This window comes from Pseudomonas sp. MYb541 (assembly GCF_037479595.1).
Lineage (GTDB): Bacteria > Pseudomonadota > Gammaproteobacteria > Pseudomonadales > Pseudomonadaceae > Aquipseudomonas > Aquipseudomonas canadensis.
Window position 1 is genome coordinate 57,672 of record NZ_JBBGYS010000007.1, and the last position, 57,671, is coordinate 115,342.

Below are 57,671 nucleotides of genomic sequence, written 5' to 3' on the forward strand. Positions count from 1 at the left end.
TCCTGAAAGAGCCAGAACCCCATGTTTACTTCCTCAATTTCGGCGAAAGCACCCTCGACCACGAACTGCGCATGCACGTGCGTGACCTGGGTGACCGTAACCCGGTGCTCGACGAGGTCAACCGCTACATCAACCGTGAGTTCAAGAAGCAGCACATCAACATCTCGTTCCGGCAGATGGAGGTGTACCTGAAGAATATGCACGGTCAGGAATACAAATTGGTGCCGGTTGAGGATGACCGCAAGACCCTCGTCGGGCCTGCGACAGACCAAGATGCCCCCGAGCCGCCACCCGGCAAAGTCGACGACGCGCCGGAACCGCCGCCGAGCAAACTCGACTAACCGCACTATCCCCAGCAGAATGCTCGGACATTCTGCTGGAGATGGCCGGTGAAAGCCCTCGACGAACTGAACTTCGACAACCGCTTCGCACGCCTGGGCGACGCGTTCTCGACCCACGTATTGCCTGAGCCCCTCGACGCGCCGCGCCTGGTCGTGGCAAGCGAGGCCGCCATGGCCCTGCTCGACCTTGACCCCGCCGTGGCCGAAACGCCGGTATTTGCCGAGCTGTTTGGCGGGCACAAGCTGTGGGCCGAGGCGGAACCCCGGGCGATGGTCTATTCCGGGCATCAGTTCGGCGGCTACACCCCGCAACTGGGTGATGGCCGTGGCTTGTTGCTGGGCGAGGTGTACAACGCAGCCGGCGAACACTGGGACCTGCACCTCAAGGGCGCAGGGATGACGCCTTACTCACGGATGGGCGATGGTCGCGCCGTGTTGCGCTCGTCGATTCGCGAGTTTTTGGCTTCCGAAGCGCTGCACGCGCTTGGCATCCCCAGCAGCCGCGCACTGTGCGTGATCGGCTCCGACACCCCCGTGTGGCGCGAAAAGCAGGAACGCGGCGCGATGGTGTTGCGCATGGCACACAGCCATATCCGCTTCGGCCATTTCGAATATTTCTACTACACCAAGAAGCCCGAGCAGCAGGCGCTGTTGGCCGAGCATGTACTGAACCTACACTACCCCGAGTGCCGCGAACAACCCGAGCCATACCTGGCGATGTTCCGCGAAATCGTCGAGCGCAACGCCGAATTGATCGCTAAGTGGCAGGCTTATGGCTTCTGCCATGGCGTGATGAACACCGACAACATGTCGATCCTAGGCATCACTTTCGACTTCGGGCCGTTTGCGTTTTTGGATGACTTTGACGCGCACTTCATCTGCAACCACTCGGACCATGAAGGGCGCTATTCCTTCAGCAATCAGGTGCCGATTGGGCAGTGGAACTTGAGTGCATTGGCGCAAGCACTGACGCCGTTTATCAGCGTCGACGCCTTGAAAGAAGCCCTTGGGCTGTACCTGCCGCTGTATCAGGCGAACTACCTGGACCTGATGCGCCGCCGCCTGGGACTCACCACCGCCGAAGACGACGACCAGCATCTGGTCGAGCGTTTATTGAAGCTGATGCAGAACAGCGGCGTGGATTACACCCTGTTCTTCCGCCGTCTGGGAGATGAGTCGGCGGCGTTGGCAGTGGCGCGGTTGCGCGATGACTTTGTCGACCTGGCCGGGTTTGATGCCTGGGCCGAGCAGTACAAGGCGCGTGTTGCACGGGATGGTGACTACAGCGAGGAACAGCGCCGTGCGCGGATGCACGCGGTGAACCCGCTGTACATCTTGCGCAACTATCTTGCGCAGAATGCCATCGCTGCCGCCGAGTCCGGGGATTACAGCGAGGTGAGGCGGCTGCATGAGGTGCTTTCCAAGCCGTTTGAGGAGCAAGCCGGGATGGAGCAATACGCACAGCGGCCGCCGGATTGGGGGAAGCATTTGGAGATTAGTTGTTCCTCGTAAAAACCTTTAGATAAAGGTTTCTACTGAAACACCGAATCGCTCGGCCAGCCAACGAATTTGACGTATGTTGAGTTGGCGCTTGCCGCTCAGGACTTCCAAAACGTCGGACTGCGGACCTACACCCGGCAGATCGCCTTGGGTCAAGCCATGCTCTCGCATCATAAAGCGCAACACATCAACGCCACTGGCAACAGGCATCGGCCAATGCTCATGATCGTAGGCTTCGATCCAGTCACCTATGATGTCCACCAGCCCCATAAGTGGGTGAGCTTCGTCTTCTCCAACGATATCCAGTAGCTCATCGAGCGACCCAGCCAAGGCATCATAGTCGGCCTCGGATTGGGGCTTGGTCAGCAGCGATGAAACAAAGCGCCACTGCTCAATAGCCAGCTTTAGATCGTCGTTCATGTGTTGTCCTTTTTATCTGGTCTTGATAAACCGCATTCCCGGCTCCAGATTGAACCTAATGGCCACACCCTAGGAGCCCCCGATGTCCGAACCTCTTGTAATCCCCTGCCCCCACTGCAACGGGCTCAACCGCATCCCCGGTGAACGCCTGGGTGATGCGCCAAAGTGCGGGCGCTGCAAGCAGCCGGTTTTGTTGAACAAGCCGTTTGAGCTGAAACAAGGCGACTACGCCAGCCAGATCAAAGGCGACCTGCCGTTGCTGGTGGATGTGTGGGCCGACTGGTGCGGGCCATGTAAATCGTTTGCGCCGGTGTTCGAGCAGGCGGCCGGGCAGTTGGCGGGCAAGTGCCGGTTGGCCAAGCTTGACAGCGAGGCCAATCAGCAGTTGTCGGCGCAGTTGGGGATTCGCTCGATTCCCAGCTTGATTCTGTTCAAGAACGGCCGCGAAGTGGCGCGCCAGAGCGGGGCGTTTCCGTTGCCGCAGTTGATAAGTTGGTTGCGTAGCCAGGGCGTCTAAACACGGTCGAATGTGGGAGCTGGCTTGCCTGCGATGGCAATGTTGAATTCACTACAGCTATTGCAGGCAAGCCAGCTCCCACACTGACCGCATTCCAGATTTAGGCCAGCGGCGCTTCACGGTCCATCATCTGGCCGACGAGCATTACGCCGAGTTCGCTCAATTGGTGGATCGCCAGGGCTACGTCGCGGTGTTCGCCGGTGAGGTCGTTGGACAGGTTGAGTAATAGGGTGCGGACGGAGGAGAAGGTTTCGTAGCTGTTGAGGACGAGGGTTTCGGTGGGGAGATTGGGGGTGACGGTGAATAACATGCTTTTCGTTCTCTGATAGGGCCACCACCTATTCGCTACTAAACGAGGGCGGCGGCTGTACGCAGGTTAGTAGACCGGGAACGAAAGCAAAAACCGGCGCACCCGAAGGTGCCCTGCGCACAGCCACCATCAGATAGGCGAAAAACGCCATGCTGTCGGAGCGGTGCACATACTTTCGTCTGACTGGGCTACTAAACCCGACCACTGAGAATTCAGCGGCCCGAGAACCTTAAGAGAAGCCCATCCAGACGCACAAGCCGGGCGATTCTGGCTTACCTGTAGGCATCGTTACAAGGCACAACCCCTATTGGGAGACCCGTCCTACAGCCTCTGTGGGACAAATCCAGCAGCTGGAATGCAGAACCCAGTGTGGGAGCTGGCTTGCCTGCGATGCAGGCGACTCGGTCTGCCTGATAAACCGAGGCTATGCGATCGCAGGCAAGCCAGCTCCCACACTGATCGCATTTCAAACTCAGGTCCGCGCTGCCTTTCAGATCACGCGTTTTCCAGCAGATTATGCAACTCCACAAACTGCTGCGTCAGCTTATGCCGTGGGTCCAGGTGGATCAGCGGCTTGCTCTCCTGGTGCGACTCACGCATGCGCACGGAACTGGCCAAGTAAACGGGCAATACCGGCAACCCCTCGGCAATCAATTCATCGAGCATCTGCTGCGGCAACGTCGCGCGGGCCTGGAACTGGTTGACCACGATGCCTTCCACTTCAAGGCCTTCGTTGTGGTCCTCCTTCAATTCTTCGATTTCCGCCAGCAGGCCATACAGGGCCTGGCGCGAGAAGCTGTCGCAATCAAAGGGGATAAGCACACGATCAGCGGCAATCAGCGCCGAAACAGCATAAAAATTCAGGGCTGGCGGTGTATCCAGGTAGATCCGGTCGTAATCCTCGCTCAGATCATCCAGCAGCTTTCTCAGCTTGTTGATCTTGTGCTTGGCCTCAAGCTTGGGCTGCAGGTCGGCCAACTCCGGGGTCGCGGTGATGACGTGCAGGTTGTCGAACGGCGTCTCGTAGATATCTACCTTGTTCTTCTTGGAAAACGGCCCGGAAGACAGGGTTTGCTTGAAAAAATCCGCGATACCCATGGGGATATCGTCGCCGGTCAGCCCCGTGAGGTACTGGGTTGAGTTGGCTTGTGCATCGAGGTCCACCAACAGGGTTCGATAACCTTCGCTGGCGCTGACTGCCGCCAGGTTGCAGGCAATGCTGGACTTGCCAACGCCGCCTTTCTGATTGAACACCACACGCCGCATGGAAAAACCTCCGTGTATCAATGAATGTCCGAGTGTAGAGGGCAAAAGCGCCTGTTAGCTACCTCGTTCATCCATGCACTGCCGCATCACGGGCGATCGGTGACCTGCCTTTCATACGCAGCCGACAGATTAAAAAGAACGGTCCGACAATCCAATCAGTCCTCTGGTAAAGGACAATCTGTAAATCCTTTCCACTATTTTGTAATCAATCGTGCACAAATTTTTACCAAAGTTTGCTAGAACCCCACGGCACCGGGATAATGCGCGCCATTCGGCTATTGTTCCCTGTCCCGGTATTCGGGGCCAAAAGTCGCACATGGAAGCCCGCAGGGGCGGGATAACTTCTCAGTGATCACTTTCAACATCGCCCAATGGCGCGCCTGGGCCCCTGGGCTCGATAGCGTGGACGACTGGCGGGCCTGGTGCCAGGCCCCGATGTTGCTGCCTGCCAGCGAAGCCTGTCCCGATGTGTCATTCCTGCCGGCCATGCAACGCCGCCGCCTGAACCGCCTGGCGCGCATGGCGTTCAGCGTGGGCTGGCCACTGGCTGAGGGTTTGCAGGACCTGCCGCTGGTGTTTATCTCCCGGCATGGCGAGACCCCGCGCACCCTCGACATCCTCAGTGATCTGGCCAACGACCAACCGCTGTCGCCGACCCAGTTCAGCCTGTCGGTGCATAACGCGGTCATTGGCCTGTGGTCGATCCTGCGCAATGAAACCAGCGAAATGACTGCCCTCGCTGCCGCGGGCGACGGTTTGGAACATGGCATGCTCGAGGCCGCCGCGCTGCTCAACGAAGGTGCCCCGGCCGTATTGCTGGTGATCACTGAAGAACAGCCGCCCGAAGCCTACGCCAGCTGGATCCACGACGTGCCGTTCCCCTACGCCCTCGGCCTGTTGCTGACACCGGGCGACGAGTGGCAACTGGAACTCGGTACCGGCACTGTCCAACCCACTCAAACCCAGTGGCCCCATGCCCTGAACCTGCTGCGCACCCTGCTCACCGAACAGGTCGCCTGCCAACATGCCTGGAAGAACCGTGTATGGAATTGGCAACGCAAGCCCTGAACGAGAAACCACGGGACGCCTACTATTGGCGCCTGTTCGCCACCGCCGCCAGCTTCGCGCTGTTCGGCTTCGGTGGGCTGTGCCTGCGTTTACTGGTGTTCCCGTTGCTCAGTTGCCTGCCAGGGGACGCTGCAAAACACCGCAGCCGCGCCCGTCACACGATCAGTTGGCTGTTCTGGTTCTTTATTCGCCTGATGCAGCGCGCCGGCGTGCTCACCTACAGTGTCGAAGGCGCGGAAAAACTCGGCCGCCCTGGCCAGATGATCATCGCCAACCACCCGTCGTTGATCGACGTGGTGTTCCTGATCGGCCTGGTGCGCCAGGCCAACTGCGTGGTCAAGCAGAGCCTGTGGCAGAACCCCTTCACCCGTGGGCCGGTGCGCGACGCGGGCTATATCAGCAACGACGGCAGTGCCGAGATGCTCGATGCGGCGGCTGACGCCCTGCGCAGCGGCCAGACCCTGATCATTTTTCCCGAAGGCACCCGCACCACACCCGGCGCGGCGCCTGCCTTTCATCGCGGCGGCGCCGCCATTGCGCTGCGCGGTGCGACAATCATCACCCCCGTGGTGATCAAGGTCAGCCCCACCACGCTGACCAAGGCCGAACCCTGGTATCGCATCCCAAAATGCCGCGTGCACTTCAGTTTGCGGGTGGGTGCCGATATAGAACCACAGGCGTTCGCATCAATGGGGCCCGCGCCCCAGGCCTCACGCAAGCTCAACGATTACCTGCATCACTTTTTTATTAAGGAGCTCGCCGAAGATGAGCGACCAACACCGCCTTGAGCACGACATAAAGACGCTGATCATCGAGGCCCTGGGCCTGGAAGACATCAGTGTCGACGACATCGGCAGCGAGCAGACCCTGTTCGGCGAAGGCCTCGGCCTGGATTCGGTAGACGCCCTGGAATTGGGCCTGGCGATCCAGAAAAAGTACGGTATCAAGATCGATGCCGACGCCAAGGACACCCGCAATCACTTCACCAACGTGGCCAGCCTTGCGGCGTTCGTCACGGCCAGACAGGCAGCTTGAGACCGGACCATGCAAACTCGTGACGATATTTTCAACACCTTGCGCGATGCCTTGGTGGAACTGTTTGAACTGCCGCCGGAACGCGTCACCCTTGACGCCAACCTGTACCAGGACCTGGAAATCGACAGCATCGATGCCGTCGACTTGATCGACCACATCAAGCGCCAGACCGGCAAGAAGATCGCCGCCGAAGAGTTCAAGGCCGTGCGCACCGTGAACGACGTGGTTGAGGCGGTGTACCGTCTGGTCACGCCTGCCGCATGAGCCGGCTGATCGGCCTTGGCCTGTTGTTGGCGGGGCTGCTGTACCCCTTTGCGGTGTATTACGGCACCGAACACTTCGCCCCGTGGCAATTCGGCCTGCTGCTGGGCAGCCTGTGGCTATTGCGCGCACTGACCGGTGCGCGACGCCCCGGCAGCCGCTGGATGGCGCTGGCGGTGATCTTGTTTTGCCTGCTGCTGGCCTGGTTCGACAACCCGCACTTGCTGCGCTGGTACCCGAGCCTGGTCAGTGGGTTCATGTTGGCGTTGTTCGGCTTGAGTCTCAAATACGGCCCGCCGATGGTCGAGCGCCTGGCGCGCATGACCGACCCGGTGCTGCCCCCGCATGCCATTGTGTATACCCGCCAGGTCACCGTGGTGTGGAGCGTGTTTTTTCTGTGTAATGGCCTGCTCGCCGCCGCCCTCACCCTGTGGGCGCCGCTGAGCTGGTGGACGTTGTACAACGGCCTGATCGCCTACGGGCTGATGGGGCTGTTGTTTGCCGTGGAATGGCTGGTACGACAAAGGGTTCGAGGCCGCGTATGAATGGGTTGAAACTTGAGCACTTGTTGCTTGAGCCGCTGGAACAGCGTCCGGTCACCACCGAACCTGCAATGAATCATGCCCAGTTGTGGGCGCAGTCCCTGAGCCTGGCCGCAGGCCTGCAAGCGCGCGGTATCCAGCGCCTGGCCGTGTACCTGGAAGACGCCGGCCTGCTGGCGATTGCCCTGCTGGCCGCCTGGCGGGCCGGGGCCAGCGTATTGCTGCCCGCCGATTTGCAACCTCAGACCCGCCAACGCTGGGACGAGGCCGTCGATGCCTGGCTGACCGAAACGACAGACCTGGACGCGCTGTACCAGGCGCCACTGAGCGCTGCGGCACTCGATCTGGACGCTTGCCAACTGAGCCTGTGCACCTCCGGCTCCAGCGGCGAACCCAAGCGCATCGACAAAAACCTGCGCCAACTGGCCAACGAAGTCGAGGCCCTGGAAACTCTGTGGGGCCAGGATCTCAACGACGCCTGCATCATCGGCAGCGTCGCCACCCAGCATATCTACGGTTTGTTGTTCCGCGTGCTGTGGCCGCTGTGCGCCGGCCGCACCTTCGTGCGCAAGCAACTGGCCTTCCCTGAAGACTTGCAGCGCGCCAGCCGTGAGCATGCCCGGTTCGCCTGGGTCGCCAGCCCGGCGTTGCTCAAGCGCATGGGCGACAACCTTGACTGGCCGGCGCTGAGCCAGGTGTCGCGAGTGTTTTCATCCGGCGGCGCGCTGCCCGTAGAAGCCGCCGGCAGCCTGTACGACCGATTGCAACAATGGCCGACCGAGATCCTCGGCAGCTCGGAAACCGGTGGCATTGCCTGGCGCCAGGGTGCGCAGCCGTGGCAGCCGTTTGCAGACGTGCACCTGAGTCAGGATGCCGACGGCGCCTTGCGCATCGCTTCACCGTATTTGCCTGAAGGGCATGTCGAACAGACCGCCGACGCTGCCCGCATCCATGCCGATGGTCGCTTCGAGCTGCTGGGCCGCCTGGACCGCATCGTCAAGCTGGAAGAAAAACGCATCTCCCTGCCCATGTTGGAAAACGCGCTGATGGCCCACCCGTGGGTCGCGGAAACGCGCCTGGGCGTGGTGCAGGAAAACCGCGCGTCCCTGGGTGCCTTGGTGGTATTGAGTGCCGAGGGCCTGCATGCCTTGCGCAATCAGGGCCGACGCACGCTCACCCAAACCTTGCGCCAACACTTGAGCCAACATTGCGAAGCCCTGGCGTTGCCGCGGCGCTGGCGCTTACTGCGTCAGTTGCCCCTGAACAGCCAAGGCAAACTGCCCCAGGCACAGGTCGAGGGGCTGTTGTTGGCACCACGACCGAAAGCCCCGGAAGTACTCGAGCAGGTCGAAGCCAATGGCGAATGGACCTTGCAACTGAGCGTGCCGCCAGACCTGGCCTACTTCAGCGGGCACTTCCCGGTCACGCCAGTATTGCCGGGCGTGGTGCAGGTGGAATGGGCGTTCAACCTGGGCCAGCAACTGCTCGATCTGCCGCCGACCTTTGCCGGCATGGAAGTGCTCAAGTTCCAGCAATTGGTCCGCCCTGGCGACGCAATCGAGCTGCATCTGCGCTTCGACCGGGAGCGCGGCAAGTTGTACTTCGCCTACCGCAACGGCGTCGCGGCCTGCTCCAGCGGCCGGATTTTGCTGGAGGCCGCGCATGCATAACCCCTGCGCCCTGATTCCGGTCTACAACCACGAAGCAGCCGTGCCCGCCGTGGTCCGCAGCCTGTTGAACAGTGGCCTGCCGTGCCTGCTGGTCGACGACGGCAGCAGCCCGGCGTGCGCGGCGGTTTTGGCAGAGTTGGCAGTCCTGGAAAACGTCACCCTGCTGACCCTGCCAACCAACCAGGGCAAGGGCGGTGCCGTGATGGCCGGTTTCCGCGAGGCCGCACGCCTGGGCTTCAGCCACGCCCTGCAAGTCGACGCCGACGGCCAGCATGACCTGCGCGAAGTCGAGACCTTCCTCGACACCTCGCGCCGGCACCCCGACGCGATCATCTGCGGCTACCCCGAATACGACGACAGCGTACCCAAAGGCCGCCTGTACGCGCGCTACCTGACCCACGTGTGGGTATGGATCAACACCTTGTCGCTGCAGATCCGCGACTCCATGTGCGGCTTTCGCGTATACCCGCTGCCCCCGGTGCTGGCACTGATGGACTCGGCTTACATCGGCACACGCATGGATTTCGACTCCGACATCCTGGTGCGCCTGGCTTGGCGCAACCAGCCGATGCGCTGGCTGCCAACCCAGGTGCATTACCCGGCTGACGGCCTGTCGCACTTCCGGCTGTTCCGCGACAACGTACGCATCTCGGCCATGCACACCCGGTTGTTCTTCGGCATGTTGGTGCGCGCGCCGATGATCCTGTGGCGACGGTGGCAGGCATGAGTGACAGCACCAAGCACTGGGCCGACCGCGAAGAGCGCGGCAGCTACTGGCTGATGAAGCTCACGGCATTCGCCGCCAAGGTCCTTGGCCGCCGCCTGTTGAGCCCGGTGCTGTACGGCATCGTGTTGTACTTCTTCCTGTTCGGCCGCACCGCGCGCCAGAGCGCCTGGCAGTACCAGCAGCGCCTGGCCGACTGGAGCGGGCGCGACGAACTGCGCCCCAGCCAGTGGAAAGTCTTCGGCCAGTTCATGGCGTTTGCCGACTCGCTGCTCGACAAGCTCGACGTGTGGAACGGCAAGCTGCGCCTGGAACAGATCGAGATCAACGATCCGGCGCAATTGCGCGGGCAACTGCGCGGCGAGCGCGGGCAGATGCTGGTGGGCGCACACCTGGGCAACCTGGAAGTGTGCCGCGCCCTCGCCGAGATTGGCGAGCAGGTCACCATGAACGTACTGGTGCACACCAAGCACGCCGAGCAATTCAATCGCCTGCTGGGCGAAGCCGGGGCGACCCACTTGCGTCTGATCCAGGTCAGCGAGCTGGACCCGGCTACCATGTTGCTGCTCAGCCAGCGCCTGGACGACGGCGAATGGCTGGCCATTGCCGGCGACCGCGTGCCGCTGCACGGCGGGCGCACGGTGCGCGTGGATTTCCTCGGCCATGACGCGGCCTTCCCCCAAGGCCCGTGGCTGCTGGCCGGTCTGCTCAAATGCCCGGTGAACCTGCTGATGTGCCTCAAGCACACAGGCCGCTATCGCCTGAGCATTGAGCCTTTCGCCGAAATGATCGAATGGAAACGCAACACCCGCGAGCAGGTCATAGCCCTGTGGACAGCGCGCTACGCTGCACGCCTGGGCCAGTTCTGCCTGGAAGCGCCCCAACAATGGTTCAACTTTTACCCTTTCTGGAAGACCGATGACGACGCATCTTGAGCCGGTAACCTTTGGCGAACGCGCTTTGCGCATCGAAGGCGTGTTGGCCCTGGCCAACCGTCAGGCGCCGACCCAATTGCAGGGCGACGCCGCGTATCGCCAGCGCATTGCCAAGGGCGCGCAGTTCCTCGACTCGCTGCTGGACAAGGAAGGCGTGATCTACGGCGTGACGACCGGCTACGGCGACTCGTGCGTGGTGGCGGTGCCGTTGCAGCACGTCGAGGCTTTGCCGCGTCATCTGTACACCTTCCACGGTTGCGGCTTGGGCAAGTTGCTCGACGCCCAGGCCACCCGCGCGGTGCTGGCCGCGCGCTTGCAGTCGCTGTGCCACGGCGTGTCCGGCGTGCGCGTGGAGTTGCTCGAACGCCTGCACGCCTTCCTTGAACACGATGTGCTGCCGCTGATCCCGGAAGAAGGCTCGGTGGGCGCCAGCGGTGATCTGACCCCGCTGTCCTACGTGGCCGCGACCCTGTCCGGCGAACGGGAAGTGATGTTCCGTGGCGAACGGCGCCAGGCGGCCGACGTGCACCGCGAGCTGGGCTGGGAACCGCTGGTGCTGCGTCCCAAGGAAGCTCTGGCCTTGATGAACGGCACCGCCGTGATGACCGGCTTGGCCTGCCTGGCCTTCGCCCGCGCCGACTACCTGCTGCAACTGGCCACGCGCATCACCGCGCTGAACGTGGTGGCGCTGCAGGGCAACCCGGAACACTTCGACGAACGCCTGTTCGCCGCCAAGCCGCACCCTGGGCAGATGCAAGTCGCCGCCTGGCTGCGCAAGGACCTGGCCATCGACGCGCCGACCGCGCCGTTGCATCGCCTGCAGGACCGTTACTCGCTGCGCTGTGCGCCCCACGTCCTTGGCGTGCTGGCTGACAGCCTGAACTGGCTGCGTTCGTTCATCGAGATCGAACTGAACAGCGCCAACGACAACCCGATCATCGACGCTGAAGAAGAGCGCGTGCTGCACGGTGGACATTTCTACGGCGGGCATATCGCCTTCGCCATGGACAGCCTCAAGACGCTGGTCGCCAACGTCGCCGACCTGCTCGACCGCCAGCTCGCGCTGCTGGTGGACGTGCGTTACAACCACGGCCTGCCGAGCAACCTGTCCGGCGCGCCGGCTGATCGCGCCATGATCAACCACGGCTTCAAGGCCGTGCAGATCGGCACCAGCGCCTGGACCGCCGAAGCCTTGAAAAATACGATGCCGGCCAGCGTGTTCTCGCGCTCCACCGAGTGCCACAACCAGGACAAAGTGAGCATGGGCACCATCGCCGCCCGCGATGCGATCCGTGTGTTGGAGCTGACCGAACAGGTCGCCGCCGCCACGCTGCTCGCCGCCAACCAAGGCGTGTGGCTGCGGGCCCAGGCTGAGGATGCGCGACCGTTGCCACCCGCATTGGCGGCGATGCACGAAGAGCTGGCCAAAGACTTCCCACCCGTCATCGAAGACCGCGCCCTTGAGGGCGAGTTGCGCCTGTGCCTGCAACGCATTGCCGAGCAACACTGGAGGCTGCATGCGTAGCCAGGGCGTGCTGCATTGCGACACTGAAATCCTCGTGCCGTTTTTTGACGTCGACACCATGAACGTGGTGTGGCACGGGCATTACGTGAAGTACCTGGAAGTGGCGCGCTGCGCGCTGCTGGACAAGATCGGGCATAACTACACGGCAATGCTCGAATCCGGCTACGCCTGGCCGGTGATCGACATGCAGCTGCGTTACGTACGCGGCGCGGTGTTCGGCCAGACCCTCAACGTGCGCGCCAGCCTGGTGGAGTGGGAGAACCGTTTGAAGGTCAATTACCTGATCACTGACCTGGCCAGCGGCGAGCGTCTGACCCGCGCCAGCACCGTGCAAGTGGCGGTGGAAATCGCCACTCGCGAAATGCAGCTGGCCTCCCCCAAGATATTCACAAACGCCGTAGAGAGAGCCTTGAAATGAGATCCCCTGTGGGAGCGGGCTTGCCCGCGATGGACGTCAACGATAACGCGAGCCGCCTGACACTGCGCGGTGCCCTCGGGTTCTTCGCGGGCAAGTCGAATCGTCGCACCGCCGCTCCCACATGGATTGCGCTGATCTTGTTGTTCAGCATTCCAAGCCTGGCTCACGCTTTTGACTTGCAACAACTCAGCGAGCAGTTGGCCAAACCCAGCGTGATCCACGGCAACTTCACCCAGGAAAAACACCTGCGCGCCCTGCCCCAGCCTCTGGTCAGCAAAGGCACCTTCGTGCTCGCCAAGGACCACGGCCTGTTGTGGCTGCTGAAAACTCCGCTGCAACAGGACTACCGCATCAGCGCCCAAGGCATTGCCCGCCGCGATGCCAACGGCTGGCAACTGCTGCCGAACAAGAGCGCCGGCGCCGAACAGAACCGGTTGTTCCTGGCGGTGCTGCAAGGCGACAGCAGCGGCTTGCAGCGTGACTTCGAGTTGCAGCTGCAAGGCGAGGCGAAGCAATGGAAGCTCACGCTGATCCCGCGTTCACTGTTGCTCAAGCAGGTTTTCACCCAGATCAACATCGACGGCGGCGACTTGGTGCAGACCATCCAACTGTTGGAAACCCAAGGCGACAGTACTGTTTTGCGCATGCAGGACAGCACCGCCGGCCAACCCCTGAGCGAAGCGGAGCAACACGACTTTGCCCAGTGAGCGCCTGCTGCCGCGCCTGTTCCTGATCCTGCTGGTGGCCGTGCTGGCCCTGGCCGGCTGGCAGTGGCGCCATGGCGCGCCGTTGTCGGCCAACCTGATGGAACTGGTGCCGGGCAACACGCCGGATGCCCTGGAACAGCAAGCCGAACAGCGCATGCAGGAACCGCTGAACCGCGAGATGCTGGTGCTGGTGGGCCATGCCGACCGCCAGCAAGCCGTGGCAGTCGCCCAACAATTGGGCGAGCGCTGGCAGGCCAGTGGGCTGTTTGAAAAAGTGCAGTGGAACCTGCAAGCCGACTTGCCGGCACTGCGCGAGCAACTGCTGCGCGGGCGCCTGGCGATGCTCTCGGCCAAGGACCGCGAGCAACTGATCGAACAGCCCGACGCGTTTATCCAGCAGCGCGTGCAAGCGCTGTTCGACCCCTTTACCGGCTTCAGCCTGGTGCCCAGCCAGGATGACTGGCTGGGCCTCACCGGGCGTATCCAGAACAGCCAGCCGCAACACGGCTCGGTGCAGTTGGATATCGGCAGCGGCGCGTTGATCGCCGATGCCGACGGCAAGAGCTGGGTGCTGCTGCGTGCGCGCACCACCGGCAATGCCTTCGACATGAAACTGCCGCTGCAAGTGGCGGACCTGCTTCAGGCCAGTCGCGCGCAGGCCAGCGAACACGGCGCGCAATTACTCGCCGCCAGCGGCTTGCTCTACGCCGCCAATGGTCAGCAGCAAGCCACGCGCGAAATCACCTGGGTCGGCGGCGGCGCAACCGTCGGCATCCTGTTGTTGCTGTTGCTCGCCTTCCGCCGCTGGCGCGTGTTGCTGGCCTTTGTACCGGTGCTGGTGGGCATGCTGTTTGGCGCGGTGGCCTGTGTGGCGCTGTTCGGCCATATGCACGTGATGACGCTGGTGCTGGGCTCCAGCCTGATCGGCGTGGCGGTGGATTACCCGCTGCACTACTTGTCGAAAAGCTGGAGCATGAACCCGTGGCGCAGTTGGCCGGCGTTGCGCATCACCTTGCCGGGCTTGAGCTTGAGCCTGGCGACCAGCTGTATCGGTTACCTGGCGCTGGCCTGGACGCCGTTCCCGGCGTTGACGCAAATCGCCATCTTCTCAGCCGCAGGCTTGGTCGGCGCCTACCTGTCCGCCGTGTGCCTGTTGCCGGCGCTGCTCAAGGGCGTCGAGTTGCGCCCGGCACAATGGCCGCTGCGCATCGCGCAATGCCTGTGGTTGGTGCGCGAATCGCTGCTCAAGCGCGTGCCAAGCCCGCTACTGCTGGCGCTGGTGTTGTTGTTTTGCGCCGGTGGCCTGTGGCACCTGAACAGCAAAAACGATATCCGCCAATGGATCGGCGCGCCGCCACAATTACTGCAAGAAGCGCAGGCCGTGGCGCGGATCACCGGGTTCCAGCCCACCAGCCAGTTCTTCCTGGTGCGGGCGGACAACCAGCAACAGTTGCTAGAGCGTCAGAGCGCGTTGGCGCAGCGCCTGGATCAATTGGTGAATATGGACAAGCTCCAGGGCTACCTGGCGCTCAATCAACTGGTCAGCCAGCCCGCCGAGCAACAGCAACTGCGTGATGCGCTGAACAACCTGCCACAACACTGGCAGCCGCTGCTCGACCTCGGCGTACCCGCCAGCGCCCTGCAAGCCGAAGTCGCGCACCTGCAAGCGCTGCCTACCCAAGATATCGACGCTGCGCTGGCCGGCCCGATGGCCGAGCCTTGGCGCACGCTGTGGCTCGGTAAGGTCGATGGCGGCGTGGCGGCCATGGTCAGCCTGCAAGGCTTGAACAACCCCGCCCTGCTGCGTGTGCAGGCGCTGGACTTACCCGGTGTGCAACTGGTGGACCGCCTGGGCGACTTGAACCGGGTGTTCGCCGACACACAGATCAGCGCCGCTGAACTGAAGTTGATGTCCTGTGTGTTGATCGTACTGTTGCTGATCCTGCCGTTCGGCTTCGGCGGTGCCTTGCGTATCGTCGCACTGCCGCTGCTGGCGGCCCTGTGCAGCCTGGCCAGCCTTGGATGGCTGGGCCAGCCGCTGACACTGTTCAGTCTGTTCGGCCTGCTACTGGTCACGGCGATAAGCGTCGACTACGCGATCCTGATGCGCGAGCAAATCGGCGGCCCTGCGGTCAGTCTCTTGGGCACCTTGTTGGCAGCGTTGACGACCTGGCTGTCGTTTGGGCTGCTGGCGGTGTCCAGTACACCGGCAGTGAGTAATTTCGGCTTATCGGTCAGCCTGGGGCTGGCATTCAGCTTTATGCTGGCACCCTGGGCCGGGCAACAGAAGCACGCCTTATGAATGTGATTATCGCCAATGTGGCAAGGAGCCCTCGTGCCCACAGTTGAAATGGAACGTCGCCAGGTGGTGGTGATCGGTGCCGGTCCGTCCGGGGCCATCGCCGCCGCGCTGTTAAAGCGCAAAGGGCATGATGTATTGATCATCGAGCGCCAGCATTTCCCACGGTTCTCGATCGGCGAAAGCCTGCTGTCGCACTGCATCGACTTCATCGAAGAAGCCGGCATGCTCGACGCCGTACAGGCCGCAGGGTTCCAGGTGAAAACCGGCGCCGCGTTCGCCTGGGGCGAGCGCTACAGCGCATTTGATTTCAGTGACACCTTCAGCAACGGCAAGCCGACCACCTTCCAGGTGCAGCGCGGCGAGTTCGACAAGTTGCTGGCCGATCAGGCCGCCAAGCAAGGTGTGGAGATCCGCTACGGCGAAACTATCATCGGCGTGGATTTCAGCGGCGAGAGCCGCTACCTGCATGTGCGCCGTGAGAACGGCAGCGAGTACCACCTCAAGGCCAAGTTCGTACTCGACGCCAGCGGCTATGGCCGCGTGCTGCCGCGTCTGCTGGACCTGGATCTGCCGTCCGACTTCCCCATACGCCAAGCCGTGTTCACCCACGTCGAAGACCGCATCGAACATCCCGGCTTTGATCGCACCAAGATTCTGGTGACCACCCATCCGACCCAGCGTGACATCTGGTTCTGGACCATTCCGTTCAGCAACGGGCGTTGTTCAGTGGGCGTAGTCGCGGCCAAGGAGCATTTCGACGGTCGCGATGGCGACCTCGACGCCTGCCTGCGCGGCTTTATCGCCGAAACCCCGAGCCTTGCCGGCGTGCTGCAAAACGCCGTGTGGGACACCCCGGCGCGCACCCTCGGTGGCTACGCAGCCAACGTCAAAACCCTGCACGGACCGGGCTTCGCGCTGCTGGGCAATGCGGCAGAATTCCTCGACCCGGTGTTTTCTTCCGGGGTGACCATCGCCATGCGCTCGGCAAGCATGGCGGCCGGTGTGTTGCACCGTCAGCTCAAGGGCGAAACCGTGGACTGGGAGAACGAGTTTGCCGTGCCCTTGAAACGCGGCGTGGACACCTTCCGCTGCTACGTCGAAGGCTGGTACGCCGGGACGTTCCAGGATGTGATCTACCACCCGGACAGCTCGCCGGAGATTCGCCGGATGATCAGCTCGATCCTCGCCGGCTACGCGTGGGATGAGCGCAACCCGTTTGTCAGCGAGCCCAAGCGGCGTTTGCGGATGTTGTCGGAGATTTGTGCGAGTGAGCCGGTATGAGCAGTCAGTACTTAAGTAAGAACTACGTCGAAGAAACCAGGTTCGGCTTCTGGTTCCTGCGCAGCCACACCTGGCAGCACCATGTGCTGCGCGTGGCGATCAACGACCTGCGCAGCCTGTTTACCGACCCGCTGCCCGAGGCCCCAGTACTGCTGGACGCCGGTTGCGGCCAGGGCAAATCGTTCCAATACTTGCAGCAGGTGTTCGCCCCCGAGCGCCTGATCGGCCTGGATGCCGACCCGCACAGCCTGGAACTGAGCCGCGAAGAAGCTCAGCGCCAAGGCTTGGCCATCGAGCTGATCGGCAGCGACTGCGCCACCTTGCAAGTGCCGGACGAAAGCGTCGATATTCTGTTCTGCCACCAGACCTTTCACCACCTGGTCGAGCAGCACCGCGCGCTCAAGGAGTTCTACCGCGTGCTCAAGCCGGGCGGTTATCTGCTGTTTGCAGAATCCACCGAAGCCTATATCGACACCTGGGTGATTCGCTGGCTGTTCCGCCACCCGATGCATGTGCAGAAAAGCGCCGAAGAGTACCTGGATATGCTCCGCGAGCAGGGCTTTGAATTCGGTCCGCAGAACATCTCGTACCCGTACTTGTGGTGGAGCCGCTCCAGCGATTTCGGCCTGCTGGAACGCTGGGGCCTGCGCAAGGCGCCGCCAGTGGGGCAGCGCGAGGAAACCCTGGTCAACTGCGTGGCACGCAAACCCTTAACGAGCGCAGCCCCATGATGCGCATGCTGTTGATCGGCTGCCTGTTGCTGCTGAGCGCCTGCGCCAGCCAGCCGCCGCTGCCGGAGAAAACCCCAACCCTGGCCTTGCCGCTGCAACTGCATGTGCAGCGCCTGGCCGGCGGCCAGAGCCAGGACTGGCTGTTGGTGATCCAGCGCGAAAGCGACGGCATTCGCTGGTCGATGATGGACCCGCTGGGCATTCCCCAGGCCCGACAAAAACTGATCGATGGCGAGTGGCAGGCCGACGGCTTGCTGCCGCCCAATCCCCAGGCGCGCGAGCTGTTCGCCGCGTTGCTGTTTGCCCTAACGTCGGCCGATGACGTGCGCGCGCTCTACCCCAGCGCCCAGGCCATGGACCTGACGCGCACCCTGCCGGGGCATTGGCAGATCGTGTATCAATCGTCTGAGGTCTTCAGCGTGAACATGGCCGGCCAGCCCTTGAGTTACCGCATCACGCCGCTTGGAGCCGCCCGATGAGCGCTTACCTCAACGCCCTAGGCGTGATCTGCGCCCTTGGCCGTGGCCAGGACGAGGTCAGCCGCAGCCTGTTTGCCGGGGACTGCTCCGGCATGCGCCCCGAAAGCGGCTGGGTGCCGGAGCGCGTATTGCCGGTGGGCGCCGTAAAAGGCGACCTGGCAATCATCCCGCCCGAGTTGGGCCAGCAAAGCAGCCGCAATAACCAGTTGCTGCTGGAAGCGGCGTTGCAGATCGAAGGCGATATCCGACAGGCGATCCACACCTACGGCGCGTCACGGGTCGGCGTTGTGCTCGGCACCAGCACCTCGGGCATCGACGAAGCCAGTCGGGGCATCGCGCACTTTTTGCGCGAACACCAGTTCCCCGGCGACTACGACTACCAGCAGCAGGAACTCAGCGCGCCGGCGAATTTCCTCGCCGACTGGCTGCAACTGAGTGGCCCGGCCTATGTGATCTCCACCGCCTGCACCTCCAGCGCCCGTGCCTTGATGAGTGCCCAGCGCCTGCTGGACCTGGGCATGTGCGATGCAGTGATCTGCGGCGGTGTCGACAGCCTGTGCAAGCTGACACTCAACGGTTTCAGCTCATTGGAGGCGGTGTCGAACGATCGCTGCAATCCGTTCTCGGTGAACCGCAACGGCATCAACATCGGCGAAGCGGCCGTGCTGTTTGTGATGAGCAAGGAACCCGCGCCCATCGCCCTGCTGGGCAGCGGCGCCAGTTGCGATGCGCACCATATCTCCGCGCCCGAGCCCACCGGCAAAGGCGCGTTGCAGTCAATGCGCAAGGCCTTGGCCAGCGCCCGATTGCAGCCCGAGCAGATCGGTTACCTGAACTTGCACGGCACCGCCACCCAACATAACGACGCCATGGAAAGCCTGGCCGTCGCCAGCCTGTTCCCGCACGGCGTGGCCTGCTCATCGACCAAACCCATGAGCGGTCACACCCTGGGCGCAGCCGGGGCGCTGGAAGCGGCGTTCTGTTGGTTGAGCCTGGCTCACAACCGCGTCCCGCCCCACGTGTGGGACGGCCAGGCCGACCCGGCCCTGCCCGCCTTGCAGTGGGCGCAGGCCGCAGAAACCCTAGGAAAGCGCTGCCTGATGAGCAATTCGTTTGCCTTCGGCGGCAACAACGTCAGCCTGATTATCGGAGAGGCCCCATGATCGATTGGCCACTCGCTGAACTGCTGCCCCATGCGGGCGACATGATCCTGATCGATCAGGTGCTGTCGTTCGATGAAGAGCAGATCCACACCCGCGTCACGGTCAAACCCGGCGGCCTGTTCAACCGCCCGGACGGCAGCCTGCCGGCCTGGGTCGGCATCGAGTTGATGGCGCAAAGCGTCGCCGCCTACGCCGGTTGCCGCGCGCGCCAGAAAGGTGAAGCGGTGGAACTGGGCTTCCTGCTCGGCACGCGCAAGTTCGAGTGCAATGTGGAACACTTCCCGGTCGGCGCCGAGCTGGCGATCCACGGCCTGCGCTCCTTGGAAGACGACAATGGCATGGGTGTGTTCGAATGCCACCTGACCGGCGACGGGATCCAGGCCAGCGCCCGCTTGAATGTATTTCGACCGCCCCAGGCGGCCAACTATTTAGATGAATCGAAGGACGTAACGCCATGACTGAATCCGTACTGGTCACCGGCTCCAGCCGTGGCATCGGCCGCGCCATCGCACTGCGCCTGGCTCAGGCCGGGCATGACATCGTGCTGCATTGCCGCAGTGGCCGTAGCGACGCCGATGCAGTGCAGGCCGAGGTTGAAGCCCTGGGCCGCAAGGCGCGGGTGCTGCAATTCGATGTGGCGGATCGTACTGCGTGCAAGGAAATCCTCGAAGCTGACGTTGAGCAACACGGCGCCTATTACGGCGTGGTGCTCAACGCCGGCCTGACCCGAGACGGCGCCTTCCCGGCCTTGTCGGAAGACGACTGGGACGTGGTGATGCGCACCAACCTCGACGGTTTCTACAACGTGTTGCACCCGGTGATGATGCCGATGATTCGTCGTCGCGCGGCTGGGCGCATCGTGTGCATCACTTCGGTTTCCGGGCTGATCGGCAACCGTGGGCAGGTCAATTACAGCGCTTCGAAAGCCGGTTTGATCGGTGCAGCCAAGGCCCTGGCCATCGAGCTGGGCAAGCGCAAGATTACCGTCAATTGCGTCGCTCCGGGCTTGATCGACACCGCCATGCTGGATGAGAACGTGCCGGTGGAAGAGCTGATGAAGATGATCCCGGCGCAGCGCATGGGCACGCCGGAAGAGGTGGCCGGCGCGGTGAATTTCCTGATGTCGGCCGAGGCTGGCTACATCACGCGCCAGGTCCTGGCCGTGAATGGAGGCCTGTGCTGATGAAACGCGTCGTCGTCACCGGCATGGCCGGCATGACCTCCCTGGGCAGCGATTGGGACACCATCGCCGCCAACTTCCGCGCCAACCGCAGCGGCATCCGGCGCATGGATGAGTGGGACCGCTTTACCGAACTGAACACGCGCCTGGCCGGGCCGATCGACGATTTTGTCGTGCCCGCGCACTGGACGCGCAAGCAACTGCGCAGCATGGGCCGGGTGTCGCGCCTTGCGGTGTGGGCGGCAGAGCAGGCGTTGCAGGACGCGGGCTTACTCGGCGATGAGTCAATCAAGGACGGGCGCATGGGCGTGGCCTGTGGCTCGTCCACCGGCAGCACCGACGAGATCAAGGCGTTCGGCAACATGCTGCTGAACTCGGTGGCCGAGGGGCTGAATGCCAACTCCTACGTGCGCATGATGCCGCACACCACGGCGGCGAATATCAGCATCTTCTTTGGCCTGACCGGGCGGCTGATCCCCACGTCCAGCGCTTGCACCAGCGGCAGCCAAGGCATCGGCTATGCCTATGAAGCAATCAAGTTCGGCCGCCTGCCGTTGATGCTCGCCGGCGGCGCCGAGGAGCTGTGCCCCACTGAGGCCATGGTATTCGATGCGCTCTACGCCACCAGCCTCAAGAACGATGCGCCTCAGACCAGTCCACGTCCCTATGACAGTGGTCGTGACGGTCTGGTGATTGGTGAAGGCGGCGGCATGCTGGTGTTGGAGGAACTGGAACACGCGTTGGCACGCGGTGCGCATATCCACGCCGAGCTGGTGGGCTTCGGCAGCAACGCCGACGGCCAGCACACTACCCGCCCCGAGCAGAAAACCATGCGCCGCGCGATGGAACTGGCCCTGGAAGATGCCGGGCTTGAGCCATCTGCAATCGGCTACGTGAACGGTCACGGCACCGCCACCGACCAGGGCGATATCGCCGAAACACTGGCGACCAGCAGCCTGTTCGGCAGCCGCATGCCCATCAGCTCACAAAAGAGCTTCCTCGGCCACACCTTGGGCGCGTGCGGCGCGCTGGAGTCGTGGTTCAGCATCGAGATGATGAACCGCGACCAATACGTGCACACCTTCAACCTGGATTCGGTCGACCCGCAATGCGGCGAGCTGGATTACCTGCAAGGTGAATTCCGCGAGATGCACCACGACTACGTGATGAACAACAACTTTGCCTTTGGCGGCGTCAACACCTCGCTGATCTTCCGCCGCTGGTCCTGACTTTCAAATCGATTGGAGAATACGGAATGTCTTCCTTGCTACGCGTCACCCTGATCACCCTGGCCCTGTTGGTCACCGCCGGTTGCACCAGCAAACCGATCCTCAACACCCAGCACAACCTGCCGGCCGACACCCAGGTCAGCGAAGAAAAAATGAAAACGGTGATCGTCAACGCCCTGCAAAAACGCGAGTGGACGGTACAACGCCTGAGCCCGCAACTGGTACAGGCCGAGATCAACGTGCGTAACCAGTATTACGCAGCCATCGACATCCGCTACACCCGCAACAGCTACGCCATCACCTACCGCGACAGCCGCGACCTGGGCTACAAGGACGGCAAGATCCATCGCAACTACAACCGTTGGGTGAACAATCTGGACAGCGACATCATGGCGGGGTTGCGCAGCAATGGCGTGAATGAGGCGGGGACGGCGGCGCAGTTGTTTGAACAGACGGGGACGTCGAAGTAAGACCAGCGTCAGGCACACCCCCTCGGTGGTGAGCGGGCTTGTGCCGCGCTGGAGTGCGTAGCGCTCCCAAGATCTTTGGGGCCGCTGCGCAGCCCAGCGCGGGGCAAGCGCGCTCACCACAAAGCGTTATTGGGCAACCTTGCGCGTCAACAGCTCCACAAACGCCTCTGCCATCGGCGTCTGCGCGCCCTTGCGTTGCACCAGCCACACCGCCGTCATCGCCTCCTGATCCAGCAGCGTGCGATACACCACGCCATCGATCCGAATGCGCTGGTAGGACGCCGGCAGCACCGACACGCCCAAGCCCGCCGCTACCAGGCCGATGATGGTCATCGCCTCCCCGGCCTCCTGGGCAAAGTGCGGGCTGAAGCCGGCATCACGCGCCAGGTTGAGCAACTGGGCATAGAGGCCGCTGCCGTAAGTGCGCGGGAAAAACACAAACGGTTCCTGTGCCAATTGCGCCAGGTGCAAGCCGCGCTCACTGCCCTCCACCAACGGATGACCGGCGTTCAGCACGGCTACCAGCGGCTCACGCATCAGCTCGACCACACCCAGCGAATCCGGCAATGGCAGCGGCCGCATCAGGCCCACTTGGATCGACTCATCCACCAGCGACTCGGCCACTTCGGTGCTGCTCATCTCCTGCAGGTTCAGATGCACCGCCGGGAACGCCTGACGAAACGCAAAGATCGCCTGGGGAATGCTGGAATTGAACGGCGCCGACGAGGTGAAGCCAATCTTCAGTTCGCCCAGCTCACCCAACTGCGCCCGGCGCGCTACGTCCGCCGCCTTGTCGACCTGTGCCAACACCAATCGCGCCTCTTGCAGGAACAACCGCCCCGCTTCACTCAGTTCGACCCGACGATTGGTACGCTCAAACAACCGCGCCCCCACTTCCTGCTCCAGCGCCTGGATCTGCTGGCTCAGCGGCGGTTGCGAGATGCCCAGCACCTGCGCGGCCCGGCCGAAATGCAGTTCTTCGGCGACGGCGATGAAGTACCGCAAGTGACGCAATTCCATGGGAGCCTCATTAGGTCGTTAAAGCTATCAAACAGGTCGAACAATATATTGGAAAGAATCATTAGGGAGCTATATTCTTTTTTGCATTGCCTGTCCTGGCACGCTCTTCCTCCCCGAGGTCCCCGTGAAAGCTGCTGTTGCTCCACTCGCTCAAGACGTACCGCCCACCGCCCTGGATGAGGTGGTGGCCCAGCTCAATGACGCGTACATCGAAAAAGGCACGCCGATGTTTATGCGCACGGTGCTGGCGCTGTTCTCCGGCGGGTTCGCCACCTTTGCGTTGTTGTATTGCGTGCAGCCGATGATGCCGGCGCTGTCCCATGAGTTTTCCATCAATGCGGCGCAAAGCAGCCTGATCCTGTCGGTGGCCACGGCGATGCTGGCGTGCGGTTTGTTGGTCACCGGACCGATTTCCGACCGCCTGGGGCGCAAGCCGGTGATGGTCTCCGCGCTGTTCTGCGCCGCGCTGGCGACCATCGCCAGCGGCCTTATGCCGACCTGGGAAGGCATCCTGCTGATGCGTGCATTGGTGGGCCTGTCGCTCAGCGGCCTGGCCGCCGTAGCCATGACCTACCTGAGCGAAGAAATCCACCCGCAGCACATCGGCCTGGCCATGGGCTTGTACATCGGCGGCAACGCGATTGGCGGCATGAGCGGGCGGCTGATCATCGGCGTGTTGATCGACTTCGTCAGTTGGCACACCGCCATGCTGATTATCGGCGCCCTGGCGCTGATCGCCGCCACGGTGTTCTGGAAAATCCTCCCAGAATCGCGCAACTTCCGCGCCATGAGCCTCAAGCCGCGCAGCCTGGTGGATGGCTTCGTCATGCACTTCAAGGACGCAGGCCTGCCCTGGCTGTTCCTCGAAGCGTTCCTGCTGATGGGCGCGTTCGTGACGATGTTCAACTACATCGGCTATCGCCTGCTGGCCGATCCCTACGACCTGAGCCAAGCCGTGGTCGGCTTGCTGTCGCTGGTGTACCTCTCGGGCATCTACAGCTCGGCGAAAATCGGCTCCCTGGCTGACCGCCTCGGCCGCCGTCGCGTGCTGTGGGGCACCATCGTGCTGATGCTGGCCGGCATGGCCCTGACCCTGTTCACCCCCCTGTGGCTGGTGGTGCCGGGCATGCTGATCTTCACCTTCGGCTTCTTCGGCGCCCACTCGGTGGCCAGCAGCTGGATCGGCCGCCGCGCGGTAAAAGCCAAGGGGCAAGCGTCGTCGCTGTACCTGTTCTGCTACTACGTAGGGTCGAGTATTGCGGGGACCGCGGGTGGGTTCTTCTGGCACTTTGCCGGGTGGAACGGCATCGGCGCGTTTATCGTGGCGCTGCTGATCGGCGCGTTGCTGGTGGCGTTGAAGCTGGCGAAGTTACCGCCGCTGGTGCAAGCGAAGGCCTGAGTTTCTCTGGCTTTTAATGTGGGAGGGGGCAAGCCCCCTCCCACATTTGTTTTGCGTGTTATTCGTGATACTGCGCCGACAGCTCATGCACCGCGCGCAGGAACGCGCCGGCATGCTCCGGGTTCACTTCCGGGGTGATGCCATGGCCGAGGTTGAACACATGCCCGGTGCCTTTGCCGTAGCTGGCGAGGATGCGGCCAACTTCGGTGCGGATGGCTTCCGGCTTGGCGTACAGCACGGTCGGGTCCATGTTGCCTTGCAGCGCGACGCGGTTGCCCACGCGCTGGCGAGCTTCGCCAATGTCGCAGGTCCAGTCCAGGCCCAGGGCGTCGGCACCGGCGTCGGCAATGCTTTCCAGCCACAGGCCGCCACCCTTGGTGAACATGATTACCGGCACTTTGCGGCCTTCGTGTTCGCGGATCAGGCCGCTGACGATTTTGCGCATGTAGGCCAGGGAAAACTCCTGGTACGCCGCCGCCGACAGGTTGCCGCCCCAGGTGTCGAAGATCTGCACGGCTTGCGCGCCGGCCATGATCTGGCCGTTGAGGTAGGACGTGACCGACTGCGCCAGCTTATCCAGCAGCAGGTGCATGGCCTGTGGGTTGTCGTAGAGCATGGCCTTGGTCTTGCGGAAGTCTTTCGACGAGCCGCCTTCGACCATGTAGGTGGCCAGGGTCCATGGGCTGCCGGAGAAGCCGATCAGCGGCACGCGGCCGTTAAGCTCGCGGCGGATGGTGCTGACGGCGTCCATCACGTAGCCGAGGTCTTTGTGCGGATCGGGGATCGGCAAGGCTTCGATATCGGCCAGGGTGCTGACGACTTTCTTGAAACGCGGGCCTTCGCCGGTCTCGAAGTACAGGCCTTGGCCCATGGCGTCAGGGATGGTGAGGATATCGGAGAAGAGGATAGCCGCGTCCAGTTGTGGGTAGCGGTCCAGCGGCTGCATCGTGACTTCGCAGGCGAACTCCGGGTTCATGCACAGGCTCATGAAGTCGCCGGCGTTGGCGCGACTGGCGCGGTATTCCGGCAGGTAGCGACCGGCTTGGCGCATCATCCACACAGGGGTGACGTCCACGGGTTGCTTGAGCAGGGCACGAAGGAAACGGTCGTTCTTGAGGGCAGTCATGTCGGCATCCGCAAAAAAAGTGCGGGCATTTTCTCAGAGCCAGACGCAAAAGGCACGGAATGCGCCGTGCCTTTTGTCTATCGGGTCAATTTGTCGCGGACATGAAAGCGCTACAAATCAAATGTGGGAGGGGGCTTGCCCCCGATTGCAGTGTGTCAGTCCCAGTATCTTTGACTGATACACCGCTATCGGGGGCAAGCCCCCTCCCACAGTTTGATCCCATTCCAATCCAGGATCAGGATCGGGATCAGACTTGCAGGTAGTCCAGGATGCCTTCGGCGGCATTGCGGCCTTCGAAGATCGCGGTTACCACCAGGTCGGAACCGCGCACCATGTCGCCACCGGCGAAGATCTTCGGGTTGCTGGTCTGATGCTTGTACTGGCCTTGTTCCGGGGCCACGACGCGGCCCTGGCTGTCGGTCTGGATCTGGAACTGTTCGAACCACGGCGCCGGGCTTGGGCGGAAGCCGAAGGCGATGACCACGGCGTCAGCCGGGATGATCTCTTCGGACCCCGGGATCGGCTCGGGGCTGCGACGACCACGGGCGTCCGGTTCGCCGAGACGGGTCTCGACCACCTTCACGCCTTCGACGCGGTCTTCACCGACAATCGCAATCGGCTGGCGGTTGTAGAGGAATTTCACACCTTCTTCCTTGGCGTTCTTCACCTCTTTGCGCGAGCCGGGCATGTTGGCTTCGTCACGACGATAGGCACAAGTCACCGATTTGGCGCCCTGGCGGATCGAGGTGCGGTTGCAGTCCATCGCGGTGTCACCACCGCCCAGCACCACGACCTTCTTGCCTTTCATGTCGACGAAATCTTCCGGCGACTTTTCAAAGCCCAGGTTGCGATTCACGTTGGCGATCAGGAAATCCAACGCGTCGTAAACGCCCGGTAGATCCTCACCGGCAAAACCGCCCTTCATGTAGGTGTAGGTGCCCATGCCCATGAACACGGCATCGTATTCTTCGAGCAGTTGCTCCATGGTCACGTCTTTGCCGATCTCGGTGTTCAGGCGGAACTCGATGCCCATGCCGGTGAACACTTCACGACGGTTGCTCAGGACGGTCTTTTCCAGCTTGAACTCGGGGATACCGAAGGTCAGCAGGCCGCCGATTTCCGGGTTCTTGTCGAACACCACCGGGGTCACGCCGCCGCGCACCAATACGTCGGCGCAGCCCAGGCCGGCAGGACCGGCGCCGATGATGGCGACGCGCTTGCCAGTCGGCTTGACCTTGGACATGTCGGGACGCCAGCCCATGGCGAACGCGGTGTCAGTGATGTACTTCTCCACCGAACCGATGGTCACCGCGCCAAAGCCGTCGTTAAGGGTGCAGGCACCCTCGCACAGACGGTCTTGCGGGCACACCCGGCCGCACACTTCCGGCAGGGTGTTGGTCTGGTGCGACAGTTCGGCGGCGGCGAGGATGTTGCCCTCGGCCACCAGCTTCAGCCAGTTGGGAATGAAGTTGTGCACCGGGCACTTCCATTCGCAATACGGGTTACCGCACCCCAGGCAACGGTGGGCCTGGTCGGCCGAGTGCTGGGGTTTGAAGGGTTCGTAGATTTCCACGAACTCTTTCTTGCGTTGACGCAACAGTTTCTTCTTCGGATCTTTGCGCCCGACATCGATGAACTGGAAGTCGTTATTCAGACGTTCAGCCATGTTAAAACCTCATCAAACTCTTCAGGCGCATATCACTGCGGGTTGGCACGGATGCTGGAAAGCAACGATTTCAGGTTGGCAGCCTTGGGCTTGACCAGCCAGAAACGACGCAGGTAATCATCGAGGTTTTCGGCGAGGTTACGACCCCATTCGCTGCCGGTCTCCTCGACGTACTCGTCCAGCACGTGCTGCAAGTGGTTCCGGTAGGACTCCATGGCTTCGCCGCTGATCCGCTGGATCTCGACCAACTCATGGTTGACCTTGTCGACAAAGGTGTTGTCCTGGTCGAGCACGTAGGCGAAACCGCCGGTCATGCCCGAACCGAAGTTGTAACCGGTCTTGCCCAGTACCGCGACAAAGCCCCCGGTCATGTACTCACAGCAGTGATCGCCAGTGCCTTCCACCACGGTGTGGGCACCGGAGTTGCGCACGGCGAAACGCTCACCGGCAGTACCGGCGGCGAACAGCTTGCCACCGGTGGCGCCGTACAAGCAGGTGTTGCCGATGATGGCACTGTCCTGGGTCTTGTAGACGCTGCCTTTAGGCGGAACGATCACCAGCTTGCCGCCGGTCATGCCCTTGCCCACGTAGTCGTTGGCGTCGCCTTCCAGGTACATGTGCAGGCCACCAGCGTTCCACACGCCAAAGCTCTGGCCCGCAGTGCCTTTGAAGCGGAAAGTGATCGGCGCTTTCGCCATGCCCTGGTTGCCGTGCTTGCGTGCGATTTCGCCGGAGATGCGTGCGCCGATGGAACGGTCGCAGTTGCAGATATCGAGGGCGAAATCACCACCGCTGGCGTCGTTGATCGAGGCGCTGGCCATTTCGACCATCTTCTCGGCCAGCAGGCCTTTGTCGAACGGTGGGTTGCGGTCCACCTGGCAGAATTGTGGCTTGTCCGCCGGGATGTGGTCGCTGCCCAACAGCGGCGTCAGGTCCAAGTGATGTTGCTTGGCGGTCTGTCCTTCGAGGATTTCCAACAGGTCGGTGCGACCGATCAGCTCTTCAAGAGAACGCACGCCCAGCTTGGCCAGCCACTCACGGGTTTCTTCGGCGACGTAGGTGAAAAAGTTCACCACCATGTCGACGGTGCCGATGTAGTGATCTTTGCGCAGCTTCTCGTTCTGAGTGGCGACGCCGGTGGCGCAGTTGTTCAGGTGGCAGATGCGCAGGTATTTGCAGCCCAGGGCGATCATTGGCGCGGTGCCGAAGCCGAAACTTTCGGCGCCGAGGATCGCGGCCTTGATCACATCAAGGCCGGTTTTCAGGCCGCCGTCGGTCTGCACCCGTACTTTGCCGCGCAGGTCGTTGCCACGCAGGGTCTGGTGGGTCTCGGCCAGGCCGAGCTCCCACGGTGCGCCCGCGTACTTGATGGAGGTCAGCGGCGAAGCGCCGGTGCCACCGTCATAGCCGGAGATGGTGATCAGGTCGGCATAGGCCTTGGCCACACCGGCGGCGATGGTGCCCACGCCGGCTTCTGCTACCAGTTTCACCGAGACCAGCGCCTGCGGGTTGACTTGTTTCAGGTCGAAAATCAGCTGCGACAAGTCTTCAATCGAGTAGATGTCGTGGTGCGGCGGTGGCGAAATCAGCGTGACGCCCGGCACCGCGTAACGCAGCTTGGCGATCAAACCATTGACCTTACCGCCTGGCAGTTGGCCGCCTTCACCGGGCTTGGCGCCCTGGGCCACCTTGATCTGCAGCACTTCGGCGTTGACCAGGTATTCCGGGGTTACACCGAAACGGCCCGTCGCCACCTGCTTGATTTTCGAGCTCTTGATGGTGCCGTAGCGCGCCGGGTCTTCGCCGCCTTCGCCGGAGTTGGAACGCGCACCCAGGCGGTTCATGGCTTCGGCCAGGGCTTCGTGAGCCTCAGGCGACAAGGCGCCCAGAGAAATACCGGCGGAGTCGAAGCGCTTGAGGATCGACTCCAGCGGCTCGATTTCGCTGATGTCCAACGCCGTGTCCAGGGTCTTCACCTTGAACAGGTCACGGATCATCGACACCGGGCGGTTGTCCACCAGCGAGGTGTATTCCTTGAACTTGGCGTAGTCGCCCTGCTGCACAGCGGCTTGCAGGGTGTTGACCACGTCCGGGTTGTACGCGTGGTATTCGCCACCGTGCACGAACTTGAGCAGGCCGCCTTGCTGGATTGGCTTGCGCGCACTCCAGGCTTCGGCTGCCAGCGCTTTCTGCTCGGCTTCGATGTCGACGAAACGCGCGCCCTTGATACGGCTTGGCACGCCACGGAAGCTCAGGTCGCACACCTCTTCGGACAGGCCGATGGCTTCGAACAACTGTGCGCCACGGTACGAGGTGACGGTGGAAATACCCATCTTCGACAGGATCTTCAACAGACCCTTGGTGATGCCTTTACGGTAGTTCTTGAACACCTCATAGAGGTCGCCCAGCACTTCACCGGTGCGGATCAGGTCGCCCAGCACTTCGTATGCGAGGAACGGGTACACCGCCGAGGCGCCGAAACCGATCAGCACCGCAAAGTGATGCGGGTCGCGGGCGGTGGCGGTTTCCACGAGGATGTTGGAGTCGCAGCGCAGGCCTTTTTCGGTCAGGCGGTGATGCACTGCGCCGGTGGCCAGCGAAGCGTGGATCGGCAGCTTGCCAGGCGCGATGTGACGGTCGGTCAGCACGATCTGGGTGCGACCGGCGCGCACGGCTTCTTCGGCCTGGTCGGCGACGTTGCGCACAGCGGCTTCAAGGCCGAGGCTCTCGTCGTAGTTCAGGTCGATGATCTGGCGGTCGAAGCCTGGGCGATCCAGGGTCATCAACGAGCGCCACTTGGCCGGGGAAATGACCGGCGAGCTGAGGATCACGCGGGAGGCGTGCTCAGGCGATTCCTGGAAGATGTTGCGCTCGGCACCGAGGCACACTTCCAGGGACATCACGATGGCTTCGCGCAGCGGGTCGATCGGTGGGTTGGTCACCTGGGCGAACTGCTGGCGGAAGTAGTCGTACGGCGTGCGCACGCGCTGGGACAGCACGGCCATCGGCGTGTCATCGCCCATGGAACCGACCGCCTCGTAGCCTTGCTCGCCGAGCGGACGCAGCACCTGGTCGCGCTCTTCGAACGTGACCTGGTACATCTTCATGTATTGCTTGAGCTGGTCGACGTCGTAGAACGCCGAACCGTGGTCGTTGTCTTCCATGGTCGCCTGGATGCGCAGGGCGTTCTTGCGCAGCCATTGCTTGTATGGGTGACGTGACTTCAAGCGGTTGTCGATGGCGTCGGTGTCGAGGATCTGCCCGGTTTCGGTGTCGACGGCGAGGATCTGGCCAGGACCGACACGACCTTTGGCAATCACGTCTTCGGGCTTGTAGTTCCACACGCCGATTTCCGACGCGAGGGTGATGAAGCCATTGGTGGTGGTGACCCAACGCGCCGGGCGCAGACCGTTACGGTCGAGCAGGCATACCGCGTAGCGACCGTCAGTCATGACCACGCCGGCCGGGCCGTCCCACGGCTCCATGTGCATCGAGTTGTACTCGTAGAACGCACGCAGATCCGGGTCCATGGTTTCGACGTTCTGCCACGCTGGCGGAATGATCATGCGCACGCCACGGAACAGGTCGATGCCGCCGGTGACCATCAGTTCGAGCATGTTGTCCATGCTGGAAGAGTCGGAACCCACACGGTTGACCAGCGGGCCGAGCTCTTCCAGGTCCATCAGGTCGTTGGCGAACTTGGTGCGACGGGCCACGGCCCAGTTGCGGTTGCCAGTGATGGTGTTGATCTCGCCGTTGTGGGCGAGGAAGCGGAATGGCTGGGCCAGCGGCCATTTCGGCAGGGTGTTGGTGGAGAAGCGCTGGTGGAACACGCAGATTGCGGTTTGCAGGCGCTCATCGCTCAGGTCTGGATAGAAGGCGGTGAGGTCCGCCGGCATCATCAGGCCTTTATAAATGATGGTCTTGTGGGAAAAGCTGCAGATGTAGTGGTCGGTGTCGGCGGCATTGGAAACCGACGAACGACGACGCGAGGTGAACAGCTTGATCGCCATGTCCTGGTCGCTCAGGCCCTCGCCTGCGATGAACACTTGCTCGATCTGCGGCAGGCGCTCGTTGGCCAGGCGGCCAAGTACGCTGGTGTCGATCGGCACTTTGCGCCAGCCGACAAGTTGCAGGCCGGCGGCCAGGATCTCGCGGTTCATGTTCTCGCGAGCGGCTTCGGCTTTGACCGGGTCCTGGTTGAAAAACACCATGCCCACGGCGTACTGCTTGGGCAGGTCGACCGCAAATTGCTCTTTTGCGACAGCGCGCAGGAACTGGTCGGGCTTTTGAATCAGCAAGCCGCAACCGTCACCGGTCTTGCCGTCGGCGTTGATCCCACCGCGGTGGGTCATGCAGGTCAGGGCCTCGATGGCCGTTTGCAAAAGGGTATGACTGGGTTCGCCCTGCATATGGGCTATCAGGCCGAAACCGCAGTTATCCTTGAATTCATCGGGTTGGTACAGACCTGCTTTCATAGACACTTTCTCACCAGGCTGCCTCTTATATCGAGGCAAATTTCTTTTCAATTCAACCGGTTACCTTCCACGCCGAACGTACGCCGGCTTAGCGGGGGCAAAAGGGAGGTCATTGTACACACCGACACAGACGCTCACAAATTTAGCGACGAAATGTCGCAAATCTATGTCGCATTTATGAAAGGTTTAAAGCGATATGCTGTGCTAGTCAAAACTTTTTTAATTCTGACCGCTACGACTCAAAAGCTACTGTGACGCAGACACCACAAAGCGCGCGGTCTCTAGAGACTGCACGCACTTGCGGTTATTTTTTGAGGTGCCGGGAGGGCGGCCTGGGTAAGGCCGCCGGATCTTCAGCGAGTTGTTGCGAGTTCTTGTTGAACGCTGGCAACAGTGCGAGGCCAAGGTTTACCAGCCTGGACCTTCGCTGGCAAGGTTTTGATCGCAGAATCGGCGGCTGCACGGCTGGAGAAGTTGCCGTAGGTGATCACGTAGAGAGGCTTGCCGTTGAGCACTTTCTTGAAATAACGGTACTCGCCGCCCTGCTCTTTCACGAACGCCTGGGCGTTGGCTTCGGAGCTGGTGCCGAGAATCTGCACCACGAAGTTGCCGGTCGGCTGGCTGGCGTACCAGCTGCTGCCAGCGGCGCCGGCTTTGGCAACGGTGGCGGCCGGCTTTTCAGCAGGCTTGGCAGCCGGAGCCGGGGCTGGCTTGGCGACTGGCGCAGGCGCGACCGGCTTGGTCACAGGCGCAGGCGCAGGTTTGGCGGTGGCAACGGTCGGCGCCGGGGTCGGGGTCGGCTTGGCAACCGCAGCCGGCTGACCGGCTGGCACGCCCGCAGGCGGCGCAGTGGTGGTCACGGTTGGTGGAGTGGCGCTGGAGCCTTCCACCGGCACGCCGTCGTCGCCTTCGGAGATGCCACCGGCTTCTTCGGCAAGCGGACCACGCATCACCGGTTGGCCGACCATCGGCAGATTGGTCGGTTGGCCGGAGTTGGCGAATTCGACGTTTGGCGTGGGTTTGCCCAGTGGCAACTGCGCCTGTTCGGTTGGCGCGCCAGCAGTCGTCGGTGCCTTGCTGCGGCCTGGGATCAACCAAGCGGCTGCAACAGCGACCACGACAACGGCGGAAATAGCCAATACGTGTTTCTTAGGCATAGTGAACCCCATCTTTGGACGCTTGACCGCAGTGCGGCTGGCAATCATGGCTTCGATCATCGCATCGCGGGCAACCTGGTTGATGGTGCCAGGCCAGCCGTCGGAGCTTTCGTGAATATCAGAGATCTGCTGAGCGGAGAAAAGTTCGATACCGGCCCCTGCGCCCTCAAGGCGTTGAGCCAGGTATTCGCGGGTTTCTTCCTCTTCGTAAGGCTGCAGCTCGATGACGTGGAACAGCTCCTGGTCACCGCTGATCTGCTCGAGCTCGGCGATCAGCGACGACTCACCAAACAGGAACACATGAGGGCGACCTTCCGGCGTACCGGCTGCCAGCGCCAGCAGCGCTTCCAGGGCGGATTCGTCAAGCTGCTCAGCGTCATCCACCAGCAGGTAGACTTCCTGGCCGGTCAGGCCCAGTTGCACCACTTGCTTGAGGATCGCATTCGGCTCGGCAGTGGCCACGTCCAGCGCCTGGGCGACCTGGCGCAGCACGCCTGCGGCATCACCGGCACCACGGGCCGATACCACCACACTCTGAACCGACTGCTTGTTGGTGCTGGCCACCAGGGCCTGGCGCAGTAAGGTCTTGCCGCTGCCCAGCGGACCGGTCACGACCAGCAGCAGTTGGCTGTAGCGCGCGAGGTGGTGCAGCTGGCCAAGCACAGGCTTGCGCTGGGCCGGGAAAAATTTGAAGCCAGGCACCCGTGGAGCAAAAGGGTCGTGGCTTAACTGGTAATGGCCGAGGAACGCCTCGTCGGCATGCAAACTAGTCATCGGGATCTTATTAACCTTTAAGCTGGGCCAGGGCGCGGTAATCCGCTCCCAGCGTGGCCTGTAAAATCTCTTTCGGATAATCGTCGGTCACCACCGCTTCACCCATATGGCGCAGCAGCACCAGTCGCAGTCGACCGTCGATCACTTTCTTGTCTATTGCCATATGTTCGAGGAAATCCGCCTCGGTCATCTCCTCCGGCGGAATGACCGGCAAACCGGCGCGCTGGAACAAGCGGATGCCACGATCACGCTCCTGGGCGCTGATCCAGCCCAGGCGCTGCGACATCTCCAGTGCCATCACCGTGCCAGCCGCTACGGCCTCCCCATGCAACCACACACCATAGCCCATGTGGGTTTCGATCGCATGGCCGAAGGTGTGGCCCAGGTTCAGGGTAGCCCGTACACCGGACTCCCGTTCGTCGGCATTCACCACCAGCGCCTTGGCGGCGCAGGAGCGCGAAATCGCTTCGGTGAGTGCCGCCTGGTCAAGGTTGCGCAGGGCATCCACGTGTTCTTCCAGCCAGGTCAGGAACGGCTCGTCGCAGATCAACCCGTATTTGATGACTTCCGCCAGGCCCGCCGACAGCTCGCGCGGCGGCAAGGTGTTGAGGGTCGCAGTGTCGATCAGCACGGCTTGAGGCTGGTAGAACGCGCCCACCATGTTCTTGCCCAGCGGGTGGTTGATGCCGGTCTTGCCGCCCACCGACGAATCGACCTGGGACAGCAAGGTGGTCGGCACCTGGATAAAGTCCACGCCACGCTGGTAGCAGGCCGCTGCAAAGCCGGCCATGTCGCCGATCACACCGCCGCCCAAGGCAATCACGGTGGTGCGGCGGTCATGACGTGCGGTCAGCAGGCCATCAAAGATCAGTTGCAAGGTTTCCCAGTTCTTGTGGGCTTCGCCGTCGGGCAGGATCACGGAGATCACCGAATAAGCCGACAGACTGCGGCTCAGACGCTCAAGATACAGCGGCGCGACCGTTTCGTTGGAGATGATCGCCACTTGCCGCCCGGCAATATGCGGTGCGAGCAACTCGGGCTGGTCCAACAGACCTTCGCCAATATGGATCGGGTAGCTGCGCTCGCCTAGATCGACCTTAAGTGTCTGCATGTGTCCCCGCGTTAGAGATGGAGTGACGACCGATGACATCACGTTCTGACGTCACCTGATGGCTCTACGCCACACCCCACAGGGTGATAGCGCGCCGCCGAGAATAGCGCATTTCGAGCCTGGCTTTAACGGGGTGGCAGCCGATGCAGGCGCTCAAGAATGTCGAGAACCACCATCCGCGGTGGCCGCTCATCGGTTTCTACCACCAGATCGGCGATTTCCCGATACAGCGGATCGCGCAGCGTGAGCAGGTCCCGCAGGGTTTTCTCCGGGTTGGCTGTGCGCAGCAACGGGCGATTGCGATCGCGGGCGGTGCGGCCCACCTGCTGCTCGACCGAGGCATGCAGATAGACCACCCGACCACCGGCATGCAACGCGCGGCGGTTTTCATCACGCATCACTGCGCCGCCGCCTGTCGCCAATACCACGCCATCGCAGCCGCACAGCTCGGCGATCATCGCCTGCTCGCGGTCACGAAAGCCCAGTTCGCCTTCCTTATCGAAGATCCATGGGATATTGGCACCCGTGCGCAATTCAATTTCCTTGTCGGAATCTTTGAACGGCAGGCGCAGCTCTTTGGCCAGCAAACGGCCGATGGTGCTTTTTCCAGCCCCCATCGGTCCTACAAGAATCAAATTTCGCACAGAATCAACGACTCACAGCAATCGCCTGGTTATTCATAATACGCGGAGTCAGGAATACCAGCAGCTCGGATTTTTTCTCCGCCAGCACATCGCGCCGGAAAAGGCGGCCAAGATACGGCACATCGCCCAAAAATGGCACTTTATCTACCACTTTGCTTTGGGTATTGGAGAAAACCCCGCCGATGACGATGGTCTCACCATCCCTGACCAACACCTTGGCGTTGACCTCGTTCTTCTTGATCGGCGGCACGTCGTTGAGTTTGTTCAGGTAGTCGGGCTCATCCTTGGTGACCTTGACCTCCATGATCACGCGGTCATCCGGGGTGATTTGCGGGGTGACTTCCAGCGACAACGAGGCCTCCTTGAATGAAACCGACGTGGCGCCACTGGAGCTGGATTCCTGATAAGGAATCTCGGTGCCCTTGAGGATGCGTGCGGTTTCCTTGTCGGACGTGACCACCTTGGGTTGCGAGACGATTTCGCCGTTACCGGTTTTCTCCATGGCGGTGAGCTCCAGGTCCAGCAGCAGGTTGTCGGTGATAAAGGCGATGCCCAGGCCCGAGGTGCCGGTGAGTGATCCCAAGTCCACAAAGGGTGAACTGGGTGGATTTTCCGGCGGTTCGGCGCCTTCAGGCTGAGGTTTCGGAATGCCCCCCGCGCCCCAGTTGCCCCGATTGAGCCGCCCACCCCAACGCGCGCCCAGGCTTTTGTCGTAATCGACATTGGCCTCGACAATCCGCGCCTCGATCATCACCTGGCGTACCGGAATATCCAGCTGCGCCACGATCCGGCGCAGCTCCTCCAGCCGCTCAACGGTCTGGTAGGCGATGATGTTGTTGGTGCGATCATCCACCGCCACCGAACCCCGCTCATCGGTCACACCCTCAAGGCCGGTGACCGACTGGAACAACTTGGCCAGGTCCGCCGCCTTGGCGTAATTGACTTGCAGCAGTTCCCGGCGCAACGGTGCCAATTCGGCCATCTGCTTGCGCGATTCCAGCGTGAGCAGTTCACGCGCAGCCAGCTCCTCGGCCGGCGCCACCAGCAACACACCGGCCTTCACCCGCTTGTCCAGGCCCTTGGCTTGCAGCACCAGGTCCAGCGCCTGGTCCCAGGGCACCTCCTTGAGACGCAGGGTGATCGAGCCTTGTACGTCGTCACTGGCAACCAGATTGAGGCCCGCCACATCAGCAATTTGTTGCAACGCCGTGCGCAACTCGATGCTCTGGAAGTTGAGGGTCAGCTTGTCGCCTGTGTAGGCGCTCAGTGTGGCGACGCCGGGAGGCGGCAAGTGGATCAGATCCACACGATTGGGCACAGCAGCAGCCATCGGTGCCGTGAACGCTATCCATAGCGCCACACCGAAGGACGAGAAAGTCCTTTTCATTGTTTGATTCCGTTATGAGTTGATGTTTAACAACAAGGTTCGCGGGCGCTCCAGCCATGCCCCCTGACCATCGGGAAACAGTTCGACCAGTTCTATAGCGCGCTCATGGATGGCCGTGACCCGCCCATGGTTCGGCCCCAGGTAGTCCCCGACCGTCAGGCGGTGCACCTTGGAGGCCGCACGTAGCAAGGCAAAAACCTGCACCCCACGGGACAGCGTGCCGACCATTTCAAACTGGTCCACCGCAAGGCTTTCCAGCGCGCCACGTGGCCGGGCAAGGTCCGGCGTCCGGACCGGTCGCCCTTTCAGAGGGTCGACCTGCACCGCGAGCAGTTGAAATGGATCACGCAACCCGGACGAGTCGTAGACAAAGAGCTGTCGCTGTACAAGCTCCCCACCACCCTGCGCATGCCAGTAAGTCTTGGCCAGCAGGTCGAGGCGCAACAGCCTGCCATCACGTCGCAGGGCCAGATCGTGCACCGTAGCGATTCGCGACAAGCCACCCAAGCCCGTCAGGAACATTGCCAGGTCGTGGTAAGCCCCCGCGACGCCGATTTGCACAGGCTGCTCGTGAAAGAACGGCTGAGACTGCTCATCCAACGGCGTGACGCTCTCGACCAGCAACCCGTTGGCCAACGCCAGACGCGCGATATCTTCCAATAAACCAGGCATTTCGGACTCGCCAGGCAACGCCTGCAAAAGCTCATCGACCTTCGCTTGCATCCGCTGGAGCTGCTGCGCACGCGCTTCAAGGCTGGCGGCCAGGCCAGTCTTTTCTGCGATTTGCTGTTTCAGGGCCACTTCCCGCACCTCGACCTGGAGCAACCGTTCCCGCGAGGGGCTCAGGTACACAAGGTCGCCCACCACAAACACCACGCCCGCCAGCGCACAGCCCAACAGGGCCTTGCCAGGTAGGGGCCATTTTGCGGTGTTGTGAGTGAGTGCGGAAAGATTGAGCCTTGGCAGGCTCAAGGTTGAGCCTCGGAGGACTCTCCCTGACGCACCATCAGCTGGAATTCACTGTTGCCGCGCGCGCCATCCGTTCGCACATGTTGCAACCGCGTGGAATGGGCACCTTCCGCCGCTTCCAGGCGGCGCATCAATTGGGCGATGTCCTGGCTGGACTCAGCGCTGCCGCTGATACTCACCGTATCGCCCTTGGCCACCACTTCATGCAGGTGCACGCCGTCGGGTACCGCCCGTGCCAGTTGGTCCAACAACTGAGCACCGGACGAGCGGGCATCATGCAGGTCTTGCACGACCTTCATGCGTTGCGCCAGTTGCTGGCTTTGCTCCTGCAGATCATCAATGGTCTTGATACGTGAATCCAGGCCGACGACCTCCTTGCCCAGATGGTCATTGCGGGTTACTTGACGATCGATGGCCTGGTCGATCACCTGGTCCGCCAGCCACACGGCCGCGAGCGCGGCACAGGCGAACACCAGCAAGCACGCCAGTAGATACTTGCGTCGCCGCTCTGCCAGCGCCTGACGCCAAGGCAGTAGGTTGATTCGTGTCTTCAAGCGAAACTCCTCAGGGCCAACCCGCAAGCAATTCCCATCCCCTGGGCATCCACGGCCCATTGTGCACCATCGACGCGATGGCTCGGCGTGAAGCTGGCGAAATCCTGACGGCAAGCGCGCGCCAATGCAAACGCTTCGATATCGATCACCTTCGGCACCAACCCCGCCAGGGCCAAAACTGCCTCGCGGGCTTCTACGTGCTCCTTCAAGCATGCGGCCAGCAATACCTCGACCCGATTCGGATCCAGGGCCGTTGGCCCGCGCACTTGAAAGTCGATAGCGACGTCATCCAGCGGATAGGGAATGTACTGGTCTGCCTCCATCTGGATCATCCAGGTCATCTCATCATCTGAGAGCCCAGCGTCCATCTCGATCATTCGTGTGATCACTGAGGGCCCGGACACAGCGGCGACAGCACCACGAACCGATGTCGACAACCGCGACCACGCACTGCGCAGGGCGCGCCCTATGCCGTCGAGATCAAGAAGTGTGCCGTCGACTACCGCCTGCGCCGGCAGTGCCTGCGTGACGTAGCCTTGAACGTTGTAGCCTGAAGGTGAACGGCCCAGCTCGATCAAGCGGATGGCCGTGTCATTGATGTCGACACCCAGCAAGGTGCCGGCTTTTCCCGTGAAAAATCCCTTTCCCATAAAACTCCCTAAAGCTTTGCCTGTCATACCGCCTGATTGCCGCTGGGCGCCATGCATTCGGTCGACTTGTTGAACAGGTGCGAATGACGTCCCAAGTCGAAAAATGCTTTAATGCCCAGCGTTTTTTTCCGCTTTTTATCTGCCGCTCGGGTCGATCCATCGTTTGCCATGCATGCCCCGACGCCTAACTCATTCTTTTCTCTGGAAATCCAAAAGCCTTGATTCGTCTGCTGAAGTTTTTCGGGTACTCCATTGTCGCCATCGTTTGCGGGCTGCTGCTCGTGCTCAGCGGGGCCTACCTCTACCTTAGTCCGGGTTTGCCCTCCGTAGAGGCCCTCAGAAGTATCCAGTTGCAGATTCCTTTGCGGGTCTACAGCAGCGATGAAAAACTAATCGCGGAGTTCGGCGAAATGCGCCGCACACCGATCCGTTTTGCCGATATTCCGCCCAATTTCATCAGCGCCCTGCTGTCGGCCGAAGACGATAATTTTGCCAACCACTATGGCGTCGACCCCAGCAGCCTGGTGCGTGCGGCGACACAACTGGTAAAAAGCGGACACATTCAGTCCGGCGGCAGCACCATCACCATGCAGGTGGCGAAGAACTTCTTCCTCACCAGTGAGCGCAGCTTTTCGCGTAAAGCCACCGAGATCCTCCTGGCGCTGCAGATCGAACGCCAGCTGACCAAGGACGAGATCCTTGAGCTGTACGTCAACAAGATCTACCTGGGCAACCGTGCCTACGGGATCGAGGCGGCGTCCCAGGTCTACTACGGCAAGTCCATCCGTGACGCCAGCCTGGCGCAGATGGCCATGATTGCCGGCCTGCCCAAAGCCCCTTCACGCTTCAACCCACTGGCCAACCCGGCGCGCAGCAAAGAACGTCGCGACTGGATCCTGGGCCGCATGTACAAGCTGGGCAAGATCGACCAGGCTGCTTACGAAAGCGCCATCGCCGAACCGCTGAACGCCAGCTACCACGTGCCGACGCCGGAGGTGAACGCGCCTTATATCGCCGAAATGGCGCGCGCCGAGATGGTCGGCCGCTATGGCAGCGAGGCCTATACCGAAGGTTTCCGGGTGACCACCACGGTGCCGAGCAACCTGCAGGAAATCGCCAATGACTCGGTGCACTCCGGCCTGATCACCTACGACCAGCGCCACGGCTACCGCGGCCCTGAGTCGCGCCTGCCGGGCAAGACCCTGAGCGCCTGGACCACCGAGTTGGGCAAGCAACGCGCAATCAGTGGCCTTGAGCCGGCCATCGTCACCCAGGTGAAGAAAGATGGCGTGCAGGTGCTGACCCGCACCGGCGAAGCCCATGTGGCATGGGACAGCATGAAATGGGCACGCCCGTTCCTGAACACCAACAGCATGGGCGCGCTGCCCAAGCAGCCGTCTGACGTGGCCCAGGTGGGTGATTTGATCCGCGTGCAACGCCAGAAGGACGACAGCCTCAAGTTCAGCCAAGTGCCGCTGGCCCAAGGCGCCCTGGTGTCCCTGGACCCGCAGAACGGTGCGATCCGCGCGCTGGTCGGCGGCTTCGCCTTTGAGCAGAGCAATTACAACCGCGCCACCCAGGCCAAGCGCCAGCCGGGTTCGAGCTTCAAGCCGTTCATCTACAGCGCTGCCTTGGATAACGGCTACACCGCCGCCAGCCTGGTCAACGATGCGCCGATCGTGTTTGTCGACGAGTACCTGGACAAGGTGTGGCGCCCGAAGAACGACACCAACACCTTCCTCGGCCCGATCCGTATCCGCGAGGCGCTGTACAAGTCGCGCAACCTGGTATCGATCCGCTTGCTGCAAGCCATGGGCGTCGGCAAGACCATCGACTACATGACGCGCTTTGGCTTCAACAAGTCGGACCTGCCGCCAAACCTGTCCCTTGCCCTGGGCACCGCGACCCTCACACCGATGGAAATCGCCACCGGCTGGAGCACCTTTGCCAACGGCGGCTACAAGATCGCGCCGTACCTGATCGACAAGATTGAAAGCCGTAACGGCGACACCCTGTTCACCGCCAACCCGCCGCGAGTGCCGGGTGATGTGGTCAACGGCGTGGCGGCGACGGATGGACTGGCGGCTCCGAGCAATGGCGGCATCACCATTGAGCCGACTCCAGGCGCCGCACCTGCCGGCAACGCTGCCGCAACCGAACCGCAGGCGCCCGCCGTGGCCGAGCGCATCGTGGATGGCCGTACCACCTACATCCTCAACAGCATCCTGGAAGACGTGATCAAGAAGGGCACCGGCCGCCGCGCCCTGGCCCTGGGCCGTCCGGATATTGCGGGCAAGACCGGTACCACCAACGAATCCAAGGATGCCTGGTTCTCCGGCTACAACGCCGATTACGTGACCACCGTGTGGACCGGCTATGACCAGCCGGAAAGCCTGGGTCGCCGCGAGTTTGGTGGCACTGTCGCGCTGCCGATCTGGATGAGCTACATGGGCGCGGCACTGAAGGACAAGCCGCCGCACACCCAGCCGGAGCCTGAAGGCATCCTTAGCTTGCGTATCGACCCGGTGAGTGGCCGCGCGGCCTCGCCAAGCACGCCGAATGCGTACTTCGAACTGTTCAAGAGCGAAGACACGCCGCCGTCGGTCAACGAGCTGGGCAATGGTGTTGCGCCGGGCAGCCCGCTGCCAGCGGATGAAGCGGCGCCGATCGACCTGTTCTGAGGTTGGAACCAGGGCTTATCGTGGTGAACGGGCTTTTGTGGTGAGCGGGCTTGCCCCGCGCTGGGGCGCGAAGCGGCCCTAATGCAAGTATCGCATTCATCCAGTTAAAACGCGTTGGCAGGTTTTAGGGCTGCTTCGCAGCCCAGCGCGGGGCAAGCCCACTCACCACAAAGGCCTGCTCACCACAGCAAGCCTAACCAGCACAGCAAGCCTGCCCTGCACAAAGAGATCCGCCACAAAAAAGCCCCGACTCGCGAGAGCCGGGGCTTTTTTGTGGGTGCGCTACAACGGCTTAGCCGTTGAACACATCATCCACGCTTTGCAGCGGGTAGTGCTTCGGATACGGCAGGGTAGCAACGCCGGTCTCGATAGCGGCTTTGGCCACGGCATCGGAGATCAGGGTGATCAGGCGCTTGTCCATTGGTTTCGGAATGATGTACTCACGACCGAATTCCAGCTTGATACCGCCGTAGGCGTCGCACACTTCCTGAGGGACCGGCAGCTTGGCCAGTTCACGCAGGGCGTTGGCGGCAGCCACTTTCATCTCTTCGTTGATGCGCTTGGCGCGAACGTCCAGGGCACCACGGAAGATGAACGGGAAGCCCAGTACGTTGTTGACCTGGTTCGGGTAGTCCGAACGGCCGGTCGCCATGATCACGTCGCTACGGGTGGCGTGAGCCAGTTCCGGAGAGATTTCTGGATCAGGGTTGGAGCAGGCGAACACGATCGGGTTGGCCGCCATGGATTTGAGGCCTTCAGCGCTCAGCAGGTTCGGGCCGGACAGGCCGACGAACACGTCTGCACCGTCGAGGGCGTCAGCCAGGGTGCGCTTGTCGGTCGCGTGGGCAAACATCGCCTTGTATTGGTTCAAGTCAGTACGCTCGGACTGGACCACGCCTTTGCTGTCGACCATGAAGATGTTTTCCAGCTTGGCGCCCATGCTCACCAGCAACTTCATGCAGGAGATGGCCGCAGCGCCAGCGCCCAGGCAGACGATCTGTGCGTCAGCCAGAGTTTTGCCAGCGATTTCCAAGGCGTTGATCATGCCGGCCGCAGTAACGATCGCGGTGCCGTGCTGGTCATCGTGGAATACCGGAATGTCGCACTGTTCGATCAGGGCCTTTTCGATCTCGAAGCACTCAGGCGCCTTGATGTCTTCCAGGTTGATGCCACCGAAGGTGATGGAAATGCGCTTGACCGTGTCGATGAAAGCCTGCGGGCTTTCGGAATCGACTTCGATGTCGAAAACGTCGATGCCGGCAAAGCGCTTGAACAGCACGCCTTTACCTTCCATGACTGGCTTGGAAGCCAATGGGCCGAGGTTGCCCAGGCCCAGAATCGCGGTGCCATCGGAAATCACTGCAACCAGGTTGCCTTTGCCGGTGTACTTGTACGCCAGTTCAGGGTCGCGGGCGATTTCACGTACGGGCTCGGCAACACCAGGGCTGTAGGCCAGCGACAGGTCGCGAGCGGTGGCAGTGGCTTTGGTGAGCTCTACACTCAGCTTTCCTGGACGAGGATGGGCATGATATTCGAGAGCGGCAGTTTTCAAATCAGACATATCGGCATTCCGCTTTTACTGTTGGTCGACGGACCGCCGAGGATACGCGTGTCGCAAAGTCCCTACAAGACTGGGCAGTCACAGGTGTCAAGGGCCCTGCGCTACGACTTTCGGCCAAGAGCCGCGGGATACAAGGGCTCAACTGTTCACAATCGATTAAAAAAATGTCTACAATTTTTTCCTAATCCGTCGATTTGAGCATGCCGGGGTCGGTCAATGACAGCATCCAGCGTGCCTGGCCGTTTTTCAGGCCGCCGCGCTTGGCGCGATCCTGCACCCAGCCACGGGCCTCGATTGTCTTGCCTTGCAGACCACTAAGCACTGCGGTGTCGAATTGTTTGACGAGGTCGGGCGCAATGCGTAATACCACTGCCCCCTGAACTTCGATCCAGATTCCGCCGCGATTGCGTTCGATCTTGCTCACCTGGCCACTGACCAAAGCAAAGCCAGACTGCTTGAGCTGCGCCACGTTTTGTACCGGCGATTGCCGCCAAAGGCCCAACCGCGCATCACGTGCGCTGTTTTCAGCGGCCTGCTGACAGGCGACAAGATCGGTATTGGGCGCAACTCCAATCTGAAATCCCAGGCCGTCAGCCAGCAATTGCGCCTCAAGGTTCTCGCCGTCTGCGCCGTAGAGGTGGGCCAACGTGCGGCCGTAGCGGTCCTTGCTCTCGCGCCCAGGCACCAAACCGACGCGGCCGTCGCTCGCGTCGACCAATGTCTGTAAACGCTGGCGGGCGGCAACCGCGTAAGGCTCGTCGGGACGGCCCTTCTTACCGGTTTCCGGGGCATTGAGGCCGATCATCCGCACACTGCGGCCGTCCTTGAGGCGCACCGTGTCGCCATCCACCACGCGCTGCACCTCCACGTGGACCAGAGAGTCCGGCGAGGGACAGAACACCTGGGCCTGCGCGACTGAGAGCCAAATCCCAGGCACAAAAAAGGCGCCCACAAGGGACGCCTTTTTCAACAGCTGGCAAAAGCCCATAAGGCTTTTGAGCCTTACTCTGCTGGAGTAGCAGCAGGCTTCTTGCCGAAAGCACCAAAGCGATCTGCGAAGCGCTGTACACGGCCGCCGGTGTCCAGAGTTTTCTGCTTACCGGTGTAGAACGGGTGGCACTCGTTGCATACGTCAGTACCCAGTGGCTTGCACAGGTTCGAACGGGTCTGGAACTTGTTGCCGCAGCTGCAAGTTACGTCGATGACTTCGTATGCTGGATGGATATCGGCTTTCATGGCACTTCCTCGGGCTAGCGTGCCGCCACTCGACACTATTGTCGAATACCGCACGTAATTAGGCCGCGGATTCTACCAGACCTTTTTAATCGCGCAAGCCGCGTATCAGGCTGAAAACCGCCTTTCATCAGAAAACCGTGGCATACCCAAGCCCTCCCCTGTCTGCTAGGCTCCCGCCCCTGCGCCACCGCCTGCCTTTATATGAGACCCCCCGCGTGCCCGACGCCATTTTGCGCCTAGCCCTGCCCTCGCCCCTGCGCCGCCTGTTCGATTACCGGGCCCCGGCCGGTGTGCTGCGGGAACAGTTGCAGCCGGGTATGCGCGTGCGCGTGCCCTTTGGTCGGCGGGAAATGATCGGCATATTGGTAGAGGTCGCGGATCACAGCGAAGTGCCTGCGGAAAAACTCAAGCCCGCGCTGGCCATGCTTGACGCCACCCCGCCACTGCCGCCGGCGTTGTTCAAACTGTGCCTGTGGACCGCCCAGTACTATCAGCACAGCCTTGGCGATACGTTGAGCTGGGCGCTGCCGGTGCTGTTGCGCCAGGGCGAACTGGCTGAAGCGCGCCAGGAACGTTTCTGGTCGATGACACCCGGCGCGCGTCTCGACGACCCGCGTATCGCCCGCGCCCCGCGCCAGCGTGAAGCCCTGGCGACACTGGCCCAGCATCCCCATGGCGTGGCGCATCAGCTATTAAGCAAGCTGATGCTGAGCAAAGACAGCCTCGACCTGTTGCTCGCCAAGGGCCTGGTGCAGGTGGAAATCCGCAAGCACGCCCCCGATGCCCGCCACGAACACTGGCTGGCCCAACCGGAATTGCCGCTGAACCCCGAGCAACGCGCTGCTTATGAAGCGATTCGTGCAGGCTTCGACAGTTTCCATGCGTTCCTGCTGGCTGGCGTCACTGGCAGCGGCAAGACCGAAGTCTATCTGCAGTTGATCCGCGAGACCCTGCAGGCCGGCAAACAGGCGCTGGTACTGATCCCCGAGATCAACCTGGGCCCGCAGACCCTGGCGCGCTTCGAACAGCGCTTCAATGCGCGCATCGCCTTGGTGCACTCCGCCGTCAACGACCGTGAGCGCCTGGAATCCTGGCTGGCCGCACGGGATGGCGAGGCCGACATTATTATCGGCACCCGCTCGGCGCTGTTCACCCCGATGAAGAATCCCGGGCTGATCATCATCGACGAGGAGCACGACGGCTCCTATAAACAGCAGGAAGGCTTGCGTTACCACGCCCGCGACCTGGCACTGGTGCGGGCGCGCCAGGAAGACATTCCGATTGTGCTGGGCTCGGCCACGCCATCACTCGAGAGCTTGCACAACGCCTACACGGGGCGTTACGGCCTCCTACGCCTCAATGAGCGTGCAGGCGGCGCCAAGCAACCAAAATTCCTGCGACTGGATGTCAAAAGTCGTCCACTGGACAGCGGTATTTCCGGGCCGATGCAACAAGCCATCGGCCAGACCCTCGCCGCCGGCCAACAGGTCTTGGTGTTTCTCAACCGCCGTGGCTTTGCACCGACGTTGTTGTGCCACGACTGCGGCTGGATGTCCGAGTGCGAGCGCTGCGATGCGCGCATGACCGTGCACCAGCGCTACGGCGAGCTGCGCTGCCATCACTGTGGCCATGTAGAACGTGTACCGCGCCACTGCCCGCAGTGCGGCAAAGTCGACCTGCGACCGGTGGGCGCTGGCACCGAACGAGCCGAAGAGCGTCTGGGTATTCTGTTCCCGGATTACCCGGTGCTGCGAGTCGACCGCGACAGCACCTCGCGCAAAGACGCGATGAACCAGCTGTTCGCCACCATCCAGAAAGGCCACCCGTGCATTCTGATCGGCACGCAGATGCTTGCCAAAGGACACCATTTCCCACGGGTGACCCTGGTGTCGATCCTGGATGCCGACGGCGGGCTGTTCTCCGGGGATTTCCGCGCCAGCGAGCGCATGGCGCAGTTGATCGTGCAGGTCGCTGGCCGCGCAGGGCGTGCCGAAGAGCCGGGCCGGGTGATCATCCAGACCCACTTGGCCGACCATCCGCTGCTGATCCAGCTGACCGAACAAGGCTACTTCGCCTTCGCCGAGCAGGCGCTGAGCGAACGTCGCGCCGCGGGCCTGCCGCCTTTTTCCCATTTGGCCCTGTTGCGCGCCGAAGCCCATAAACCGGGGCAGGCCGAAGGTTTCCTGGATGAGGCATGCAGCGCCGCCGAACGTTTACTCGGCGAATTGGGCCTGAACGGCATCGAATTGCTCGGCCCGGTGCCCGCCCCCATGGAGCGCCGCGCCGGGCGTTATCGTGCTCAGCTACTCTTGCAGGCAACCTCGCGCGCACCGCTGCATCGGCTATTAAGTAGCTGGTTGCTTGCCCTGGAGCAAATGCCCAGCGGTCGCCAAGTGCGATGGTCGCTGGATGTAGACCCGGTAGATTTGTATTAAGCCTGGCCATAGGTCCCGCGAAGGTTGGCAAGCCCGCCCTCGCCACGGATAATGCCCAGTTTTTCCACCTGCGCATCGCGCGCCACCGCTTGCGGTCGAAAGAGAACACCATGAAAGACACCATTCGCCAGCTGATCCAACAAGCCCTCACCCAACTCGTCAACGAAGGTGTGTTGCCTGAAGGCCTGACGCCGGCGATCCAGGTGGAAAACACCCGCGACAAAACCCACGGTGACTTCGCCAGCAACATCGCGATGATGCTGTCCAAACCCGCGGGCATGAAGCCACGCGACCTGGCAGAGAAAATCATCGCCGCGCTGCCTGCCGACGAGAGCGTCACCAAGGCTGAAATCGCCGGCCCTGGCTTCATCAACTTCTTCCAGAACACCCAGGCCCTGGCTTCGCGCCTGGATGCCGCCCTGGCCGACGCCAAGATCGGCGTGCGCAAGGCCGGCCCGCTGCAGCGCGTGGTCGTCGACCTATCGGCGCCGAACCTGGCCAAAGAGATGCACGTCGGCCACCTGCGCTCAACCATCATTGGCGACGGCGCGGCGCGGGTGCTGGAGTTCCTCGGCGACGACGTGATCCGTCAGAATCACGTGGGTGACTGGGGTACCCAGTTCGGCATGTTGATGGCCTACCTGCAGGAAAACCCGATCACCAGCAACGAGCTGTCGGACCTGGAAAACTTCTACCGCGCCGCCAAGAAGCGCTTCGACGAATCCGAAGAATTCGCCGACCGCGCCCGTGGCCTGGTGGTCAAGCTACAAGCCGGTGACGCCGAGTGCCTGGCACTGTGGAACCGTTTCCGTGACATTTCCCTGTCTCACTGCCAGGAAATCTACGAACTGCTCAACGTCAAATTGACCATGGCCGACGTGATGGGCGAAAGCGCTTACAACGACGACCTGATCAATGTGGTCAACGACCTCAAGGCCAAGGGCCTGCTGGTGGAGAGCAACGGCGCGCAGTGCGTGTTCCTCGAAGAATTCAAGACCGCCGATGGCGAGCCGCTGCCGGTGATCATCGTCAAGGCCGATGGCGGCTACCTCTACGCCACCACCGACCTGGCGGCCGTGCGCTACCGCAGCGGCGTGCTCAAGGCCGATCGCGCGCTGTACTTCGTCGACCAGCGCCAGGCCCTGCACTTCCAGCAGGTGTTCGAAGTGGCGCGCCTCGCGGGTTTCGTCACCCACCCGATGCACATGGAGCACATGGGCTTCGGCACCATGAACGGCGCCGATGGCCGCCCGTTCAAGACCCGCGATGGCGGCACCGTGAAGCTGATCGACCTGCTCACCGAAGCGCAGGAACGTGCCTACACCCTGGTGAAGGAAAAGAACCCGGAGCTGGCCGAGGCCGACCTGCGCAACATCGCTCGCGTGGTGGGCATTGGTGCGGTCAAATACGCCGACCTGTCCAAGCACCGCACCAGCGACTACAGCTTCAACTTCGAGCTGATGCTCAACTTCGAAGGCAACACCGCGCCGTACCTGCTGTACGCCTATACCCGTGTGGCTGGCGTGTTCCGCAAGCTGGGCAAGGACTTCAGCGAAGTTGAAGGCCAGATCGTGCTGGACGCCCCGCACGAACAGGAACTGGCCGCCAAATTGGCGCAGTTCGGCGAAGTGCTGAACAGCGTCGGCGAGAAAGGCACGCCGCACATCCTGTGCACCTACCTGTACGAAGTCGCCGGCCTGTTCTCCAGCTTCTACGAGAACTGCCCGATCCTGACCGCCGACGACGAAGCCCAGAAGCAAAGCCGCCTGCGCTTGGCTGCACTGGCTGGACGGACCCTCAAGCAAGGCCTAGAGCTGTTGGGCCTGGAAACTCTGGAGCGTATGTAAGTTGGCTGCCAAGAAAAAACCTGCACCCAAGCGCGGCGCCAGCCGCTACCAGGCCCCGGCGAAGAAACCAATCCCGGGCTGGTTGTGGATGGCGATCGGCCTCACCGTCGGCGCGTTTATCGTGTTCCTGATGAAGCTGGATCCCGGCAAGGGCGATGACGTCAAACGGGTCAAGCAGGAACAGCAGAAGGCCACGAAAATGGCCGAAGCCAACAAGACGGCGCCGAGCCCAACCGCGCCCGTGAAGCCGAAGTACGACTTCTACACGCTGCTGCCGGAATCGGAAGTGATCGTGCCGCCTGACGCCGTGCCGGAGAAAACCCTGCCGACGCCACAGGTGCCGACCACGCCAGTCACCCCGGCGGAAGCGGCGAAGATCGACACGGCACGTGCCCAGGCCGCGCTGGCCGGCATTACGCCGCCGCCAGCGCCGCCGGTTGCCGAAACCAAGGCCGCACCGGTGACCAAGTTCTTCCTGCAAGCGGGTTCGTTCCCGAAACAGGCGGATGCGGATCGCGTGCGAGCGCAGATCATTCTGCTGGGCCAGTCGGTGACGGTTGAGTCAGGGACGGTGAAGGATGCGACCTGGTATCGCGTGCTGGTAGGGCCGTTCAGCAACCGAGAACAGCTGACTGTGGCGCAGAAACAACTGGCTGGTGCGGGCTTTAGCAACCTGTTGTTACAACAACGCCAGAGTCGCTGACCTTCAGCCAACTTGGATCAAATGTGGGAGGGGGCTTGCCCCCGATGCAGTGTGTCAGTCAGTACATCTGTTACTGATGCACCGCCATCGGGGGCAAGCCCCCTCCCACATTTGGTCTTGCCGCGCTCTGAAGTGTGTGTCGGACCATTGAACACCACTCGTCCGCCATAACCCCCTACGGTTGAAATCCCCCCCGCCACCCCCATATGAGTTTCCATCAGGGCATTTTCGCCCCGCTGCGTGGAGACTCTCCCCTTGACCACCATCGTTTCAGTACGTCGCCACGGCAAAGTCGTCATGGGCGGCGACGGCCAGGTTTCCCTGGGTAATACCGTGATGAAAGGCAACGCCAAGAAAGTGCGCCGCCTGTACCACGGCCAGGTTCTCGCGGGCTTTGCCGGCGCTACCGCCGACGCCTTCACCCTTTTCGAGCGCTTCGAAGGCCAACTTGAGAAACATCAGGGCCACCTGGTGCGCGCTGCGGTTGAACTCGCCAAAGAATGGCGCACCGACCGCTCCCTCAGCCGCCTGGAAGCCATGCTGGCCGTCGCCAACAAAGACGCTTCCCTGATCATCACCGGCAACGGCGATGTGGTTGAGCCTGAGCATGGCCTGATCGCCATGGGTTCCGGCGGTGGCTACGCCCAAGCGGCCGCCAGCGCACTGTTGAAGAAAACCGACCTGTCGGCTCGCGAAATCGTCGAGACCGCCCTGGGTATCGCCGGTGATATCTGCGTGTTCACCAACCACAACCAGACCATTGAGGAGCAGGACCTCGCCGAGTAAGCCGTAGGCTTATTCCGCTTGAGGCCGCCAAACATTATGTCCATGACTCCCCGCGAAATCGTCCATGAACTCAACCGCCATATCATCGGCCAGGACGATGCCAAGCGCGCCGTAGCCATTGCGCTGCGTAACCGCTGGCGCCGGATGCAACTGCCCGAAGAACTGCGCGTTGAAGTAACGCCGAAGAACATCCTGATGATCGGTCCTACCGGCGTCGGTAAAACCGAAATCGCCCGTCGCCTGGCCAAGCTGGCCAATGCACCGTTTATCAAGGTCGAAGCCACTAAGTTCACCGAAGTGGGCTACGTGGGCCGCGACGTCGAGTCGATCATCCGCGACCTGGCCGACGCCGCCCTGAAAATGCTGCGCGAACAGGAAGTGACCAAGGTCAGCCACCGCGCCGAAGACGCCGCCGAAGAACGCATCCTCGACGCCCTGCTGCCACCGGCACGCATGGGTTTCAACGAAGACGCCGCGCCGGCCTCGGACTCCAACACCCGCCAGCTGTTCCGCAAGCGCCTGCGTGAAGGCCAGTTGGACGACAAGGAAATCGAGATCGAAGTCGCCGAAGTCTCCGGTGTCGATATCTCCGCCCCGCCTGGCATGGAAGAAATGACCAGCCAGTTGCAGAACCTGTTCGCCAACATGGGCAAGGGCAAGAAGAAAAGCCGCAAGCTCAAGGTGAAGGAAGCCTTGAAACTGGTGCGCGACGAAGAAGCCGGGCGCCTGGTGAATGAGGAAGAACTCAAGGCCAAGGCCCTGGAAGCGGTCGAGCAGCACGGCATCGTGTTTATCGACGAAATCGACAAGGTGGCCAAGCGCGGCAACTCCGGCGGCGTCGATGTATCCCGCGAAGGCGTACAGCGCGACCTGCTACCGCTGATCGAAGGCTGCACCGTGAACACCAAGTTGGGCATGGTCAAGACCGACCACATCCTGTTTATCGCCTCCGGTGCGTTCCACCTGAGCAAGCCAAGCGACCTGGTGCCGGAGCTGCAAGGCCGCCTGCCGATCCGCGTGGAACTCAAGGCGCTGACCCCAGGCGACTTCGAACGCATCCTCAGCGAGCCACACGCGTCGCTCACAGAGCAATACCGTGAGCTGCTGAAAACCGAAGGCTTGGGCATCGAGTTCCAGCCGGACGGCATCAAGCGCCTGGCGGAGATCGCCTGGCAGGTCAACGAGAAGACCGAGAACATCGGAGCCCGTCGTTTGCACACCTTGCTGGAGCGTCTGCTGGAGGAGGTGTCCTTCAGTGCTGGCGATTTGGCTAGCGCGCAGAATGGCGAAGTGATCAAGATCGACGCTGAATACGTCAACAGCCACTTGGGCGAATTGGCGCAGAACGAAGACTTGTCTCGTTATATTCTGTAAGCCTCACACAGAATCGCTTCGCCTCAATGTGGGAGGGGGCTTGCCCCCCGATGGCGGTGTATCAGTCAGCACACCTGACACTGACACACCACCATCGGGGGCAAGCCCCCTCCCACATTTTGAAGCCGGTTTCTTCAGGATCATTATCAATGTCCAAATTCCCGACGGCTGTAAACCTGCACAAAACCTCCAACACCCTCGGCCTCACCTACGGGCCCGACGAGGTGTACCAACTCCCCGCCGAACTGCTGCGCACCCACTCGCCCTCCGCCGAGGTCCAGGGGCATGGCAAACCCATCCTGCAATTCGGCAAGCTCAACGTGAAGTTGATCAAGGTAGAACCCGCCGGCCAGTACGCACTGAAATTGACCTTCGACGACGGCCATGACAGCGGACTGTTCACCTGGGACTACCTCTACCAACTGGCCGTGCGTCAGGACGCGTTGTGGGCCGATTATCTGGCTGAACTCAAAGCAGCCGGCAAAACCCGCGATCCGGATCAGTCGGTCGTACGGCTGATGCTCTAGCCCAGGCCTCTTGCTCTTTAGAGGGCATTTTCTAATTTCATCTGCTTGAATGCCCTGTCGCGTGACCAACGACTGGTCCGCTTGCGAAAAAAATTAAACTCGGGTAACCAATGGAATTGGCAAGTTCCCTGCATTTGACGATGCGGTATCAACGGTCACCCGAGTCGCAGTACCAGGCTTGTGTTGTGTATCGAAACTGGGTGCGCAGCGGTCCCCGGTACTCGTCTTTCGGACAATGGAGCGTCGTAGATGAGTAATAAGAACAACGATGACTTGAAACGCCAGGCCTCGGAAAACACCCTGGGGCTCAACCCGATCATCGCGTTACGTAAAAAGGATTTACTCGCCTCGGCGAAGATGGTGCTGACCCAAGCCATCAAACAACCGCTGCACAGCGTCAAGCACGTCGCGCATTTTGGCGTCGAGTTGAAGAACGTGATGTTCGGCAAATCAGCGCTGGCGCCCGAAAGCGACGACCGTCGTTTCCAGGACCCGGCCTGGAGCCAGAACCCGCTCTACAAACGCTATCTGCAAACCTACCTGGCGTGGCGCAAGGAACTGCACGACTGGATCGGCGACAGCAACCTGTCGGAACACGACATCAGCCGCGGCCACTTCGTGATCAACCTGATGACCGAAGCCATGGCCCCCACCAACAGCGCGGCCAACCCGGCGGCGGTCAAACGCTTCTTCGAGACCGGCGGCAAGAGCCTGCTCGATGGCTTGTCCCACCTGGCCAAGGACATGGTGCATAACGGCGGTATGCCGAGCCAGGTCAACATGGGCGCCTTTGAAGTGGGCAAGACCCTGGGCACGACCGAAGGCGCGGTGGTGTTTCGCAACGATGTGCTGGAACTGATCCAGTACAAGCCGATCACCGAACAGGTGCACGAACGCCCGCTGCTGGTGGTGCCGCCGCAGATCAACAAATTCTATGTATTCGACCTGAGCCCGGAGAAGAGCCTGGCGCGCTTCTGCCTACGCAATAACCAGCAAACTTTTATCGTCAGCTGGCGCAACCCGACCAAGGCTCAGCGCGAGTGGGGCCTGTCGACCTATATCGAGGCGCTCAAGGAAGCGGTGGATGTGGTCACGGCGATTACCGGCAGCAAAGATGTGAATATGCTCGGCGCCTGTTCCGGCGGCATCACCTGCACCGCACTGCTCGGCCACTACGCGGCGCTGGGGGAGAAGAAGGTCAACGCCCTGACCCTGCTGGTGAGCGTGCTCGACACGACGCTGGACACCCAAGTAGCGCTGTTCGTCGACGAACAGACCCTGGAAGCGGCCAAGCGCCATTCCTACCAGGCCGGCGTGCTGGAAGGCCGCGACATGGCCAAGGTGTTCGCCTGGATGCGCCCCAATGACCTGATCTGGAACTACTGGGTCAATAACTACCTGCTGGGTAACGAACCGCCGGTGTTCGACATCCTGTTCTGGAACAACGACACCACACGTTTGCCGGCGGCCTTCCACGGCGATCTGATCGAGCTGTTCAAGAACAACCCGTTGGTGCGAGCCAACGCCCTGGAAGTGTGCGGCACGCCCATCGACCTCAAGCAGGTCACCGCCGATATCTACTCACTGGCCGGCACCAATGACCACATCACACCGTGGCAGTCGTGCTACAAGTCGGCGCAGTTGTTTGGTGGCAAGGTGGAGTTCGTGTTGTCCAGCAGCGGGCATATCCAAAGCATCCTCAACCCGCCGGGCAACCCCAAGGCGCGTTACCAGACCAGCGACAGCCTGACGGCGAAACCGCTGGACTGGCAGGAGAATGCCACCAAGCACACCGATTCGTGGTGGCTGCATTGGCAGGCCTGGCAAGCGGAACGGGCGGGTAAGTTGAAGAAGGCGCCGACAAGTTTGGGCAATAAGACCTACGCAGCAGCGGAAGCTGCGCCGGGCACTTATGTACATGAACGTTAAGCAGATGTTTGGTTGAAATGCAGTCACTGTGGGAGCTGGCTTGCCTGCGATAGCGGCGGGTCAGTTGTTGATGGGCTGGCGGAAAGAATGCCATCGCAGGCAAGCCAGCTCCCACATGGATCGCATCGCCCACAAGACTTACGTACCACCTGACAGGGCTTTCCCATGCCGCAACCGTTCATCTTCCGCACCATCGACCTGGATGGCCAGGCCATCCGCACGGCGGTGCGCCCGGGCAAGCCTCACTTGACGCCGTTGCTGATCTTCAATGGCATCGGCGCCAACCTTGAGTTGGTGTTTCCGTTCGTCCAGGCGCTGGACCCGGACCTGGAAGTGATCGCGTTCGATGTGCCCGGAGTGGGCGGTTCATCCACGCCCAATCGGCCATACCGCTTTCCCGGTCTGGCCAAGCTCACTGCACGCATGCTCGATTACCTGGACTATGGCCAAGTGAACGCGGTGGGCGTGTCCTGGGGCGGCGCGTTGGCGCAGCAGTTTGCCTACGACTACCCGGAACGCTGCAAGAAGCTGATCCTGGCGGCCACGGCGGCAGGTGCGGTGATGGTGCCGGGCAAACCGAAAGTGTTGTGGCTGATGGCAAGTCCGCGCCGTTACATTCAACCGTCCCATGTGGTGCGCATTGCACCGATGATCTACGGGGGGTCGTTCCGCCGCGACTCAAAACTGGCTGCCGAACACGCGAGCAAAGTGCGTTCGGCTGGCAAGCTCGGTTATTACTGGCAGCTATTCGCCGGGCTAGGCTGGACCAGCATCCACTGGCTGCACAAGATCCGCCAACCCACCCTGGTGCTGGCGGGGGACGACGACCCACTGATCCCGCTGATCAACATGCGCATGCTGGCCTGGCGCATTCCCAACGCACAGTTGCACATCATCGATGACGGCCACCTGTTCCTGATCACCCGGGCGGAGGCCGTGGCACCGATCATCATGAAGTTTCTAGAAGAGGAGCGCATGCGCGCGGTGATCCATCCGCGACCGGCCGTGTAAGGACCACACCACCGCGCAACTTGCCAGGAACCGGCTATGGTTCTGAATTGGCGTGCCTGTTTGATGGCTTGACGAAGGAGTGTTGGCTCATGCGAGAAAGACCCGTGACGAACCCGGCGCCAACCCCTGCCGCGTTCATCAATGCGCAAAATGCGATTACCGGCCTGCGCGGCCGAGACCTGCTGTCGACCCTGCGCAGCGTGGCCGCCCATGGCTTGCGCAACCCGGTGCATACCGTTCGGCATGCCTGGGCGTTGAGCGGTCAACTGGGTCGCGTGCTGCTCGGTGAAACCGTGCACGAACCCAACCCCAACGACGGCCGCTTCACCGACCCCACCTGGAAGCTCAACCCACTGTACCGGCGCAGCCTGCAAGCCTATCTGAGCTGGCAGAAGCAGACCCGTCACTGGATCGATGACAGCAACCTGAGCGCCGATGACCGCGCCCGTGCGCATTTTGCTTTCTCGTTGATCAACGATGCGGTCTCCCCTTCCAACACCCTGCTCAACCCGCTGGCGATCAAGGAGCTGCTCAACTCCGGCGGCAACAGCGTGGTGCGCGGTGTGACCAACCTGTTCGAAGACCTGCTGCACAACAATGGCCTGCCGCGCCAGGTGAGCAAGCACGCCTTCGAAGTCGGCAAGACGGTCGCCACCACCCCCGGCTCCGTGGTGTTTCGCAATGAGCTGCTGGAGCTGATCCAGTACAAGCCCATGAGCGAAAAGCAATACGCCAAGCCGCTGCTGATCGTGCCGCCGCAAATCAACAAGTACTACATTTTCGACTTGAGCCCCGCTAATAGCTTTGTGCAGTACGCCCTGAAAAACGGCCTGCAGACCTTCATGGTCAGTTGGCGCAACCCGGATGTGCGGCATCGCGAATGGGGCTTGTCCACCTACGTCGCTGCGTTGGAGGAAGCACTCAACGTGTGCCGCGCGATCACCGGTGCCCGTGAGGTCAACCTGATGGGCGCCTGCGCCGGCGGCCTGACCATCGCCGCGCTGCAAGGCCACCTGCAAGCCAAGCGCCAGCTGCGCCGCATCTCCAGCGCCAGTTACCTGGTGAGCCTGCTGGACAGCCAGATCGACAGCCCCGCCACCCTGTTCGCCGACGAGCAGACCCTGGAAGCCGCCAAGCGCCGGTCCTATCAACAAGGCGTGCTGGACGGTCGCGACATGGCCAAGGTGTTCGCGTGGATGCGGCCCAATGACCTGATCTGGAACTACTGGATCAACAACTACCTGCTGGGCAAGGAACCGCCGGCCTTCGACATCCTGTACTGGAACAACGACAACACGCGACTGCCGGCAGCGCTGCATGGCGACCTGCTGGACTTCTTCAAACACAACCCGCTGAGCCATCCCGGTGGCCTGGAAGTGTGCGGCACGCCGATCGATTTGCAGAAGGTCACGGTAGACAGCTTCAGCGTGGCGGGCATCAACGACCACATCACGCCGTGGGATGCGGTGTATCGCTCCACCCAATTGCTGGGCGGCGAGCGGCGCTTCGTGCTGTCCAACAGCGGGCATATCCAGAGCATCCTCAACCCGCCGGACAACCCCAAGGCCAACTACGTCGAAAACCCCAAGCTGAGCAGCGACCCGCGCGCCTGGTACTACGACGCCAATCACGTCGACGGCAGTTGGTGGCCACTGTGGCTGGCGTGGATCCAGCAGCGCTCGGGCGTGCAAAGGGAAACCCTCACTGCCCTGGGCAACCAGAACTACCCACCGATGGAAGCGGCACCCGGCACCTACGTGCGCGCGCGCTGAGCTCAACGATCACATTAAGAAGACTGGATGAAGACCCGCGACCGTATCCTTGAATGTGCCCTGCAGTTGTTCAACCAGAAGGGCGAGCCGAACGTGTCGACCATGGAGGTGGCCAATGAAATGGGGATCAGCCCCGGCAACCTCTACTACCACTTTCATGGCAAGGAGCCGCTGGTGCTCGGGTTGTTCGAGCGTTTCCAGAATGAGCTGGCGCCCCTGCTCGACCCACCAGCGGACGCGCAACTGGAAGCCGAGGATTACTGGCTGTTCCTGCACCTGATCGTCGAGCGCATGGCGCATTACCGGTTCTTGTTCCAGGACTTGTCGAACCTGGCGGGACGTTTGCCGAAGCTGGCCAAGGGCATTCGCAACTTGCTGACGGCGCTCAAGCGGACACTGGCGTCTTTGCTGGCGCGACTGAAGGCGGCGGGTCAGTTGGCCAGCAGCACCCAGGCCCTGGGGCAACTTGTGGAGCAGATCACCATGACGCTGCTGTTTTCGTTGGATTACCAGCGAATTCTTGATCGTGAAGGCGAGGTGCAGGTGGTGGTCTACCAGATCATGATGCTGGTGGCGCCGCATTTGCTGCCGCCGGCGCGGCAGGCGACTGAGCGGTTTGCGCTCAAGTACGTTGATCACACCTCATAAAAAATGCCCGACCTTTGCAGGTCGGGCATTTTTTGTATCCTGAGAAAAATCAGGACTGACTGGATGGCGTCGGGGTTGCCGGCGTTGCAGTCGGGGTCACAGCAGGGGTCGGTGCGGACACCGAATTGGCTGTGGAGGCGGTTGGCGCAGTA

Annotated in this window: 52 protein-coding genes and 1 pseudogene (2 of these 53 cut by a window edge); 35 read left to right on the forward strand and 18 right to left on the reverse strand. The window is 61.8% G+C overall.

The window, feature by feature from the left end:
- Positions 1–341, forward strand: partial view of a mechanosensitive channel MscK gene (gene mscK, locus WH299_RS06310; protein ID WP_339549882.1) — the end only. It extends 3,043 nt beyond the left edge of the window; 341 of the gene's 3,384 nt are visible here — the last part of the coding sequence; the start codon falls outside the window, past its left edge; it ends in the stop codon at positions 339–341.
- A 48-nt stretch (positions 342–389) separates the two neighbouring features.
- Entirely contained in the window at positions 390–1,853 is a 1,464-nt protein-coding gene (gene selO, locus WH299_RS06315; RefSeq protein WP_339549883.1) for a protein adenylyltransferase SelO, read from the forward strand.
- Between the two features lie 6 nt (positions 1,854–1,859).
- On the opposite strand, the gene WH299_RS06320 is transcribed toward selO, so the two are convergent.
- Entirely contained in the window at positions 1,860–2,261 is a 402-nt protein-coding gene (locus tag WH299_RS06320; RefSeq protein WP_323623147.1) for a helix-turn-helix domain-containing protein, read from the reverse strand.
- 82 nt (positions 2,262–2,343) lie between these two features.
- Between WH299_RS06320 and trxC the strand changes: the two genes are divergently transcribed.
- Positions 2,344–2,778 (forward strand): thioredoxin TrxC, encoded by a 435-nt coding sequence (trxC, locus tag WH299_RS06325; protein WP_122730509.1) that lies wholly within the window; start codon positions 2,344–2,346, stop codon positions 2,776–2,778.
- Between the two features lie 100 nt (positions 2,779–2,878).
- Here the strand turns inward: trxC and WH299_RS06330 are convergent, their stop codons facing one another.
- Together WH299_RS06330 and WH299_RS06335 are read right to left on the reverse strand one after the other, a co-directional pair.
- Positions 2,879–3,088 (reverse strand): DUF6124 family protein, encoded by a 210-nt coding sequence (locus WH299_RS06330; RefSeq protein ID WP_339549884.1) that lies wholly within the window; start codon positions 3,086–3,088, stop codon positions 2,879–2,881.
- 495 nt (positions 3,089–3,583) lie between these two features.
- Positions 3,584–4,354 carry a ParA family protein gene (locus WH299_RS06335; protein WP_016979218.1) on the reverse strand — a complete coding sequence of 257 codons (771 nt, stop codon included), beginning with the start codon at positions 4,352–4,354 and terminating at the stop codon, positions 3,584–3,586.
- A 348-nt stretch (positions 4,355–4,702) separates the two neighbouring features.
- Here WH299_RS06335 and WH299_RS06340 point away from each other — a divergent pair, with 348 nt between their 5' ends.
- The 20 genes from WH299_RS06340 to WH299_RS06435 are packed head-to-tail and all read left to right on the forward strand — an operon-like array spanning position 4,703 to position 22,074.
- Positions 4,703–5,422, forward strand: coding sequence for a beta-ketoacyl synthase chain length factor (locus WH299_RS06340; RefSeq protein ID WP_122730506.1), 720 nt, complete (start codon positions 4,703–4,705; stop codon positions 5,420–5,422).
- Entirely contained in the window at positions 5,398–6,210 is an 813-nt protein-coding gene (locus WH299_RS06345; RefSeq protein WP_095014411.1) for a lysophospholipid acyltransferase family protein, read from the forward strand. The genes WH299_RS06340 and WH299_RS06345 overlap by 25 nt, the downstream gene beginning before the upstream one ends.
- Positions 6,188–6,457 carry a phosphopantetheine-binding protein gene (locus WH299_RS06350; RefSeq protein ID WP_014716603.1) on the forward strand — a complete coding sequence of 90 codons (270 nt, stop codon included), beginning with the start codon at positions 6,188–6,190 and terminating at the stop codon, positions 6,455–6,457. Before WH299_RS06345 ends, WH299_RS06350 begins: the two co-directional genes overlap by 23 nt.
- A gap of 9 nt (positions 6,458–6,466) precedes the next feature.
- Positions 6,467–6,721: an acyl carrier protein gene (locus tag WH299_RS06355; protein WP_016979215.1), complete on the forward strand. Its 255-nt coding sequence runs from the start codon at positions 6,467–6,469 to the stop codon at positions 6,719–6,721.
- Positions 6,718–7,263 carry a membrane protein gene (locus tag WH299_RS06360; protein ID WP_028615445.1) on the forward strand — a complete coding sequence of 182 codons (546 nt, stop codon included), beginning with the start codon at positions 6,718–6,720 and terminating at the stop codon, positions 7,261–7,263. Before WH299_RS06355 ends, WH299_RS06360 begins: the two co-directional genes overlap by 4 nt.
- The gene (locus WH299_RS06365) at positions 7,260–8,930 is read left to right on the forward strand and encodes an ApeI family dehydratase (RefSeq protein ID WP_339549885.1); all 1,671 of its coding nucleotides are present in this window, start codon (positions 7,260–7,262) and stop codon (positions 8,928–8,930) included. The genes WH299_RS06360 and WH299_RS06365 overlap by 4 nt, the downstream gene beginning before the upstream one ends.
- Positions 8,923–9,657 (forward strand): glycosyltransferase family 2 protein, encoded by a 735-nt coding sequence (locus WH299_RS06370; RefSeq protein WP_123475173.1) that lies wholly within the window; start codon positions 8,923–8,925, stop codon positions 9,655–9,657. Before WH299_RS06365 ends, WH299_RS06370 begins: the two co-directional genes overlap by 8 nt.
- A complete protein-coding gene (locus tag WH299_RS06375) occupies positions 9,654–10,589 on the forward strand; it encodes an LpxL/LpxP family acyltransferase (RefSeq protein WP_339549886.1) in 936 nt (311 codons plus the stop codon). The genes WH299_RS06370 and WH299_RS06375 overlap by 4 nt, the downstream gene beginning before the upstream one ends.
- Positions 10,573–12,114, forward strand: coding sequence for an HAL/PAL/TAL family ammonia-lyase (locus WH299_RS06380; RefSeq protein WP_339549887.1), 1,542 nt, complete (start codon positions 10,573–10,575; stop codon positions 12,112–12,114). The genes WH299_RS06375 and WH299_RS06380 overlap by 17 nt, the downstream gene beginning before the upstream one ends.
- Complete coding sequence (locus tag WH299_RS06385) at positions 12,107–12,532, forward strand: acyl-CoA thioesterase (protein WP_122730496.1); 426 nt, start codon at positions 12,107–12,109, stop codon at positions 12,530–12,532. Before WH299_RS06380 ends, WH299_RS06385 begins: the two co-directional genes overlap by 8 nt.
- Positions 12,529–13,239 (forward strand): outer membrane lipoprotein carrier protein LolA, encoded by a 711-nt coding sequence (locus WH299_RS06390; RefSeq protein WP_240037387.1) that lies wholly within the window; start codon positions 12,529–12,531, stop codon positions 13,237–13,239. The genes WH299_RS06385 and WH299_RS06390 overlap by 4 nt, the downstream gene beginning before the upstream one ends.
- Positions 13,229–15,541 (forward strand): MMPL family transporter, encoded by a 2,313-nt coding sequence (locus WH299_RS06395; RefSeq protein ID WP_122730493.1) that lies wholly within the window; start codon positions 13,229–13,231, stop codon positions 15,539–15,541. Before WH299_RS06390 ends, WH299_RS06395 begins: the two co-directional genes overlap by 11 nt.
- A 33-nt stretch (positions 15,542–15,574) precedes the next feature.
- Positions 15,575–16,822, forward strand: a complete 1,248-nt coding sequence (locus tag WH299_RS06400) for an NAD(P)/FAD-dependent oxidoreductase (protein ID WP_323623157.1) — start codon at positions 15,575–15,577, stop codon at positions 16,820–16,822.
- On the forward strand, positions 16,819–17,553 hold the full coding sequence (locus WH299_RS06405; RefSeq protein ID WP_126569666.1) for a class I SAM-dependent methyltransferase: 735 nt from the start codon (positions 16,819–16,821) through the stop codon (positions 17,551–17,553). The genes WH299_RS06400 and WH299_RS06405 overlap by 4 nt, the downstream gene beginning before the upstream one ends.
- A complete protein-coding gene (locus WH299_RS06410) occupies positions 17,550–18,032 on the forward strand; it encodes a hypothetical protein (protein ID WP_122730489.1) in 483 nt (160 codons plus the stop codon). Before WH299_RS06405 ends, WH299_RS06410 begins: the two co-directional genes overlap by 4 nt.
- Complete coding sequence (locus WH299_RS06415) at positions 18,029–19,195, forward strand: beta-ketoacyl-[acyl-carrier-protein] synthase family protein (RefSeq protein ID WP_339549889.1); 1,167 nt, start codon at positions 18,029–18,031, stop codon at positions 19,193–19,195. Before WH299_RS06410 ends, WH299_RS06415 begins: the two co-directional genes overlap by 4 nt.
- Positions 19,192–19,653, forward strand: a complete 462-nt coding sequence (locus WH299_RS06420) for an ApeP family dehydratase (protein ID WP_028615433.1) — start codon at positions 19,192–19,194, stop codon at positions 19,651–19,653. The genes WH299_RS06415 and WH299_RS06420 overlap by 4 nt, the downstream gene beginning before the upstream one ends.
- Positions 19,650–20,378 (forward strand): 3-ketoacyl-ACP reductase FabG2, encoded by a 729-nt coding sequence (locus WH299_RS06425; RefSeq protein WP_122730487.1) that lies wholly within the window; start codon positions 19,650–19,652, stop codon positions 20,376–20,378. Before WH299_RS06420 ends, WH299_RS06425 begins: the two co-directional genes overlap by 4 nt.
- A complete protein-coding gene (locus WH299_RS06430; RefSeq protein WP_122685782.1) occupies positions 20,378–21,604 on the forward strand; it encodes a beta-ketoacyl-ACP synthase in 1,227 nt (408 codons plus the stop codon). Before WH299_RS06425 ends, WH299_RS06430 begins: the two co-directional genes overlap by 1 nt.
- A 26-nt stretch (positions 21,605–21,630) precedes the next feature.
- A complete protein-coding gene (locus WH299_RS06435) occupies positions 21,631–22,074 on the forward strand; it encodes a hypothetical protein (RefSeq protein WP_122730485.1) in 444 nt (147 codons plus the stop codon).
- A 126-nt stretch (positions 22,075–22,200) separates the two neighbouring features.
- Here WH299_RS06435 and WH299_RS06440 read toward each other — a convergent pair whose 3' ends face one another.
- Positions 22,201–23,094 carry a LysR family transcriptional regulator gene (locus WH299_RS06440; protein ID WP_123475191.1) on the reverse strand — a complete coding sequence of 298 codons (894 nt, stop codon included), beginning with the start codon at positions 23,092–23,094 and terminating at the stop codon, positions 22,201–22,203.
- 172 nt (positions 23,095–23,266) lie between these two features.
- On the opposite strand from WH299_RS06440, the gene WH299_RS06445 reads away from it, so the two are divergent.
- Entirely contained in the window at positions 23,267–24,493 is a 1,227-nt protein-coding gene (locus tag WH299_RS06445; RefSeq protein ID WP_445262701.1) for an MFS transporter, read from the forward strand.
- A gap of 58 nt (positions 24,494–24,551) precedes the next feature.
- On the opposite strand, the gene hemE is transcribed toward WH299_RS06445, so the two are convergent.
- The 10 genes and pseudogenes from hemE to pilM form a co-directional block, all read right to left on the reverse strand.
- Positions 24,552–25,619 carry a uroporphyrinogen decarboxylase gene (hemE, locus tag WH299_RS06450; RefSeq protein ID WP_071492361.1) on the reverse strand — a complete coding sequence of 356 codons (1,068 nt, stop codon included), beginning with the start codon at positions 25,617–25,619 and terminating at the stop codon, positions 24,552–24,554.
- Between the two features lie 247 nt (positions 25,620–25,866).
- Entirely contained in the window at positions 25,867–27,285 is a 1,419-nt protein-coding gene (locus tag WH299_RS06455; protein WP_010213750.1) for an FAD-dependent oxidoreductase, read from the reverse strand.
- Between the two features lie 32 nt (positions 27,286–27,317).
- The gene (gltB, locus tag WH299_RS06460; protein WP_339549891.1) at positions 27,318–31,763 is read right to left on the reverse strand and encodes a glutamate synthase large subunit; all 4,446 of its coding nucleotides are present in this window, start codon (positions 31,761–31,763) and stop codon (positions 27,318–27,320) included.
- Positions 31,764–32,116: 353 nt separating this feature from the next.
- Positions 32,117–33,694 (reverse strand): SPOR domain-containing protein, encoded by a 1,578-nt coding sequence (locus WH299_RS06465; RefSeq protein ID WP_028615424.1) that lies wholly within the window; start codon positions 33,692–33,694, stop codon positions 32,117–32,119.
- A 10-nt stretch (positions 33,695–33,704) separates the two neighbouring features.
- Positions 33,705–34,805 carry a 3-dehydroquinate synthase gene (aroB, locus tag WH299_RS06470; RefSeq protein ID WP_028615423.1) on the reverse strand — a complete coding sequence of 367 codons (1,101 nt, stop codon included), beginning with the start codon at positions 34,803–34,805 and terminating at the stop codon, positions 33,705–33,707.
- A gap of 125 nt (positions 34,806–34,930) precedes the next feature.
- Complete coding sequence (gene aroK / locus WH299_RS06475) at positions 34,931–35,449, reverse strand: shikimate kinase AroK (RefSeq protein ID WP_028615422.1); 519 nt, start codon at positions 35,447–35,449, stop codon at positions 34,931–34,933.
- Positions 35,450–35,453: 4 nt separating this feature from the next.
- Positions 35,454–36,710 (reverse strand): annotated as a pseudogene (locus tag WH299_RS06480) (type IV pilus secretin PilQ); the annotation flags it as partial.
- 138 nt (positions 36,711–36,848) lie between these two features.
- Positions 36,849–37,808 carry a pilus assembly protein PilP gene (locus tag WH299_RS06485; protein ID WP_339549892.1) on the reverse strand — a complete coding sequence of 320 codons (960 nt, stop codon included), beginning with the start codon at positions 37,806–37,808 and terminating at the stop codon, positions 36,849–36,851.
- Positions 37,805–38,359, reverse strand: a complete 555-nt coding sequence (locus tag WH299_RS06490) for a PilN domain-containing protein (protein WP_339549893.1) — start codon at positions 38,357–38,359, stop codon at positions 37,805–37,807. Before WH299_RS06490 ends, WH299_RS06485 begins: the two co-directional genes overlap by 4 nt.
- Entirely contained in the window at positions 38,356–39,009 is a 654-nt protein-coding gene (gene pilM, locus WH299_RS06495; RefSeq protein ID WP_126569675.1) for a type IV pilus biogenesis protein PilM, read from the reverse strand. Before pilM ends, WH299_RS06490 begins: the two co-directional genes overlap by 4 nt.
- A gap of 221 nt (positions 39,010–39,230) precedes the next feature.
- Between pilM and WH299_RS06500 the strand changes: the two genes are divergently transcribed.
- Positions 39,231–41,690 carry a penicillin-binding protein 1A gene (locus WH299_RS06500; RefSeq protein ID WP_370468601.1) on the forward strand — a complete coding sequence of 820 codons (2,460 nt, stop codon included), beginning with the start codon at positions 39,231–39,233 and terminating at the stop codon, positions 41,688–41,690.
- Between the two features lie 292 nt (positions 41,691–41,982).
- On the opposite strand, the gene WH299_RS06505 is transcribed toward WH299_RS06500, so the two are convergent.
- The 3 genes from WH299_RS06505 to rpmE form a co-directional block, all read right to left on the reverse strand.
- Positions 41,983–43,251 carry a malic enzyme-like NAD(P)-binding protein gene (locus WH299_RS06505; protein WP_016979185.1) on the reverse strand — a complete coding sequence of 423 codons (1,269 nt, stop codon included), beginning with the start codon at positions 43,249–43,251 and terminating at the stop codon, positions 41,983–41,985.
- Positions 43,252–43,432: 181 nt separating this feature from the next.
- Positions 43,433–44,239 (reverse strand): thermonuclease family protein, encoded by an 807-nt coding sequence (locus tag WH299_RS06510; RefSeq protein ID WP_339549894.1) that lies wholly within the window; start codon positions 44,237–44,239, stop codon positions 43,433–43,435.
- A 14-nt stretch (positions 44,240–44,253) separates the two neighbouring features.
- The gene (gene rpmE, locus WH299_RS06515; protein ID WP_122730465.1) at positions 44,254–44,487 is read right to left on the reverse strand and encodes a 50S ribosomal protein L31; all 234 of its coding nucleotides are present in this window, start codon (positions 44,485–44,487) and stop codon (positions 44,254–44,256) included.
- A 215-nt stretch (positions 44,488–44,702) separates the two neighbouring features.
- Between rpmE and WH299_RS06520 the strand changes: the two genes are divergently transcribed.
- From WH299_RS06520 to WH299_RS06565, 10 genes are all read left to right on the forward strand, one after another.
- Positions 44,703–46,922 carry a primosomal protein N' gene (locus WH299_RS06520; RefSeq protein ID WP_122730464.1) on the forward strand — a complete coding sequence of 740 codons (2,220 nt, stop codon included), beginning with the start codon at positions 44,703–44,705 and terminating at the stop codon, positions 46,920–46,922.
- 110 nt (positions 46,923–47,032) lie between these two features.
- Complete coding sequence (gene argS, locus WH299_RS06525) at positions 47,033–48,769, forward strand: arginine--tRNA ligase (protein WP_339549895.1); 1,737 nt, start codon at positions 47,033–47,035, stop codon at positions 48,767–48,769.
- 1 nt (position 48,770) lies between these two features.
- Positions 48,771–49,472, forward strand: coding sequence for an SPOR domain-containing protein (locus WH299_RS06530; protein ID WP_025858692.1), 702 nt, complete (start codon positions 48,771–48,773; stop codon positions 49,470–49,472).
- A 255-nt stretch (positions 49,473–49,727) separates the two neighbouring features.
- Complete coding sequence (gene hslV, locus WH299_RS06535; RefSeq protein WP_003171209.1) at positions 49,728–50,258, forward strand: ATP-dependent protease subunit HslV; 531 nt, start codon at positions 49,728–49,730, stop codon at positions 50,256–50,258.
- Positions 50,259–50,294: 36 nt separating this feature from the next.
- Complete coding sequence (hslU, locus tag WH299_RS06540; RefSeq protein ID WP_339549896.1) at positions 50,295–51,632, forward strand: ATP-dependent protease ATPase subunit HslU; 1,338 nt, start codon at positions 50,295–50,297, stop codon at positions 51,630–51,632.
- Between the two features lie 149 nt (positions 51,633–51,781).
- On the forward strand, positions 51,782–52,159 hold the full coding sequence (locus WH299_RS06545) for a gamma-butyrobetaine hydroxylase-like domain-containing protein (protein WP_122730457.1): 378 nt from the start codon (positions 51,782–51,784) through the stop codon (positions 52,157–52,159).
- A 249-nt stretch (positions 52,160–52,408) separates the two neighbouring features.
- Entirely contained in the window at positions 52,409–54,088 is a 1,680-nt protein-coding gene (gene phaC / locus WH299_RS06550; protein WP_126569679.1) for a class II poly(R)-hydroxyalkanoic acid synthase, read from the forward strand.
- Positions 54,089–54,253: 165 nt separating this feature from the next.
- The gene (gene phaZ, locus WH299_RS06555) at positions 54,254–55,099 is read left to right on the forward strand and encodes a poly(3-hydroxyalkanoate) depolymerase (RefSeq protein WP_049710417.1); all 846 of its coding nucleotides are present in this window, start codon (positions 54,254–54,256) and stop codon (positions 55,097–55,099) included.
- An 89-nt stretch (positions 55,100–55,188) separates the two neighbouring features.
- Positions 55,189–56,871, forward strand: coding sequence for a class II poly(R)-hydroxyalkanoic acid synthase (phaC, locus tag WH299_RS06560; RefSeq protein ID WP_122730453.1), 1,683 nt, complete (start codon positions 55,189–55,191; stop codon positions 56,869–56,871).
- 27 nt (positions 56,872–56,898) lie between these two features.
- Positions 56,899–57,519: a TetR/AcrR family transcriptional regulator gene (locus WH299_RS06565; protein WP_323623173.1), complete on the forward strand. Its 621-nt coding sequence runs from the start codon at positions 56,899–56,901 to the stop codon at positions 57,517–57,519.
- Between the two features lie 49 nt (positions 57,520–57,568).
- Here the strand turns inward: WH299_RS06565 and WH299_RS06570 are convergent, their stop codons facing one another.
- Positions 57,569–57,671 carry the final stretch of a phasin family protein gene (locus WH299_RS06570; RefSeq protein WP_323623174.1) on the reverse strand. It continues 863 nt past the right edge of the window, so 103 of the gene's 966 nt are visible here — the last part of the coding sequence; the start codon falls outside the window, past its right edge — the gene reads right to left on this strand; the stop codon is at positions 57,569–57,571.

Bases quoted from the DNA above. Each gene is read 5' to 3' on its own strand.
- WH299_RS06415 (WP_339549889.1), top strand. From the start codon at position 18,029: ATGAGCGCTTACCTCAACGCCCTAGGCGTGATCTGCGCCCTTGGCCGT.
- phaZ (WP_049710417.1), top strand. From the start codon at position 54,254: ATGCCGCAACCGTTCATCTTCCGCACCATCGACCTGGATGGCCAGGCC.
- WH299_RS06370 (WP_123475173.1), top strand. From the start codon at position 8,923: ATGCATAACCCCTGCGCCCTGATTCCGGTCTACAACCACGAAGCAGCC.
- WH299_RS06385 (WP_122730496.1), top strand. From the start codon at position 12,107: ATGCGTAGCCAGGGCGTGCTGCATTGCGACACTGAAATCCTCGTGCCG.
- phaC (WP_126569679.1), top strand. From the start codon at position 52,409: ATGAGTAATAAGAACAACGATGACTTGAAACGCCAGGCCTCGGAAAAC.
- WH299_RS06425 (WP_122730487.1), top strand. From the start codon at position 19,650: ATGACTGAATCCGTACTGGTCACCGGCTCCAGCCGTGGCATCGGCCGC.
- aroB (WP_028615423.1), bottom strand. From the start codon at position 34,805: ATGCAGACACTTAAGGTCGATCTAGGCGAGCGCAGCTACCCGATCCAT.
- hemE (WP_071492361.1), bottom strand. From the start codon at position 25,619: ATGACTGCCCTCAAGAACGACCGTTTCCTTCGTGCCCTGCTCAAGCAA.
- WH299_RS06440 (WP_123475191.1), bottom strand. From the start codon at position 23,094: ATGGAATTGCGTCACTTGCGGTACTTCATCGCCGTCGCCGAAGAACTG.
- WH299_RS06365 (WP_339549885.1), top strand. From the start codon at position 7,260: ATGAATGGGTTGAAACTTGAGCACTTGTTGCTTGAGCCGCTGGAACAG.
- pilM (WP_126569675.1), bottom strand. From the start codon at position 39,009: ATGGGAAAGGGATTTTTCACGGGAAAAGCCGGCACCTTGCTGGGTGTC.
- WH299_RS06435 (WP_122730485.1), top strand. From the start codon at position 21,631: ATGTCTTCCTTGCTACGCGTCACCCTGATCACCCTGGCCCTGTTGGTC.
- trxC (WP_122730509.1), top strand. From the start codon at position 2,344: ATGTCCGAACCTCTTGTAATCCCCTGCCCCCACTGCAACGGGCTCAAC.
- WH299_RS06455 (WP_010213750.1), bottom strand. From the start codon at position 27,285: ATGGCTGAACGTCTGAATAACGACTTCCAGTTCATCGATGTCGGGCGC.
- argS (WP_339549895.1), top strand. From the start codon at position 47,033: ATGAAAGACACCATTCGCCAGCTGATCCAACAAGCCCTCACCCAACTC.
- WH299_RS06350 (WP_014716603.1), top strand. From the start codon at position 6,188: ATGAGCGACCAACACCGCCTTGAGCACGACATAAAGACGCTGATCATC.
- WH299_RS06545 (WP_122730457.1), top strand. From the start codon at position 51,782: ATGTCCAAATTCCCGACGGCTGTAAACCTGCACAAAACCTCCAACACC.
- WH299_RS06355 (WP_016979215.1), top strand. From the start codon at position 6,467: ATGCAAACTCGTGACGATATTTTCAACACCTTGCGCGATGCCTTGGTG.
- WH299_RS06430 (WP_122685782.1), top strand. From the start codon at position 20,378: ATGAAACGCGTCGTCGTCACCGGCATGGCCGGCATGACCTCCCTGGGC.
- WH299_RS06360 (WP_028615445.1), top strand. From the start codon at position 6,718: ATGAGCCGGCTGATCGGCCTTGGCCTGTTGTTGGCGGGGCTGCTGTAC.
- WH299_RS06320 (WP_323623147.1), bottom strand. From the start codon at position 2,261: ATGAACGACGATCTAAAGCTGGCTATTGAGCAGTGGCGCTTTGTTTCA.
- WH299_RS06380 (WP_339549887.1), top strand. From the start codon at position 10,573: ATGACGACGCATCTTGAGCCGGTAACCTTTGGCGAACGCGCTTTGCGC.
- WH299_RS06410 (WP_122730489.1), top strand. From the start codon at position 17,550: ATGATGCGCATGCTGTTGATCGGCTGCCTGTTGCTGCTGAGCGCCTGC.
- WH299_RS06465 (WP_028615424.1), bottom strand. From the start codon at position 33,694: ATGACTAGTTTGCATGCCGACGAGGCGTTCCTCGGCCATTACCAGTTA.
- WH299_RS06405 (WP_126569666.1), top strand. From the start codon at position 16,819: ATGAGCAGTCAGTACTTAAGTAAGAACTACGTCGAAGAAACCAGGTTC.
- WH299_RS06505 (WP_016979185.1), bottom strand. From the start codon at position 43,251: ATGTCTGATTTGAAAACTGCCGCTCTCGAATATCATGCCCATCCTCGT.
- phaC (WP_122730453.1), top strand. From the start codon at position 55,189: ATGCGAGAAAGACCCGTGACGAACCCGGCGCCAACCCCTGCCGCGTTC.
- rpmE (WP_122730465.1), bottom strand. From the start codon at position 44,487: ATGAAAGCCGATATCCATCCAGCATACGAAGTCATCGACGTAACTTGC.
- gltB (WP_339549891.1), bottom strand. From the start codon at position 31,763: ATGAAAGCAGGTCTGTACCAACCCGATGAATTCAAGGATAACTGCGGT.
- WH299_RS06335 (WP_016979218.1), bottom strand. From the start codon at position 4,354: ATGCGGCGTGTGGTGTTCAATCAGAAAGGCGGCGTTGGCAAGTCCAGC.
- WH299_RS06330 (WP_339549884.1), bottom strand. From the start codon at position 3,088: ATGTTATTCACCGTCACCCCCAATCTCCCCACCGAAACCCTCGTCCTC.
- hslU (WP_339549896.1), top strand. From the start codon at position 50,295: ATGTCCATGACTCCCCGCGAAATCGTCCATGAACTCAACCGCCATATC.
- WH299_RS06390 (WP_240037387.1), top strand. From the start codon at position 12,529: ATGAGATCCCCTGTGGGAGCGGGCTTGCCCGCGATGGACGTCAACGAT.
- WH299_RS06420 (WP_028615433.1), top strand. From the start codon at position 19,192: ATGATCGATTGGCCACTCGCTGAACTGCTGCCCCATGCGGGCGACATG.
- WH299_RS06510 (WP_339549894.1), bottom strand. From the start codon at position 44,239: ATGGGCTTTTGCCAGCTGTTGAAAAAGGCGTCCCTTGTGGGCGCCTTT.
- WH299_RS06345 (WP_095014411.1), top strand. From the start codon at position 5,398: ATGGAATTGGCAACGCAAGCCCTGAACGAGAAACCACGGGACGCCTAC.
- WH299_RS06375 (WP_339549886.1), top strand. From the start codon at position 9,654: ATGAGTGACAGCACCAAGCACTGGGCCGACCGCGAAGAGCGCGGCAGC.
- WH299_RS06565 (WP_323623173.1), top strand. From the start codon at position 56,899: ATGAAGACCCGCGACCGTATCCTTGAATGTGCCCTGCAGTTGTTCAAC.